Origin of the sequence: Lysinibacillus irui, assembly GCF_028877475.1 — a bacterium.
GTDB lineage: Bacteria > Bacillota > Bacilli > Bacillales_A > Planococcaceae > Lysinibacillus > Lysinibacillus irui.
Map to the genome: position 1 here is coordinate 2,365,690 of NZ_CP113527.1, position 55,537 is coordinate 2,421,226.

At 34.3% G+C, this 55,537-nt stretch carries 77 protein-coding genes and 2 pseudogenes (2 of these 79 running past the window's edge); 21 read left to right on the plus strand and 58 right to left on the minus strand.

The genetic code is table 11. The features are described 5' to 3' along the window. Together OU989_RS11880 and OU989_RS11885 are read left to right on the plus strand one after the other, a co-directional pair. Positions 1-924 carry the 3' portion of a DUF418 domain-containing protein gene (locus OU989_RS11880; protein WP_274793256.1) on the plus strand. The gene continues 117 nt to the left of window position 1, outside the view, so 924 of the gene's 1,041 nt are visible here — the last part of the coding sequence; its start codon lies off the left edge, out of view; it ends in the stop codon at positions 922-924. Between the two features lie 239 nt (positions 925-1,163). Further along, entirely contained in the window at positions 1,164-1,409 is a 246-nt protein-coding gene (locus tag OU989_RS11885) for a hypothetical protein (protein WP_274793257.1), read from the plus strand. 58 nt (positions 1,410-1,467) lie between these two features. Here the strand turns inward: OU989_RS11885 and OU989_RS11890 are convergent, their stop codons facing one another. The 3 genes from OU989_RS11890 to OU989_RS11900 form a co-directional block, all read right to left on the minus strand. Further along, the gene (locus OU989_RS11890; protein ID WP_274793258.1) at positions 1,468-1,860 is read right to left on the minus strand and encodes a RidA family protein; all 393 of its coding nucleotides are present in this window, start codon (positions 1,858-1,860) and stop codon (positions 1,468-1,470) included. Positions 1,861-2,371: 511 nt separating this feature from the next. Beyond that, a complete protein-coding gene (locus OU989_RS11895) occupies positions 2,372-3,370 on the minus strand; it encodes a hypothetical protein (RefSeq protein WP_274793259.1) in 999 nt (332 codons plus the stop codon). Beyond that, on the minus strand, positions 3,357-3,707 hold the full coding sequence (locus OU989_RS11900; RefSeq protein WP_274793260.1) for a PadR family transcriptional regulator: 351 nt from the start codon (positions 3,705-3,707) through the stop codon (positions 3,357-3,359). Before OU989_RS11900 ends, OU989_RS11895 begins: the two co-directional genes overlap by 14 nt. A 417-nt stretch (positions 3,708-4,124) precedes the next feature. Between OU989_RS11900 and OU989_RS11905 the strand changes: the two genes are divergently transcribed. Beyond that, positions 4,125-4,283, plus strand: a complete 159-nt coding sequence (locus OU989_RS11905; protein ID WP_274793261.1) for a hypothetical protein — start codon at positions 4,125-4,127, stop codon at positions 4,281-4,283. A gap of 257 nt (positions 4,284-4,540) precedes the next feature. Here the strand turns inward: OU989_RS11905 and OU989_RS11910 are convergent, their stop codons facing one another. The 3 genes from OU989_RS11910 to OU989_RS11920 form a co-directional block, all read right to left on the minus strand. Beyond that, complete coding sequence (locus OU989_RS11910) at positions 4,541-5,476, minus strand: EamA family transporter (RefSeq protein WP_274797333.1); 936 nt, start codon at positions 5,474-5,476, stop codon at positions 4,541-4,543. 373 nt (positions 5,477-5,849) lie between these two features. Next, complete coding sequence (locus OU989_RS11915; RefSeq protein WP_274793262.1) at positions 5,850-6,026, minus strand: hypothetical protein; 177 nt, start codon at positions 6,024-6,026, stop codon at positions 5,850-5,852. A 36-nt stretch (positions 6,027-6,062) separates the two neighbouring features. Beyond that, on the minus strand, positions 6,063-6,428 hold the full coding sequence (locus tag OU989_RS11920) for a hypothetical protein (RefSeq protein WP_274793263.1): 366 nt from the start codon (positions 6,426-6,428) through the stop codon (positions 6,063-6,065). Between the two features lie 521 nt (positions 6,429-6,949). Between OU989_RS11920 and OU989_RS11925 the strand changes: the two genes are divergently transcribed. The 6 genes and pseudogenes from OU989_RS11925 (at position 6,950) to OU989_RS11950 (ending at position 10,936) form a co-directional block, all read left to right on the plus strand. Further along, positions 6,950-7,540, plus strand: coding sequence for a hypothetical protein (locus OU989_RS11925; protein WP_274793264.1), 591 nt, complete (start codon positions 6,950-6,952; stop codon positions 7,538-7,540). A gap of 250 nt (positions 7,541-7,790) precedes the next feature. Continuing rightward, positions 7,791-8,333: a ribonuclease FAU-1 family protein gene (locus OU989_RS11930; RefSeq protein ID WP_274793265.1), complete on the plus strand. Its 543-nt coding sequence runs from the start codon at positions 7,791-7,793 to the stop codon at positions 8,331-8,333. A gap of 271 nt (positions 8,334-8,604) precedes the next feature. Then, entirely contained in the window at positions 8,605-9,171 is a 567-nt protein-coding gene (locus tag OU989_RS11935) for a hypothetical protein (protein WP_274793266.1), read from the plus strand. Between the two features lie 455 nt (positions 9,172-9,626). Next, complete coding sequence (locus OU989_RS11940; RefSeq protein ID WP_274793268.1) at positions 9,627-9,827, plus strand: hypothetical protein; 201 nt, start codon at positions 9,627-9,629, stop codon at positions 9,825-9,827. Between the two features lie 181 nt (positions 9,828-10,008). Then, positions 10,009-10,426: pseudogene (locus tag OU989_RS23720) on the plus strand (DUF3888 domain-containing protein). A 75-nt stretch (positions 10,427-10,501) separates the two neighbouring features. Continuing rightward, positions 10,502-10,936 carry a hypothetical protein gene (locus tag OU989_RS11950; RefSeq protein WP_274793269.1) on the plus strand — a complete coding sequence of 145 codons (435 nt, stop codon included), beginning with the start codon at positions 10,502-10,504 and terminating at the stop codon, positions 10,934-10,936. Positions 10,937-11,338: 402 nt separating this feature from the next. On the opposite strand, the gene OU989_RS23725 is transcribed toward OU989_RS11950, so the two are convergent. Together OU989_RS23725 and OU989_RS23645 are read right to left on the minus strand one after the other, a co-directional pair. Further along, complete coding sequence (locus OU989_RS23725; RefSeq protein WP_396631756.1) at positions 11,339-11,416, minus strand: DUF1064 domain-containing protein; 78 nt, start codon at positions 11,414-11,416, stop codon at positions 11,339-11,341. A 40-nt stretch (positions 11,417-11,456) separates the two neighbouring features. Further along, the gene (locus OU989_RS23645) at positions 11,457-11,657 is read right to left on the minus strand and encodes a DUF1064 domain-containing protein (protein WP_312506715.1); all 201 of its coding nucleotides are present in this window, start codon (positions 11,655-11,657) and stop codon (positions 11,457-11,459) included. On the opposite strand from OU989_RS23645, the gene OU989_RS23730 reads away from it, so the two are divergent. Together OU989_RS23730 and OU989_RS23735 are read left to right on the plus strand one after the other, a co-directional pair. Then, positions 11,619-11,801: a tyrosine-type recombinase/integrase gene (locus OU989_RS23730; RefSeq protein ID WP_396631755.1), complete on the plus strand. Its 183-nt coding sequence runs from the start codon at positions 11,619-11,621 to the stop codon at positions 11,799-11,801. The genes OU989_RS23645 and OU989_RS23730 overlap by 39 nt on opposite strands. Then, positions 11,801-12,073, plus strand: coding sequence for a tyrosine-type recombinase/integrase (locus OU989_RS23735; protein WP_396631757.1), 273 nt, complete (start codon positions 11,801-11,803; stop codon positions 12,071-12,073). Before OU989_RS23730 ends, OU989_RS23735 begins: the two co-directional genes overlap by 1 nt. A gap of 87 nt (positions 12,074-12,160) precedes the next feature. Here OU989_RS23735 and OU989_RS11960 read toward each other — a convergent pair whose 3' ends face one another. The 7 genes from OU989_RS11960 to OU989_RS11990 form a co-directional block, all read right to left on the minus strand. Further along, positions 12,161-13,366, minus strand: coding sequence for an EAL domain-containing protein (locus OU989_RS11960; RefSeq protein WP_312506716.1), 1,206 nt, complete (start codon positions 13,364-13,366; stop codon positions 12,161-12,163). A 523-nt stretch (positions 13,367-13,889) separates the two neighbouring features. Beyond that, the gene (locus tag OU989_RS11965; protein ID WP_274793271.1) at positions 13,890-14,993 is read right to left on the minus strand and encodes a TFIIB-type zinc ribbon-containing protein; all 1,104 of its coding nucleotides are present in this window, start codon (positions 14,991-14,993) and stop codon (positions 13,890-13,892) included. A 14-nt stretch (positions 14,994-15,007) separates the two neighbouring features. Beyond that, complete coding sequence (locus OU989_RS11970) at positions 15,008-16,339, minus strand: SPFH domain-containing protein (protein ID WP_274793272.1); 1,332 nt, start codon at positions 16,337-16,339, stop codon at positions 15,008-15,010. A gap of 164 nt (positions 16,340-16,503) precedes the next feature. Further along, positions 16,504-16,878, minus strand: coding sequence for a DUF423 domain-containing protein (locus tag OU989_RS11975; protein ID WP_274793273.1), 375 nt, complete (start codon positions 16,876-16,878; stop codon positions 16,504-16,506). Between the two features lie 11 nt (positions 16,879-16,889). After that, entirely contained in the window at positions 16,890-17,315 is a 426-nt protein-coding gene (locus OU989_RS11980) for an acyl-CoA thioesterase (RefSeq protein ID WP_004225136.1), read from the minus strand. Positions 17,316-17,659: 344 nt separating this feature from the next. Beyond that, entirely contained in the window at positions 17,660-18,193 is a 534-nt protein-coding gene (locus tag OU989_RS11985; protein ID WP_312506722.1) for an ATP-dependent DNA ligase, read from the minus strand. 14 nt (positions 18,194-18,207) lie between these two features. After that, positions 18,208-18,489 carry an ATP-dependent DNA ligase gene (locus OU989_RS11990; protein ID WP_274793274.1) on the minus strand — a complete coding sequence of 94 codons (282 nt, stop codon included), beginning with the start codon at positions 18,487-18,489 and terminating at the stop codon, positions 18,208-18,210. Positions 18,490-18,838: 349 nt separating this feature from the next. On the opposite strand from OU989_RS11990, the gene OU989_RS11995 reads away from it, so the two are divergent. The 3 genes from OU989_RS11995 to OU989_RS12005 all read left to right on the plus strand — a co-directional run bounded on the left by OU989_RS11995 (position 18,839) and on the right by OU989_RS12005 (position 20,662). Continuing rightward, positions 18,839-19,231, plus strand: coding sequence for a hypothetical protein (locus tag OU989_RS11995; protein WP_274793275.1), 393 nt, complete (start codon positions 18,839-18,841; stop codon positions 19,229-19,231). Positions 19,232-19,718: 487 nt separating this feature from the next. After that, positions 19,719-20,210: an HIT family protein gene (locus OU989_RS12000; RefSeq protein WP_274793276.1), complete on the plus strand. Its 492-nt coding sequence runs from the start codon at positions 19,719-19,721 to the stop codon at positions 20,208-20,210. 137 nt (positions 20,211-20,347) lie between these two features. After that, on the plus strand, positions 20,348-20,662 hold the full coding sequence (locus OU989_RS12005; RefSeq protein ID WP_274793277.1) for a hypothetical protein: 315 nt from the start codon (positions 20,348-20,350) through the stop codon (positions 20,660-20,662). Positions 20,663-21,069: 407 nt separating this feature from the next. Here the strand turns inward: OU989_RS12005 and OU989_RS12010 are convergent, their stop codons facing one another. Genes OU989_RS12010 through OU989_RS12020 form a run of 3 tightly spaced genes read right to left on the minus strand, consistent with a single transcriptional unit; the run spans position 21,070 to position 22,040 of the window. Further along, a complete protein-coding gene (locus OU989_RS12010; RefSeq protein ID WP_274793278.1) occupies positions 21,070-21,420 on the minus strand; it encodes a YhjD family protein in 351 nt (116 codons plus the stop codon). Then, positions 21,413-21,751, minus strand: a complete 339-nt coding sequence (locus tag OU989_RS12015) for a YolD-like family protein (protein WP_274797336.1) — start codon at positions 21,749-21,751, stop codon at positions 21,413-21,415. The genes OU989_RS12010 and OU989_RS12015 overlap by 8 nt, the downstream gene beginning before the upstream one ends. 16 nt (positions 21,752-21,767) lie before the next feature. After that, positions 21,768-22,040 (minus strand): YolD-like family protein, encoded by a 273-nt coding sequence (locus OU989_RS12020; RefSeq protein ID WP_274793279.1) that lies wholly within the window; start codon positions 22,038-22,040, stop codon positions 21,768-21,770. 244 nt (positions 22,041-22,284) lie between these two features. Between OU989_RS12020 and OU989_RS12025 the strand changes: the two genes are divergently transcribed. From OU989_RS12025 to OU989_RS12035, 3 genes are all read left to right on the plus strand, one after another. Then, entirely contained in the window at positions 22,285-22,755 is a 471-nt protein-coding gene (locus tag OU989_RS12025; RefSeq protein WP_274793280.1) for a hypothetical protein, read from the plus strand. A gap of 133 nt (positions 22,756-22,888) precedes the next feature. Further along, positions 22,889-23,278, plus strand: coding sequence for a hypothetical protein (locus OU989_RS12030; RefSeq protein WP_274793281.1), 390 nt, complete (start codon positions 22,889-22,891; stop codon positions 23,276-23,278). A gap of 114 nt (positions 23,279-23,392) precedes the next feature. Next, a protein-coding gene (locus tag OU989_RS12035; RefSeq protein WP_274793282.1) for an IS3 family transposase occupies positions 23,393-24,966 on the plus strand; the annotation gives its coding sequence in 2 pieces (ribosomal slippage) (positions 23,393-24,035 and positions 24,035-24,966; 1,575 coding nt in all). 71 nt (positions 24,967-25,037) lie between these two features. On the opposite strand, the gene OU989_RS12040 is transcribed toward OU989_RS12035, so the two are convergent. The 29 genes from OU989_RS12040 to OU989_RS12180 form a co-directional block, all read right to left on the minus strand. Beyond that, positions 25,038-25,754: a peptidoglycan recognition protein family protein gene (locus OU989_RS12040; RefSeq protein WP_396631748.1), complete on the minus strand. Its 717-nt coding sequence runs from the start codon at positions 25,752-25,754 to the stop codon at positions 25,038-25,040. Then, positions 25,754-26,020 (minus strand): holin, encoded by a 267-nt coding sequence (locus OU989_RS12045; RefSeq protein ID WP_274793283.1) that lies wholly within the window; start codon positions 26,018-26,020, stop codon positions 25,754-25,756. Before OU989_RS12045 ends, OU989_RS12040 begins: the two co-directional genes overlap by 1 nt. Then, positions 26,020-26,292 (minus strand): BhlA/UviB family holin-like peptide, encoded by a 273-nt coding sequence (locus OU989_RS12050; protein WP_274793284.1) that lies wholly within the window; start codon positions 26,290-26,292, stop codon positions 26,020-26,022. Before OU989_RS12050 ends, OU989_RS12045 begins: the two co-directional genes overlap by 1 nt. 120 nt (positions 26,293-26,412) lie before the next feature. Then, positions 26,413-27,045: a hypothetical protein gene (locus OU989_RS12055; RefSeq protein WP_274793285.1), complete on the minus strand. Its 633-nt coding sequence runs from the start codon at positions 27,043-27,045 to the stop codon at positions 26,413-26,415. Between the two features lie 75 nt (positions 27,046-27,120). Continuing rightward, positions 27,121-27,321: a hypothetical protein gene (locus tag OU989_RS12060; RefSeq protein ID WP_274793286.1), complete on the minus strand. Its 201-nt coding sequence runs from the start codon at positions 27,319-27,321 to the stop codon at positions 27,121-27,123. A gap of 15 nt (positions 27,322-27,336) precedes the next feature. Beyond that, complete coding sequence (locus OU989_RS12065) at positions 27,337-28,386, minus strand: hypothetical protein (RefSeq protein ID WP_274793287.1); 1,050 nt, start codon at positions 28,384-28,386, stop codon at positions 27,337-27,339. A 15-nt stretch (positions 28,387-28,401) separates the two neighbouring features. Next, on the minus strand, positions 28,402-29,169 hold the full coding sequence (locus OU989_RS12070; protein ID WP_274793289.1) for a phage tail protein: 768 nt from the start codon (positions 29,167-29,169) through the stop codon (positions 28,402-28,404). A 40-nt stretch (positions 29,170-29,209) separates the two neighbouring features. Next, positions 29,210-29,815, minus strand: a complete 606-nt coding sequence (locus tag OU989_RS12075; protein WP_274793290.1) for a hypothetical protein — start codon at positions 29,813-29,815, stop codon at positions 29,210-29,212. Positions 29,816-29,946: 131 nt separating this feature from the next. Continuing rightward, positions 29,947-30,801, minus strand: a complete 855-nt coding sequence (locus tag OU989_RS12080) for a S1 family peptidase (RefSeq protein WP_274793291.1) — start codon at positions 30,799-30,801, stop codon at positions 29,947-29,949. An 87-nt stretch (positions 30,802-30,888) separates the two neighbouring features. Continuing rightward, the gene (locus tag OU989_RS12085) at positions 30,889-31,068 is read right to left on the minus strand and encodes a hypothetical protein (RefSeq protein WP_274793292.1); all 180 of its coding nucleotides are present in this window, start codon (positions 31,066-31,068) and stop codon (positions 30,889-30,891) included. Next, entirely contained in the window at positions 31,065-31,379 is a 315-nt protein-coding gene (locus OU989_RS12090; RefSeq protein ID WP_274793293.1) for a hypothetical protein, read from the minus strand. Before OU989_RS12090 ends, OU989_RS12085 begins: the two co-directional genes overlap by 4 nt. A gap of 18 nt (positions 31,380-31,397) precedes the next feature. Further along, positions 31,398-32,423 carry a collagen-like triple helix repeat-containing protein gene (locus tag OU989_RS12095; protein WP_274793294.1) on the minus strand — a complete coding sequence of 342 codons (1,026 nt, stop codon included), beginning with the start codon at positions 32,421-32,423 and terminating at the stop codon, positions 31,398-31,400. Continuing rightward, a complete protein-coding gene (gene terS / locus OU989_RS12100) occupies positions 32,413-32,790 on the minus strand; it encodes a phage terminase small subunit (RefSeq protein ID WP_274793295.1) in 378 nt (125 codons plus the stop codon). The genes OU989_RS12095 and terS overlap by 11 nt, the downstream gene beginning before the upstream one ends. 89 nt (positions 32,791-32,879) lie before the next feature. Further along, positions 32,880-33,551: a Cthe_2314 family HEPN domain-containing protein gene (locus tag OU989_RS12105; RefSeq protein WP_274793296.1), complete on the minus strand. Its 672-nt coding sequence runs from the start codon at positions 33,549-33,551 to the stop codon at positions 32,880-32,882. Between the two features lie 175 nt (positions 33,552-33,726). Next, the gene (locus tag OU989_RS12110; RefSeq protein ID WP_274793297.1) at positions 33,727-34,431 is read right to left on the minus strand and encodes a hypothetical protein; all 705 of its coding nucleotides are present in this window, start codon (positions 34,429-34,431) and stop codon (positions 33,727-33,729) included. Between the two features lie 169 nt (positions 34,432-34,600). Continuing rightward, a complete protein-coding gene (locus tag OU989_RS12115; RefSeq protein ID WP_274793298.1) occupies positions 34,601-35,470 on the minus strand; it encodes a toxin-antitoxin system HicB family antitoxin in 870 nt (289 codons plus the stop codon). 351 nt (positions 35,471-35,821) lie between these two features. Next, positions 35,822-36,382 carry a hypothetical protein gene (locus OU989_RS12120; protein ID WP_274793299.1) on the minus strand — a complete coding sequence of 187 codons (561 nt, stop codon included), beginning with the start codon at positions 36,380-36,382 and terminating at the stop codon, positions 35,822-35,824. 864 nt (positions 36,383-37,246) lie between these two features. Beyond that, positions 37,247-37,471, minus strand: a complete 225-nt coding sequence (locus OU989_RS12125; RefSeq protein ID WP_274793300.1) for a phage terminase small subunit-related protein — start codon at positions 37,469-37,471, stop codon at positions 37,247-37,249. Positions 37,472-37,588: 117 nt separating this feature from the next. Then, positions 37,589-37,978 (minus strand): helix-turn-helix domain-containing protein, encoded by a 390-nt coding sequence (locus tag OU989_RS12130; protein ID WP_274793301.1) that lies wholly within the window; start codon positions 37,976-37,978, stop codon positions 37,589-37,591. A gap of 12 nt (positions 37,979-37,990) precedes the next feature. Beyond that, complete coding sequence (locus OU989_RS12135; RefSeq protein WP_274793302.1) at positions 37,991-38,308, minus strand: hypothetical protein; 318 nt, start codon at positions 38,306-38,308, stop codon at positions 37,991-37,993. 323 nt (positions 38,309-38,631) lie between these two features. Further along, the gene (locus tag OU989_RS12140) at positions 38,632-38,871 is read right to left on the minus strand and encodes a DUF3953 domain-containing protein (RefSeq protein WP_274793303.1); all 240 of its coding nucleotides are present in this window, start codon (positions 38,869-38,871) and stop codon (positions 38,632-38,634) included. A 285-nt stretch (positions 38,872-39,156) separates the two neighbouring features. Further along, complete coding sequence (locus OU989_RS12145) at positions 39,157-39,960, minus strand: nucleotidyltransferase (RefSeq protein ID WP_274793304.1); 804 nt, start codon at positions 39,958-39,960, stop codon at positions 39,157-39,159. Positions 39,961-40,219: 259 nt separating this feature from the next. Continuing rightward, complete coding sequence (locus OU989_RS12150) at positions 40,220-40,714, minus strand: hypothetical protein (protein WP_274793305.1); 495 nt, start codon at positions 40,712-40,714, stop codon at positions 40,220-40,222. 339 nt (positions 40,715-41,053) lie between these two features. After that, positions 41,054-41,461, minus strand: coding sequence for a YvaD family protein (locus tag OU989_RS12155; RefSeq protein WP_274793306.1), 408 nt, complete (start codon positions 41,459-41,461; stop codon positions 41,054-41,056). After that, a complete protein-coding gene (locus tag OU989_RS12160) occupies positions 41,458-41,820 on the minus strand; it encodes a DMT family transporter (protein ID WP_274793307.1) in 363 nt (120 codons plus the stop codon). The genes OU989_RS12155 and OU989_RS12160 overlap by 4 nt, the downstream gene beginning before the upstream one ends. Before the next feature lie 14 nt (positions 41,821-41,834). Continuing rightward, entirely contained in the window at positions 41,835-42,392 is a 558-nt protein-coding gene (locus OU989_RS12165; RefSeq protein ID WP_274793308.1) for a TetR/AcrR family transcriptional regulator, read from the minus strand. Between the two features lie 252 nt (positions 42,393-42,644). Next, positions 42,645-43,151, minus strand: coding sequence for a GNAT family N-acetyltransferase (locus OU989_RS12170; RefSeq protein WP_274793309.1), 507 nt, complete (start codon positions 43,149-43,151; stop codon positions 42,645-42,647). Positions 43,152-43,304: 153 nt separating this feature from the next. After that, a complete protein-coding gene (locus OU989_RS12175) occupies positions 43,305-43,571 on the minus strand; it encodes a hypothetical protein (RefSeq protein WP_274793310.1) in 267 nt (88 codons plus the stop codon). 202 nt (positions 43,572-43,773) lie between these two features. Further along, on the minus strand, positions 43,774-44,247 hold the full coding sequence (locus tag OU989_RS12180) for a MarR family winged helix-turn-helix transcriptional regulator (protein WP_274793311.1): 474 nt from the start codon (positions 44,245-44,247) through the stop codon (positions 43,774-43,776). A 150-nt stretch (positions 44,248-44,397) separates the two neighbouring features. Here OU989_RS12180 and OU989_RS12185 point away from each other — a divergent pair, with 150 nt between their 5' ends. Together OU989_RS12185 and OU989_RS12190 are read left to right on the plus strand one after the other, a co-directional pair. Then, on the plus strand, positions 44,398-44,766 hold the full coding sequence (locus OU989_RS12185) for a DoxX family protein (protein WP_274793312.1): 369 nt from the start codon (positions 44,398-44,400) through the stop codon (positions 44,764-44,766). A gap of 80 nt (positions 44,767-44,846) precedes the next feature. Continuing rightward, positions 44,847-46,322, plus strand: a complete 1,476-nt coding sequence (locus tag OU989_RS12190; RefSeq protein ID WP_274793313.1) for an MDR family MFS transporter — start codon at positions 44,847-44,849, stop codon at positions 46,320-46,322. A gap of 468 nt (positions 46,323-46,790) precedes the next feature. Here OU989_RS12190 and ycaC read toward each other — a convergent pair whose 3' ends face one another. From ycaC to OU989_RS12210, 4 genes are all read right to left on the minus strand, one after another. Next, positions 46,791-47,435 carry an isochorismate family cysteine hydrolase YcaC gene (gene ycaC, locus OU989_RS12195; RefSeq protein WP_274793314.1) on the minus strand — a complete coding sequence of 215 codons (645 nt, stop codon included), beginning with the start codon at positions 47,433-47,435 and terminating at the stop codon, positions 46,791-46,793. Positions 47,436-47,653: 218 nt separating this feature from the next. Continuing rightward, positions 47,654-48,208: an NADPH-dependent FMN reductase gene (locus OU989_RS12200; protein WP_274793316.1), complete on the minus strand. Its 555-nt coding sequence runs from the start codon at positions 48,206-48,208 to the stop codon at positions 47,654-47,656. A gap of 580 nt (positions 48,209-48,788) precedes the next feature. Beyond that, positions 48,789-49,241, minus strand: a complete 453-nt coding sequence (locus OU989_RS12205; protein WP_274793317.1) for a GNAT family N-acetyltransferase — start codon at positions 49,239-49,241, stop codon at positions 48,789-48,791. A gap of 145 nt (positions 49,242-49,386) precedes the next feature. Further along, complete coding sequence (locus OU989_RS12210; protein ID WP_274793318.1) at positions 49,387-49,833, minus strand: NUDIX hydrolase; 447 nt, start codon at positions 49,831-49,833, stop codon at positions 49,387-49,389. 690 nt (positions 49,834-50,523) lie between these two features. On the opposite strand from OU989_RS12210, the pseudogene OU989_RS12215 reads away from it, so the two are divergent. Beyond that, positions 50,524-50,604: pseudogene (locus OU989_RS12215) on the plus strand (ATPase); the annotation flags it as partial. A gap of 814 nt (positions 50,605-51,418) precedes the next feature. Here the strand turns inward: OU989_RS12215 and OU989_RS23650 are convergent. Beyond that, positions 51,419-51,655, minus strand: coding sequence for a DUF3953 domain-containing protein (locus OU989_RS23650; protein ID WP_313470720.1), 237 nt, complete (start codon positions 51,653-51,655; stop codon positions 51,419-51,421). Between the two features lie 204 nt (positions 51,656-51,859). Here OU989_RS23650 and OU989_RS12225 point away from each other — a divergent pair, with 204 nt between their 5' ends. After that, positions 51,860-52,195, plus strand: coding sequence for a hypothetical protein (locus tag OU989_RS12225; RefSeq protein ID WP_274793319.1), 336 nt, complete (start codon positions 51,860-51,862; stop codon positions 52,193-52,195). An 82-nt stretch (positions 52,196-52,277) separates the two neighbouring features. On the opposite strand, the gene OU989_RS12230 is transcribed toward OU989_RS12225, so the two are convergent. The 6 genes from OU989_RS12230 to OU989_RS12255 form a co-directional block, all read right to left on the minus strand. Beyond that, entirely contained in the window at positions 52,278-52,655 is a 378-nt protein-coding gene (locus tag OU989_RS12230) for a hypothetical protein (RefSeq protein WP_274793320.1), read from the minus strand. Positions 52,656-52,772: 117 nt separating this feature from the next. Then, positions 52,773-53,132: a YhjD family protein gene (locus OU989_RS12235; RefSeq protein WP_274793321.1), complete on the minus strand. Its 360-nt coding sequence runs from the start codon at positions 53,130-53,132 to the stop codon at positions 52,773-52,775. Next, positions 53,125-53,457, minus strand: coding sequence for a YolD-like family protein (locus OU989_RS12240; protein ID WP_274793322.1), 333 nt, complete (start codon positions 53,455-53,457; stop codon positions 53,125-53,127). The genes OU989_RS12235 and OU989_RS12240 overlap by 8 nt, the downstream gene beginning before the upstream one ends. 10 nt (positions 53,458-53,467) lie before the next feature. Then, complete coding sequence (locus OU989_RS12245) at positions 53,468-54,727, minus strand: Y-family DNA polymerase (RefSeq protein WP_274793323.1); 1,260 nt, start codon at positions 54,725-54,727, stop codon at positions 53,468-53,470. Next, positions 54,724-54,945 carry a transcriptional regulator gene (locus tag OU989_RS12250; RefSeq protein WP_274793325.1) on the minus strand — a complete coding sequence of 74 codons (222 nt, stop codon included), beginning with the start codon at positions 54,943-54,945 and terminating at the stop codon, positions 54,724-54,726. Before OU989_RS12250 ends, OU989_RS12245 begins: the two co-directional genes overlap by 4 nt. A 491-nt stretch (positions 54,946-55,436) precedes the next feature. Next, a protein-coding gene (locus OU989_RS12255) for a hypothetical protein (RefSeq protein ID WP_274793326.1) crosses the window boundary here: on the minus strand, positions 55,437-55,537 show its 3' portion. It continues 100 nt past the right edge of the window; the window shows 101 of its 201 coding nt (coding positions 101-201); its start codon lies off the right edge, out of view — the gene reads right to left on this strand; the stop codon is at positions 55,437-55,439.

A 55,537-nucleotide genomic window follows, 5' to 3' on the forward strand; every position in this document is an offset into this window, starting at 1 on the left:
CTAGCAAGCGATATTGCCTATAATCGCTTTTTAACACTTTTTATAGAAGGTAAATTTTTCATTATTTTTTCCTTTTTATTTGGAGTAGGATTCTACCTTTTTATTTCACGTGCTATGGCTAGAAACGAGAAAGCTTATGCCTTATTTAGCCGCAGACTTTTCATTTTATTACTTATGGGGCTTGTCCATTTCTATTTTCAACCTGGTGAAGCACTAACCATTTATGCCATTTTTGGTTTTATAGCCCTACCTTTTTATAAAATGCGTAAAGAAATCAATGTAATTATCGGTTTATTGCTATTGGCCCTTACAGCTTATTTTGGCATAAAAATTGCGATGCCATTTCCACTTATTCTACTAGGTCTAGCAGCTGGTCAATATCGTTTATTTGAAAATATTTCGATTCATCGTAATAAATTGATGCTTGCAACTATTGTAATGTTCTGTATCAGTATTGCTAGTTGGTTTTATCAATGGCAGTATGTGCCTGAAGCCAACGTCAACTTCGACCAATTGTCCAAGGATCAATTAGAAGAACATATCATAAATGTAGAGCAATTTACATTAATAGGTCTACAGATTAGTCCAATAGTGTCAGCATTTTATATGGGAGCAATCATCCTATTACTACAGAGCCCTCTATTCCAGCGCCTATTATCACCGTTAAAAGCCTATGGTCGGATGGCTTTAACTAATTATTTAGGGCAAACAGCACTTATTCTGGTCATTGGGCATGCATTCGATCTAATTGGTCAGCTTCGTTTCATCGAATCATTATGGATTTGTCTAGGGATTTATGTTTTCCAATTGCTCTTTAGTAAAGGATGGTTACACTTTTTCCGCTTCGGGCCAATGGAATGGCTCTGGCGAATGGGTACCTATTGGACAGTCCCTCCTCTACGACAAAGAAAAAACATCGATTAATTTTTTAGTCAATGATAAATACCTATCAGCATGGCGTTAAACGTCATATATTGGTAATGTACCCTACTCGCTTTCCATCTTTGCTCATATCTTCAGCAAGAAACACATCCCCATATTATTTGGTCACTTATCGCAACATAAGTGACCTTTTTTATTATATGCAGCAAGCATTATGCTTCACCTGCCACATACCCATTGCATACTATGCAAATAAAACCCTTTTTTGTAGGGAGGATTGTATGAAAAATAACAAGGGCTATCGAAATAGTGAGGCAAGTGATTCTGTGAGTCAGGCAGCTAAGCTGGCCGTGATTGCAGGAGCTATTACAACACTTGGTGATGCACTAGCAACCATTGCAGCTGGCCTTGCTTTAGAGGATGAATTGAAAGAAAATGAGAGTAATCGTGATGACATTGACAAACTACAAAAGCAAATTGACGAATTAAATTATGAAATGAAGCAATTAAAAAGAATGTTGCGTTAATATTAAAACTCATACCAAAAATCGACAATACCCAATTGGATATTGTCGATTTTTCATGTTATTTAGCTGCCCAAATTTCAATTTCTATTTTAATGGCCGGTAATCCTAGTGCCGATACGTAGGCTATAGTCATAGAGGGATAGGAATCATTAAACATCGCTTCCCATTGTTGATAGAAATAATCCCAATCTATCTCCTCTGTCGCCCAAATATTTACTTTCACTACATGCGTGGCATCCATTCCCTCCGCTGTTAAAATCATTTCAATATTTTTTAGCGTATTGGCAATTTGCTCATGCAATGTCTGTGGCAATTGATCGTCTTGTCCAACCCCTATCTGACCAGAAAATGCATACATCGTTGCATCTTTAGGAATAATGGTTACATGACTATACTTTCCAACAGGACTTGGCACTTGCATAGGATTTTTACGAGTTAGTTTTGATTTCATAGTTAGATCTCCTTTAGGTTATTATTTTTCTAAAAAAGGGCAGACTTCACCCTTGTTGATCAATTTTAGAAAAAAACAGCAGTAGAGAATCCAATACCCATGCGTAAAAAACGAATTGATCTTTTTTTCATGTGAATTCTCCTCCTTTTACCTAAAGTTATTTTCAACTTACCATTTCTATCCTTAATATTCAATAAAATTGCGCAAATATTTATAAGATATTTTTCATTATTTCTCAGGCAATTAACTATTTAACCATAACGAATACATCATATATATAATAGTGTAAAGCTAAATTAGCCTTACACCTCCGAAATTGTTACTAGGGTTACTCCATCCCAAGTGACCCTGTAAGCTAAAAAAACTAGGTACCTCTTATAGGAGGTACCTAGTTTTTTGTTAATATGCGTGTTCATTTATAGAATAACATAGTATTCTGAACATTTTCTGAACAATCTAACGTTTATAGAAAAAGATCAACTATACTTCAATCTTTCAAAATAAAATTGAATTAACGGATTCTAGCCTTACGGAAGCCATCGAATATACTGATTGCCGCATATACAACAAATATAATGATTACCCCGCCAACTATCCATATTTCAAATTGCTTCGTTGATGTGGTAAATAAATGACTCATGTACGAGATAAATTCTTCGTTCATTAAATTCGGATTGCTTAATAAAACAATGAAAACAACGGTTGCGAAAAGCTCAACAATAGTATTAAAGATGGCCATTTTTTTCGTCCATTGTCCTTTTAGCAATTTGTAGAGAGCTAACCCAATTTCAAGAGCAATGACAACGATAACAATTGGCCAATAATGAAGTAAAATATCCTGATTAAAAGCTGGAATTACGAATTTAAGTCCATTTCCCCCACCTTCATATACACCTAGAAGATGGTTTGCATAAAAATAAAGGGTTGCCCAAAACGCTGTCCACATTAAATAACCAAACACTTCAAGCTTTGTAATGGCTTTTTTCTTAGGAATATACGTGATGTTATTCAAATCATCAGGGGTCCATTTTTTTAAACTCGCTGACAATGGTTGCGGATCTTTTCCTTTATCTGTTCGTTCGATAATGGCAAAAACGACTGTTAGCCAAAAAAAGACGTGGATTCCTACTTCGATGATACTCCAAATTCCTTCACCAATACTAGTGAGGACAACATTAATGATCGCTTCTCCTTCATCAAAACCAATAAAGTATTCAGCAAACATCGAAATAACCGCAATCACAGCAGCAATTGGTAAAATCATTTTTAATAATGATAGATATACATCAAAATAGCGTGGGCCAATTAAATGCATTGGCTGATCTCGATAACCACTTGCTAATGCTGCTGGATTTCCTAACTTTTCAAGAACCCCCTTTACATCATCCTTGCTGTAATCATCAGGCAACATATCCCCAATAGTTGACCGTAACTCTAGTGCGATGTCCTCCCGATTTTTTTCGGGCAACCTCCGAGTGACCTCTTGAATATAAATATCAATCAGATTCATCGTTATCATCATCCCCTTTTAATAACTCATATAGTTCTTTTGAATTGTTAATCCATTCTCGTTTTAATTGCAAAAAAATGTCTAAACCATATTCACTTAATACATAGTACTTACGCGGTCTACTTTCAGATGTATCCCAATTACTCGTTACTAACTCCTGTTTTTCTAAACGGCGAAGCAATGGATATAAGGTGCTTTGATCGATGGTAATGCCCGAATTCTCCAATAATTGAACAAGTGAATATCCATATTGTGGTGTTCGTAATTGACTTAATACCGCTAATGTCAGCGTCCCCCTCCTAAGTTCTGTCGTTAATGAATTCAATAAAGTGCTCATTCACCCACCTCAATTTTATATACTGTACGACATACACTGTATGACTTATAGTATGCATCTTACACTATTATGGTTACAATAACAATCGAAATTAGATACTATTAAAAAAATAATTTAAAAATTAAAAAACCAGGCTCCAAATTTAATTGAGTACCTGGACTGCTAAATAAATATTGCTTGTCATTAATCACACTACGGTCAAGTGCTAATCCATAATTTAAGTACCTTGGTCTTTTCACAGGGGATATTGAGCGTTCCCGAAAATTTAAACTACTTATATGGATACACACTTTCATACTTCATTAAGTATCATTAATACTGCAAGAGACATTGCTTTCCAAACGCCTAGCTTATGAAAAATTGAATCTAGTTAATTTCGCTTTTTTCAGAGACTAAAGAAAAAAGGGGTTTTATAAATTGCGAATTTACTTACCTTACTTCATATTACTAGTGCTAATTCTTACAACAATGGTAGTTACTTGGGGAAAAGCCAATAAGACGATTATGTATAGCATTACGCTTATAAGTGTTGCTGGTTTAACATTATTAAAATCAATTGAAAAAAGAGAAAAGTAGACATTTAATTTGATATTTAGGGGATCATTTTCACATTGATGAATGTATGCTAGGTAAGGTAAATTGCGATAGATCCTTTACTTCCCTCATAGCTATTTGTTATTAATAAAATAAGAAAACTCGTATTTTGATCAATCTTTCATCAAAATACGAGTTTTTTATTATCTTTGTTATCTAAACCTTGTCTTGTCCGATTCAATGTACATTTAATGTGACAACTGTACTTGTATAACGGGGTTGCCAACACGTGTAAATCTTTAAATAGAAGATTCTTTTGCTACTTCTTTGCTTGATTTTCTGTATTTTGCTTTACCGATTCTTAACAATCTATCTTTATCTAGAATTGTTGGTAAACTTATACCGATAACAATAGTGATGATACCTACTATTTGCAAAGTTGTAACCGTTTCGCTTAATAAGATAACGGATACCATGACCGCGATTGGCAATTCAACAGCACTCAATATTGATGACATACCTAATCCTACTTTAGGCACTGCAATTGTGAACAGGAAAACCGGTATAATCATGCCGAATAACCCTAATGCCAATCCATAAATCCACAGTCCCTCGTTAAACAAAGTACCATTCCAAATAATTTCTGGAGACTGGAAAACGGCAGTAATCATGAATGCAAAGAATGAAACAAATACTAAGCGGTTAGAGGTTGTCATACTTTCAGTTGCTTTCCCGTTAACATACAAAAATAAGGAATAACAAAGTGCTGCTGCTAACCCCCATAACCACCCCTGGAAAGGTATTTGGGATAAATCAACATCAATTATACCAGCAGCTGGTATTGTTCCTACTACCAATATGATTAAAGATACGAATTCAATTCTACTTGGAAGTTGTCGTTTTGTTATACTAGAAATCAACATACCAATCCATGTAAATTGAAATAGTAAAACTACTGCCAATGATGCTGGCAAAAAGTTCAAAGAATGACCATATAAAATATTCGTTAGCCCTGTTAAAATCCCTGCATATATAAGGGTTTTAACACCTTTAAAGCTCAATTTTGATCTGTTTGTAACTAAGAAGATACATACTGCTATACAAAAGCCAATAAAAAACTGACTTGTTACTGCCTCAGAGACAGTAAAACCACTACGCATTGCCAGCTTTATAATCGTTGAAACGATACCAAAACTGCTTGCTGCAATCACTACTAATAGGGGATAAATATACATCTTCATCACTCACTTCCCTCCTATAATTTTTATATAAAATGAATTTTGTTTATGATTTTGAGATTTAGAAAAAAAATCATAATCTCCAATATAAATCACGAATTGTTATTTTACAATCTTTTTTTTCATTTAAATTGTCACAAAAATACTAATCCTTCTCATTTATCGTGGAGTATGCAGAGCCTAGCTAAAAAATTTCGTTGAACTAAAAAATTAGTCTTTTTTACCATAGATAAGAATTCAGCAGTTTAGTTCCCTGCACTCTTCTTAGCGCTTGGAAAATAAAGACAAAAATAAAAAGCCACTCAAAATGAATGACTTGTATACATTATATAAAGTTGGCTTTAACGATAAGTTGGAGCATATAAATAGGTTAGGAGAAACTTGTTATCCAGTAGGAAGTGGTGCTGTAAACTTGCATTAAAATCAACATAATAAGTCCATCGATTTCTGCTTTCGTGTTTGAAATAACCCTGTTTTCATCCCAATAATCAGAACTATTTGGATATTCATGGCTAAGACTATCCTCTTCTAACAAATGGAACTTCATTTTACCACCTCTTACCTTCAACCTTTCCATGCCCTCTTAATTTTCTAAATATGAAATAGGATAAGGAGAGTAAACTGCTGTATCTCCATCTTCATCACGTTTTAAAATTATGATAAAATCTGCACCATTACTATTATCCCCTCTAGGAATTGGTGTAATCATGGCAGGACATCTTAACTCATCACTATATCCTTTCAATTCCTCCCTAAAGTTATTTAAAGCAAACGTCACACGTTGATCTATAAGGGCAAACAATTTGTCCACTCCACCTGTTTTCATATCAAAATATTCAGGGTTGCTCTCTCTTTTCTCAATTATTTTCTCCTTGTATTCTGAAACTGTAAAAAAACAAAATTCCCAGTCAAGAGGAAAAAGCCCTGCACCTAACCAATAAATATTCATTTTTATCCCCCCTCATCAATAGTTTAAGTACCTTCAAAATCTTCAAAATTAATTTTAACATAAATATCCAACAATAAATTCACCTGTAACAACTATTGATTCCACTTATATCTCGTTAACTTAACTTCTTCCAAAGGTACACCACTTACTTTTTAGATTATTATTGTGGAATCTGAAACAAAATGTAGCGACCCTACTTGCAAATATTGCTATATTTGACCAGAAACACCTTAAACTCGCAAATAACGAAATTAAGTTCCCATGAAAGAACTTATCCATCTTTCATTTTCTGTGGTGACGTGCTAATTTTGCCCTTCGTGAATGGTTAACGGGTGCTTTAATAAAACAAGGAATTATAAAGTATACATAAATAAGCTTAATAACGTTTCCAAATGCAAGTTTGTAAACACACTTAAAAGCCACAAAATAAAGTTTATATTCCATTAAAGGGCGTATTTCAGAGTATGAAATGTGCCCTTTCGTTGTAAATCGGGCATAATCAAATGAGAGGTGTTTTATGCATGTTTTCTAACGAACAATTACAAGGCTTAATTGTAGGAAAGATCGTCGGGAACAAGTTCCCCTATAATACAAATAATGAACTAGAAATTGAAGCCCATATCCGACGGTTATTTCATCGAATAAACCGTATTCCTAATTTAGTATGTGAAGCAGAGTGGAGTCATTTTGGCAGTGGATACGCCTCCTTTGTTGAATTTTTTTGTTATCGAAAAGAGGATTTTATAGTCGTTGAAGAGAAGTACGGTCATCGAGAGATAAAGAAAGATGGGATTATTATTGATATTTGTCGTTTAGCACCTGTAGCAATCATGGGCGAAGATTACAGATATAAAACAATTCGTATCGAAACGAATGAAGTAGTTGGTGGGGCATATGGTTCTTTGCTTGCTAGTCCAAATTTATTAGATTTGAGCGAGAAATTCCAAACAATTGCAGAAAAATTGAAACAAGCCTTAAAAGAGTTTGATTATGAACTATTAGAAGCTGAAAAAATGAATCAACCTTTGTCTTTTCAAACAAAAATACCGACAATTTATCGTGAACCTAGAGAGTATTTAGTCATGGATGCTATTTTTTATTGGGAGGATTAGTTTAATGTATCATTAAGTCCAAAACGAGTAAGTCGGATGTATAAAAGTTGAGTAATAGGCTTTATTGAACTATTATGCGTTTAAAAAGTAAACAACTTGATTATCTTTACACTTATTCAACAATCGGGCCAGATTGTTGAATAATATTATTCTATGCAATGGTACAAAACTCTACGGATATGTTATATATATTTTAAACTCAATTAATGTTATAATTTACCAATAATATTAATTGAGGAGCGATTACCTTTTGAAAAAGCGTTTTTTACATAGAAATGATTGGACTAGAATTATACAACGCGACTATTCTATAGAGCAGAGAAATGACAAAGATTTTAATGGATTTATTGCTCTTATAAAAATGAATGAAGTAAAAGAGCCGTTAATAACTGAATATTTAATTAAAAAGGTTTGTATTGTTGATAACAATTACTTATGGTTACAACAACTACCACTCAATGAAAATTTCGCTATTACATCAATGTTTAATGAAAATAGAGAAATTATTCAGTGGTACATAGATATCACATATGGAAATGGCGTTGAGAATGGAGAACCCTATATGATGGACTTATTTTTAGATATTGTTGTATTACCAACTGGAGAAATCATTGAAAAAGATAAAGATGAATTAGAAGAGGCTCTACACAATAATTGGATTACAAAATCACAATACGATTTTGCCTATCGAGTTTTTAATCAAGTGTTGAAACAAATACACGAAGATACTTTTAAATACTATGATTTAAGTTTTAAGCATCGAGACTATTTACTAGGTAAGATTCGTGAATAAATCATGCTTTAATATGTCATTACCAAATGAAAGTTTGAGTTTTACTTTAGGGGTAGTTAAAAAAGGATGTTCAACAATCGGGTTTGCATTTCTTTATTAAGGAATGCGTCTTTCTTCATCAAAAGGCCAGATTGTGGAAGAACATTTTCAATAAAATTCGATATTACTGTTGAAATATAGAGTAAGATGGGGAAGTTTCTCACTTAAACTAACGGAGCAGGATAGTTAAAGAACATTTAGGGTACGTTACTTCTAAAAAGGAGTAATTTAAATGAAAAATCCATTCTTAATTAGTTCGTTTGTGATTATATTTTTGTTCAGTTTTTCTATATTATTAGGAAGTCCTGTTCATTCTCAAACTAATCCTTCAGATAATAATGAATATTTATATCCTGCAAATAAGGAAAAAGTTGTTAATGAAACTGTAGATGAATTTTACCAGGCATTAAGGAACCTAAAGTATCCTATACATCAGGAGGTTTATCAAAGATATAAGCAGAAGCCAAAGCAACAACAATGGCATTTGGATACTGTTCTTTTTAAAGAAATGCCTGATGCATCTGTAAATGTTAGAAAAAAATTATTGTTCAATGAGGTAGAAAGATTAAATTATATAACTTTTGATGGAAATATTCTTAGTACCTACCCTTATATAGATATTAACTATCATCAGACCGTTAGTCCTGATAGACAAGTTTATTTTTTTTATTCCTTTAAAGACACAGAAAAAGAATTTAGAGGTAATTATGCAATTTATGATGTTGAAACAAAAGAAATGGTAGCAGGCGGAAGTACTTATATGCCAAAGCTCAATCTTACAAGGAACACTTATGATTAAGAAAGATAAATTTAGGTAAAATAGCAACATGATTGTGTTCGTTGTTGAACTAGCTTAATATTGAAATTTATTCCTATGATAGTGTATACACTGGATCTGATAGTGTATACACTGGATCGCTTGTCCCACCACTTGCCTTTTGTAGAGTTGCCTCAATCCCATACATAGCGGTTTTCGCCCCAATGTAACTATTGTTATTTTCCTTCACTACTTGTTACCTTGCTTCCTCGATTGTTTTTTACCATCCACCGATAATTCTCAATCCACTGTAACAAATTCTCTTACGTAACTGTTATTTGCCCTTTTAACATAGGATTGCCCTCCTAAGTTATGTTATAATGCTAATGACTAAGCCATTATTCAAAGGGCATAAACCAATTCGAGCTGTAGCGTGTGCAAACGCTGCAGCTTTTTCTATGTTATAATTTACACAAATTACATATTGAGGTGATATTATGGAAAGTGATAAATTGGTTTGTAAGGCTTGTGGTAGTGATTCCTTTACAACCGGTCAAGTTGGTGGTAGTAGTAGCCAGGGTAATATAAGACCAATCGGATCAGTAATGACTTTTGGTTCATCACTTCTTATGACTTTTTGTAAAAACTGTGGAGAGGTTGCTTCAATCAAAGTTGATAACCCAAAAAAATTTAAATAAAATATCTGTTTAGGGTCACTCCAAACTAGTGACCCTTTATAATTTCTTTACTCATATTGTGCAGTAAACTACTGTTGAATTATCTCAAGTATTTTTTACCTTCTCTTTTAACTACATACTTTTAAATGGATGGTTAATAATAAATTTATACAATATTTAAAAGAGGTGTATTATTTTATAAATGAAAAAGGCTTATCTGCTTTTATAATATTAATTACTCTTGCTTTATTTTTCCTACCAAGTACAGGATTAGGGTTTTATGGACCTACTCATGATTCTAACGACCTTAGATTACAGGATATGCTCATGCTCATTCTTACTCCTTATATTGAAAAGGATTTGAGAAGCTATTATTATCCGAAGATTTTAAAGGATTTGTTTCACCCTTTGTTACTCCTTGGAAAATTGAATTAATTGAAACAAAAAGAAATCATTTCCGAGGCTTTGATCTGCAAATTACATTTGAAATTGAGCCTACAGATGGCGGACATAATATTTCATTAGGAAAAGATAGAATGACCTATGAAATAACTGTTGGTCCTGAGGTTAAATTGATAAATCACACTCACCTTAAGACTTATAAATATCCACCAGAATAATTCATTAAAATTTTTAACCTTTTATAGAATTTTGTATTTTTCATTGTTGAACAAATACTGAAAGGAATTTTTTCTATGAGAAAAATAATAATCATTTCGTTATTTTTAATAAGTTCCCTAGGGATAAATTCTACTTTTGCTAGATCAGATATACAGTATTTCCCTAAAAACCAACCCCCAAGTGTGATTGAGTTAGCCTTTCTACGTGAATTAGGTTTACCAATTCTTGAAACAATGTCTTCATATGGTGATAATCAATTATTCGATTATGCAAGAATTGAAAAAATTGAACAAAATAGACAAAACGACTACTATGATGTTAGTTTAAGGGTTATTTCCTTTGAAGGTGCCCACGATCAACCATTTAAACTAATTAACATCACTTTTCGTATACCGCCTGGTGAATCTGCAGAAAAATATAAAGTGTTTTCAAATAAGGCAGTCATTTCATATAAAGTTAAAAATATTTCTCCTGAAGAAGTTGAGAAGTTATCTAAATTCACTAAGTAGCTCAAAATTTTTTTTGCACATTTTCTTTCAACTAACCACTTTCCTCTTCCCTAACAACCCACCAGCCCTTGGCCCAATCCTTCCAGCCCATTTCAAGGTCCATAGCAATCAAAGCCACACTCACTTTACTTGCGTTAAGTTTCTGAGCAATCTCGTTAATTGGATATCCTTGATTCCACATAGCTATGAAGGTTCCAATCTGATTTATTGTGAAATCAACTTTAACTGATTCATGAACCTCGACAGTGAATAAGATGTATCAACTCTACTTCTTTCCTTGCCATTCAATATCACCTACCCATTAATTGCTTCTCTTTCAGGTCCTGCTTTCCTAGCCTTTTTAAGTTCATCATGTGTTATCCCCCAACCACCATCAATCATTGAATACGTCAGAAGCTTTAATTAGTGAGGAAAACGGTATTCGAACAACTTCTTCCTCAATTCGAATTGCTGTGTAACCATTCCCTTTATGTCACCCACTTCTGTATGACCATCAACATAATGAACTGTGAAATCAGCGTTATAACCAAATATCGCGATATTTCTTTCCGTTCTTTTCGAACTTCGGCAGTAACACAAACCTTGGCTGTAATTCAAAGGATGTCACAATACCTTGTGCTTGTAAGTGCTTCAAGTGAACATAATATTTTGCTTCTATCGCTGAATCGAATATAACTCCGTCGTGTATAACTTTCTTGTTCCCGTATTTTGCTTTACTCATGTTATTTTGCTTACACTAGCAACTACAGGGATGCGTAAAGGTGAATTGGCTGGCCTTACGTGGAAAGATATAGATTTTATGCAAAACATCATATCTATAACAAAAACACGTGATGAATATGGGGTCAGATCAATGATTATGTAATTATTACTGCCAATTTAGAACCAATTAGCAGTAATTATATATCTAAAATGTTTAACGCTTTAAAAAAGAAGCATAATTTTGAGCGTTTCTCGTCCCATATACTTCGCCATACATTTGTAAGTATTATTATTGCAGAGGGAACCGCTGTAACTACAGTTGCAAAAATCATTGGGGATACTCCTGAAATGGTGATGAGGGTATATGCTCATTCCCTCGCTGATGAGGAATTAAAGGCAACTCAAGTACTTTCATCTTTGATTAAAATCAAATAAATCATTTAAACATCAAATTTGGTGTACAAAGTGGGGTACAATCATAAGTTATACCCCACAACCATTGATATATTAGGATTTGTAAGCTTATCTGAAAATACTGTGCTCATAAAGATAATCATAAGAAAGGTCAACAAACAAATATTCATGTTCGTTGATGGCGATTGAAAATGTTCTCGTAATTTCTCCTGTTTCAATATCACGATATAATTCTGAGATCTCTCCACTTTGATCATTGCGCATTTTAATGATCGTTTGTAGGAAGTACGGTCGCCAACTCCAATTTTTATTAATTGCTCGTGGCTGCAATTCCCAATTGCCGTCAATTCTCATAACGTTAGGCGTTAACTGGAATCCATCTTCATTACAAATATATAGCCTAAAGGAGTAGTTATCCAGGAGTTCAGCTAAATACTCTAAATGCGAGACATTGTCACTCGTTGGTTTGACACGGTGAACAATCGCCTCTAGTTCATCCCTTAATTTTTTTAGCTGCAAAAATTGCGCCTCTAGCATTTTCTTTTCGGACGTAATAAATTGCTGGCATTCTTTTTTAAAGCGTTCCTTTAACATGTCTTTATCGACAAAGGTCATTGAAGGATTTGCTAAATATGGCCCTTGATAGTAGCGACCTCCATTTTTCCAAGCAAATTGTAGCTGATACACTGTTTCAATATCTTCAAATAAAAGATTGGCCCCTATTTTATAAGCAAGGCTGCCAATGGCAGAAATCATGTCCGATTGTGCTGACCAGGAATCATAATTTAAATCACGTGTATTGACCTTTAAAATATGTGGCGCCAATAACGCAATGTGCTCTAAATGACTTTCCGCTCCTACTTCTTGCACAGCAATTTTCACGCCGAACGTCGTAAAATAACGAAGGGCATGGTGTAATTTGTTTATATCCCCCATAAAACGATGCTCTGATACAACAATAACGATTCGATGTAAATCTTCTTCTCCTATATATTGCTGGATTATATTAAAATGACTTTCACCAAAATCTTGCATCAATAAATTAGGATTACTTGGAATGTAAATATCAATATCTGATGCAATTTCATCAATTTTGGCTAAGGCTGCATGTAAAATTTTATGCTCCATATCAATTCGATATTCTTCTGGAATATCTTCATTATTAACGAAGTCCATTAAATTAATTTGTTGCCCTTCAATTTGTAGATGTCCGGAAATTTCGTAGGCAATCACCGTATGCGCATCTGCGCTAAATATCGGCTGATAATACCCATGTATTTGATCTAAATTTGTTAACACTTCAATTGCGTCCATCATCGAAACCTCCATTATGAATAACTTTTTATAGTTATTCAAAAATAACATTACACATACCATTAATATCTAAAAAAATGCTCTCTGTCTGTATAATAAGTGGTTTAAAGTAAATTCGCAACTTCACCTATCATAATTTTTGGCCAATCTAACCTAAATTTTTTAGATTGGCTTAGTTGTAGCCATTGTTCGATTTTCACCATTTCTTATGACTTTTAGACATAGGAGGCTGTATTTTTACTCTATCATTTCTATGCTCTCACACAAACCTACATGTCATTGTTTCAAGGCTGCTCTCTCACTATAATTTATGCGACATACTAATAAAACGGCCATGACAATGCAGGGGAATAGCCCGTTCATTCCACATAATTCAGTCATACACCTAGTATTTTAAGTCAATTTTATGTTGATTTTGCGGCTGAGTCCCTATCGTATTTAATGGTTTTTGGCAAATGTCATCAATTTTGCAAAGATGGATCGATGAAAAAAGCAGCATTCCAAAAAGGAGTGCTGCTAGTCATTATTCCGACATAAAGAAATACCAAATCATTGCTATCACCATTAATGATATGATAACAGCTATCGTTACACGAAGTGGTGAAATAGGGGCATCTCCACCTACTCGCCCAGTTTGTCCATTGACCATAAAACGATAAACCTTTTCCTTATAACGAAAAGAAGACAGCCAAATCGGTAACATTAGATATTTGTATGTAATATCATCATGGTTGGTGGAAAAACGCAGATTTGATACAACATCCGCATTATTTTCCCAACGAATTTTGGAGGAAATTTGCGCGTGAAGATGATCATGAATTTCACTTTTAGCTTGATTCCACCCATCCTGCAAGCCAACACTATAACGCTCTGACAAAAATCCAGCTACATATTCTGGTTTATAAGCCTTATTATTTAAAAGATTAAATGGTTCAATTTTTCGCATCATATCACGATCGTAACGTGTTGTTGCACTTACTAAGTGGTCGTCGATAAATTCCTGATAAAAGCCACTAGTCGAATACCAATCTGTTTCAGTATGAGTTTTCCCATCTTTATCAGTAACTGTTCGATGTCGTCCATATCTTGCAGAATATCTAGAGCTTGTTTTGGAGTCGAATGTCCAATAAGGAAGATAAACCCCTTTAAAGGCATCAGGCTTTGCGCTAATTTTAGCAGCTTTCGGTGTAAACCATCTGCCTTTGATCCATTTTTGAAAATGTTCCCCTGCTTGCTTATCCGTTACTTCAAAAGCACATACACCATTTGGTGCTAACGTATTATCAGCAGTAGCCTCCATAACCTGATTGGAACCACAGTAAGGGCAACTGTCAGCTACCTGCAAGGCATCGTAAATCGTTTCGGCTGCACACGCTTTACAAATGACTGTTTTTTTCTCCACGCCCCAATTAAAATTCCCACGTTCCTCTGCTTTTAAGAAGTCCATTTCCTGGGCAACTTTTTCCTCTTCTTGCTCCGGCGTAGCAATTTCCGTTTCAAAGCCACAATAAGGACAAGTTAGCTTTCCTGTTGCAGGATTAAACTCGATCGATGCACTACAGGACGGACATTCAGCATCAAAGTCAAGCTTCACTTGTTTGGCATTTTCAACCTCTTGCATTGACATAGGCCATCATCTCCTTACTTGACATCATTCTCATCAAAAACATCTCCACATTCCGGACAGAACTTCGGTGGATTTGAAGGATCTTCTGGTGTCCAACCACATTTATCACAAGCATAAAGTAAAGCACCTGCTGGTTTTTTCATCCCACATTCACTACAGAATTTCCCTTTATTGACCGCTCCACACGTACATGTCCAACCCTCATCAGCTGGTTTTGCTGCACCACATTCTGAACAGAACTTCCCTGTATTTTCATGACCGCATGCACATGTCCATGCACTAGGTGCTTTCGCTGTCTGTTCTTGCATAGCAGCTTGAGCCATTTGGGCTTGCTTATTTTGTTCATTCATTTGATAGAGTTGACTAGCATTAACGCCACCAGCCTGTGTAGCCATGTTCATGCCCATAAATCCTGCCATAGCTCCCCCATCATTGTTAGCAGCCGCAATCATCGCATCTGCCTGTGCCCCTGTTAAATGAGCAGCCGTCATTCCTGGATCTCGCATTACAGCATTACGCTGAAGTTGTTTAATCATAGCTTCATCTTCTTCAGAAGCTTTCAGTGTACTAATCCCAAATGACACAACAGCTAAGCCACGTGTGGCAAGCCATTTTTCAGATAACACTTTATTGAGTGCCTCTGCTAACGCAACAGTATGAGCCGGTATTTCACTATAACGAACACCACTTGCAGAGATTTGCGCAAAGGCTGGCTGTAATGCCGTCATTAATTCTGATTTTAACTGGCTATCAATCGTATCTCGTGTAAATTCACGTTCCACATTACCACAAACATTTGTATAGAATAATAATGGATCAATAATTTTATACGAATATTCCCCATGACAGCGAATTGCGATGTCAATATCTAAGCCAATATTGCGATCAATCACACGGAAGGGAATCGGTGCAGGGGTTCCATATTTATTTCCAACAATTTCTTTCTTATTAAAATAATAAACTCGCTGATCTTTCGCAGGCTCTCCTCCAAATGTGAAACGCTTACCTATCTGCTTGAACGTTTCCATTATTCCCTGTGATAAGTCTGTGCCATACATAATCGAAGGTTCTGTTGATGTGTCATAGACATATTCCCCTGCTTCTGAAGAAAATTCTACAACTTTCCCCTGCTCTACAATCATCATACACTGCCCTTCATTGATAGCAATAATCGAACCATTGCTTATAATATTGTCATTCCCTTTATTTGATCCACGTTTCGAATTACGCTTCATTCCTTTTGTTACAAGGATATCTGCGGATAATGCCTCACAATAAAAATATTCACGCCATTGATCCTCTAAAACACCTGTTAATGCGCCAACCCCAGCTTTTAATAAACCCATATAATTCCCACCTTCAACTTGATATTTAACTTATTTTATCATCTACAAACACTATGTAATACGCATTATCGGACAAATTGTTTCATTTATCGTATGAAAGAGTAAAAAAACGAGAAGCTCCTATGATATGAATCATAAAGAACTATCCCGTTTCATTACGTCTTTTAAGCCAATGCTGCTACCGCAACAAGCACCCAAGCTACGATAAATAACATCCCACCAATAGGTGTAATCGCACCAAGTTTTTTCACACCTGTCACTGCTAGCACATATAAGCTACCAGAGAAGAAAATAATCCCTGTAAACATAAGATATCCAGCCCAAGAAAGCAGGCTAGTACTTCCTAAAAGAGACTCATTAGATAGAATCCCTAGCCCAATAATCCCTAAAGCATGGTACATATGATATTGCACAGCCGTTTCCCAAATGGCAGCATAATGAGGTGATGCAAATTTATCCTTCAGTGCATGTGCACCAAAAGCACCTAAAACAACACCTAGACACGCTAAAATCGCGCCTAACGCTAAAAACATTTCCATTCGTTGCTCTCCTATTTTGCCTCAACAGCAATTTCTTTATATTTGGCATCCCAAGCAGGATCAATTTTACTTAATGATACCGGACGCAATGTATCCTTATGCGCTAGAATATGTACGGATTGAGCAGTGGCTGCTACCGTGCCATCCTCATGTAAAATTTCATAGCCATAGGTTGTACGTAAACGGTCATGCTTTTCCACCCAAGTGCGCACAGTTGCCACCTGTCCATAATGCATCGCTGCCTTATACGAAATAGATAAATCCATTACTGGTGATACATAGCCATCTTTTTCTAAAGCGGCATACTCAAAGCCCGCATCACTTACAAGCTGTGTGCGTCCAATCTCCATCCAAATGATGTAGTTTGCATGGTACACCACACCCATTTGGTCGGTCTCTGCATACCGTATTTCAATCTGTTTCTCACTCACAAACATTTTCTTCACCTCGTCCTACATTATAGCGTAAAAGTGTTGATTTGGTGGGGTTTTTGCTCTAAGGAAATTGGAACGTAGAAAAATAGAGGGATGCTATTCTTGATATTTAAAATAAATATTAATTTTTCTAATATGAATTTTAAATCCATATAAACTCATATAAACACTTTTAAGTGGGGTACTATCTGGGGTACCGTGGGGTACCACTTTATGAATAATTAAATAAACGTGCACGAGCAGTTACAAAACAACCCTAAAAAACACCAGGTACTCATTCGAGCACCTGGTTTTAGTTTATAGCTTCTGGAACTTTATCGAAATCGAAACCTTTAAACGATACAATCTTAAAGAACCTGATGTATTTTCTCTAAATACTGTACTTTGCAGCACAGTCTAGGTTCCAACCACATCATATCTTGTTCTACTTTGGTAACGATTTGTTTAGCTATTTCTCTGAATGCAGTTTTTTCCTCTGGCTTGAATCCAAATTCTACATTTGCGAGTGGCTTATACTTACCGTTATTTAATCGTTTGCCCACCAACATCGTAAAAGGATTCTCTTTGTACCCAAAAATCACAACATCCGCAATTTTGAAATGTTTATATTTTAACCATTCATGTGAACGGTGATTTGTTTTGTATGTGGAATTACTTCGCTTTCCAACGATACCTTCCATACCTCTATCCTTTGTTAATTGAAAGATACTGCTACCGTTGCCCACAATTGATGGTGTGACAAGTAAACTATTTGATGGTTCAATCATTGATGAAAGGATTTCTTTGCGTTCCACTAACAGTTTATTTGTAAGAGTCTTATCAGTTGCCAGTACATCAAAAGTAATGAAAGTTCCCGAATGCGATAAAGTAGCCTGTTCGATCTTGTTTGTGTTTGTTAGTCGACCCCGAAAGCGAAGTCATCAAACACAGATACACCATTTCTTAACACTACTCCCTCACAATCAATGATTGCTTTATGTGACTGAATTTGAAGTTCAGGAAACTTAGCTGTCACATTGTTACCATGTCGAGTAAAAGCTTCAAGCCTATCTCCTTCTTTATGCAAAAGGATGCGCCAACCATCCCATTTTATATCGTAAATCCATTCCGGATTGTCATTAATTTCATCATTATTACCCATATGAAGTAACATTGGTTTAATTGGAGTAAATAACATTACCTATTCCCTCTCATATACCATTATCTCACGGTAAACAAGACAAAAATACATGTAAATCAAGGTACTGGTGGTAATCATTTAGATTGGTTCACTGGGAGATAATTATCTTTATCTAAAATTTTCACGATGGCCTCTATATTACTACTCTTCCTTGACTTTTTAATTTAAATGGTGTTTATTCAACAAACGGGCCATATTATTGAATAACATTCTTTTATGAAAGATTACCAAACACGCTTTGGGGCCTTTTTTATTCAACTAACGTCGCAGAATAGTTGTAGAAGGATTTATTTATTATTGGTAGAACTTATATATATTGGGTAAATTAGTAAAGGTGGTTTTTGATTTGAAAAAGATATTAATTGGGACTTTATTTATGAGTTTCTCGTTATTGTTAGCATCTTGTAATAATGATAAAAGTGGTACCGTCTTTAAAGGAGAGGGAGATAAATGGAGTGGAGAATTAATTACTTCATATGATTTTTGGGGAAATGAGAGGCAAAGTATAAGGGTTCAGTATAAGGGAGAAAAACTAGATGAACTCCAAGAAAATAATTTCTTTGTAGAAAGTCCCGATTTTTTAGGTTGGGGCATAGGTAACATAAGGTTAGATGATAAGGGGAATTATTTTAGTGGAGATGCCGTTGAACAAGAAACTAAAACACCTTCTTCTTCTAAAATAAACCTTATAATTGAAGGTGCTGAGTCTGAAATTATTACATTAAGTTCAAACTCTTAATAATAATGCAGCAGCTATCATAATCAATAGTAAAACAAGGATTTATTATGCATACAAAATAAATTTAATAAACGTTCCCAAACGTAAGATTTGGAAACACATTAAAAGGCCGCGAATGTTGTGAAATTAACGTTTCTTGGCTTTTTCTATAAGCATTTATATAGCTTTTTATGCAAAGGTTTATAAAGATAGCCCCAGTAAAACTTTTTGTAGAAAACGTTGTGTGTTCTGAATAAAAACCTGTATATAGAGACGTTGTAAAATTGTTCTCAATCCTCAACTTCAATTACTGGGATTTTAGATGAAATGATCTTCCACAATCGGGTGCAGTACCTTCTTTTATAAGAAATGTGTCTTATTCAGTTTAAGAGCTATATTGCTGAATAACTAATTGTAGAAATAATGGATATTTGAGATGATTATTATAAGTTTTAAAGGATAGTAAAAGGAACAGAGTTTTCAAAACTAAGGAGAGTGCTAACGAGATATGGAATTATATTCACATAAACCAGAAGCGTACGAATGCCCATTTTGTCGGGTAGTATCAGGTAAAGAAAAACCAAATAAGGGAACTAAACAAAGAGACATTATTTATCAGAATAAATATGTAACAGCGTTTATCGCAAGCAAGTGGTGGCCTAATAACATGGGGCATGTTATCGTTGTTCCTAACGAACACTTCGAGAATATATATGAGCTTCCAGCAGAAGTAGCTGCTGAAATTCATCGTGCTGCTCAATTGACAGCGTTTGCCATGAAAAATACATATGGTTGTGATGGAGTTTCTACTCGACAACATAATGAACCTGCTGGAAATCAAGATGTGTGGCATTATCATCTCCATGTCTATCCAAGGTATGAAAACGATAACCTATACCTAACCAAAGGTTATTACACTGAACCAGATGAACGCCCTTTCTATGCAGATAAGTTGCGTTCATGGATAAGTGAAAACTATTGCAATATCAACAATAGGTGAAATTTTTTTATACCGAAATCGGGCGCAATTCTGCAGCAAGAATTGTGCTTTTCCATGAAAAGGGCCATTTACTTGAATGGGTAATGTTGTAATTGAACTGGATATACTAAACCTAAATATAATTTAAGGTGATGGAAGTGAATAAAAGTAAACCTTTTCATTTGGTTCTATTTAGTATATTAATTTATGGTTTGTATTATGGAACAGTAAATGCAAAATCGAACAATACTCCTCCTTCCTTTGAGGAAAAGAATACTGAAGGCAAACAACTCACTCCTTTAGAAAGCCAGTTAATGTCTTTTATGACTGGTTTGATGGTAACCGAACCAAAAGAAGCTGTTGAATTGTGGATATCAGGTGTAAATAATCGAAGTGGTGCTGTTCAATATGCGATGTTGTCCCCTGCGCTTCGAAAGCAATCAAGAGTAAATTCGAGCAAACTCACTGGATAACAGGTCAGTCAAACCCTTCGGTTAGTAACTTTCGTTTTACTAAAGTAGAAAAGCTCAGCGAATCAAAAATACAGTACATCGTTAAATACGATTTATGGGCATCATATGGAGACTTTGGTGGTGGGGAGAAGATTATACTCGTGGAGAAGAATTTAGAACCATTTAAAGAGTATTGGTTTATTTCATCAATAACAACGAAATATAATCAATGGGAAGCATTTACCCCAGCCGAGACAGTTTTAAAATAGGACAATGAGGATAAAAAAACTATTTTGTAGAGTATTTCTTCCACAATCGGGCGCGATTGTTGAATATAACTTAAATGTTAAAAGAATTTGTTGTTATTTTTGTGTAAACCCCGTCCTCACTTAGACGGGGTTAAGCTTTATTGAAAGTTTTGTTTTGTATTATGACTTATCTCCTTTAAAATAGTTAAAAATTAGATTTTCAACTTGGGTTTTTAGAGCTTGTTTTGCGTATCGAAGTACTACATCTTCTCCAGGATTTTTCACCACAACATCGCTAAAATATTGGTCAATGTGAATCCACTTGACTACCTCTATTTTTTGTTTCGCTAACATGCGCTTTTTGTTGTAATAATCAGGCCTTATAACTTTTAATAGGTCATCAACTATTTGAATATAGACCTTAGCCATTTTCAGATTCCCTAGTGTATCGTAGTCATTCTGTAAAGACTTTACTGCCATATCCAATAGGATAAATTCATGTACATTTCTACGTTCATCAGGCTTAATCATCTGTATCTACCAATGATGCTTTTTGTATCTGATCAAAATTAATACGCTTTATTGATAAATCAGCATCTAAAAGTAGTTCTTTCCTACACAAATCTGTTCCTGTTATTTTTCCTATTTCATCATGTAGCTTGTTATGGTCCCACAGTGTTAATTTGATTAGTTTTCGCATCTTAAAAGCACGCTGGATAGTTTGCTCAATCTCTTCAAGCTCCCATTCAGTCAACTCACGCTTTTTATCAAAATACTGTTCCTTTTTCCACTTCTTAATCTCCACCAAATGCTCTGGTAGCATCATTGATGTCCATTTCATATTCCCACGATCATGTAGCATCACAAATCACTCTCCACTAATATTCAGTATCAAAAATACTTAAAATATCTAAGAAATGTACTTTATGAATGTTGTAGTACTTATCTTTAATATGGATTAGTTTTGTGTTTACATCCATTTTTGTGACTGTACCTTCTAGAGTTTCATCATGTTTATAGATACTAAAGACTTTGGTTTGTTTTTCTTCCATAGCTTCAGTTAACGCATTTGCGATTTCCTCTAAGTCGAATTCATCACGATCTGGGTGCTTAGGTTCCTTTTTCTTTGTAGGTGTTTTTGTTTTTGCCATTTTAACCTCTCCTTACAGAACATTCGTTTGTATACACCATAGAACATATGTTTGTATTTTGACAAGTATCAATTTGTGGAATGAATATTAAACCAAAATAAAATGAGTCCTGGGTTTACTTAGTTAATAAAATAACTAATCACATTGGTCTATTTTTCATAAAAATTTTTACTGACATGTTTTGGGTAATTTGGTATAGTCATATTTAGCCACACAAATAATATATAAAAGGGGAAATTATCACATGAAGAAAATAAGTTTTTCAACCAGTCTATTATTTTTTTGGGTGAAAGGAGCCGTAGAAGTTGATAACAGATTTGTAAAAACCAATTTATCAAACACAATTCTAGGATTTATTCCAGCAGGTAAAGATGAACAAAGTATACCTCTGAAGAATATTTCTGGATCAATGTTATCTTCAAAATATAATCTTAAAGCAATAATTATTGGATTATTTCTAGCTTTACTTGGACTTTCATCTATAGGCGAAAGTTTTTTCGGTGGTTTAATTTGGCTAATTATTGGTGTCGGAATTGCTGGTAGTGGCATTCAAACGATATTAAACATAGAGAAATCAGGAACACCATATTACATAAGTGTGCCATTTTTTGAAAAAGCAAAAATAAAGGAATTAAACCAATATATACACGCAGCTTTAGCTGAAGATACTGACAAAACAGATTTAAATTTATTCTTTGATAAAAAAGCTCAATAAGTAAAACAAAAAAAGCCCAGGCTCAAAATTAATTGAGCACCTGGGCCTTATTGTAATTTATGTATACATACATTTAATAAGACTCTTAAAAAAGGAAAATAGTTGTAATAATAAAATTTGAGGAGGGATTTAAGTGAAAAAAATAGCAATAGTCATTGCACTTGCTTTAGTAGTAGCTGTAGGAACATTTTATATATATACCAATATTATAGACTCAAGATATGAAAAAGAAGAATTCTTATATGGTTTTCCAGTACCAAAAGATGTGGAGATAATATCTAAAAGCAAAGTCGGTACATTAAGTTCATATATAATAACATGGGATAGTGTTTCTGGTAGAAAAATACCAATCGATTATAAACTTATTATAAGGAAGAATGGGTGGAAAATTGAAAAGGAAGGAGATGGAGAAATAGATGGAATTGCATACCATGCAGTTAAATATAAAAAAGATGGTGTTTTTATTGCAATGTATATCAGGGATCCAGATTCCTTATCTTTTACAGGCGGATCAGATAATTGAAAATAATGAAGAAGAATAAAAATAAATATAGACCAAGACGGCATTTATGATATGCTCCCTATTAGGTAGACAGATGAAAAAATAAAATCTGTTTATCTAAGGGGAGTATTTTTTATGGGGCGAAGCAAACATTCACTCGAGTTGAAACTATATATCCTTCAATTGTTCGAAGAAGGTCACTATTCTATCAATGAATTGTGTGAAAGGTTTTCAATAGATCATCAAACTTTTCATAGATGGAAAATGAAATTTGAGGCAGGTGGACGTGAAGGATTACAAGAAGCTACTTCATGTAAGTTCTATTCAAAAGAGTTAAAATTAGCGGCTGTGGAGGACTACATTCAACGAAATTATTCACAGATGGAGGTGTTGGCGAAATACGAGATTAGCAGTACCTCCGTTTTAAAAAGCTGGGTAAAAAAGTATACTAGTCATAGTGAAATAAAAGATTCAGGTAAAGGAATGAGTCAAGCTATGACCGAAGGAAGAAAGACAACTTTTGAAGAACGTATTGAGATTGTCGAGTACTGTTTGAAGCACCAGAAAAATTATCAGTTGGCAGCGCATACCTATGGTGTTTCGTATCAACAGGTATATCAATGGACGAAGAAATTTGAAACGAATGGTGAAGAGGGATTACGTGATCGTCGTGGTCGCACAAAAGATGAAGTCGAATTAACCGTTGAGGAGAAATTGAAATTAGAGATTCAACGTATTGAACGTGAAAATGAACGTTTACGTGCAGAAAATTTATTTTTAAAAAAGTTAGAGGAAATCGAAAGGAGGCATCGTTAAGCCAAATACGTCTACAGCAACGCTATTTAGCGATTCAAGATTTACATCGAGAGGAAGAACTTTCGATTCTTTTACTATGTGAAATAGCTGATGTTTCGCGTGCAGCTTACTATAAGTGGTTAAGTCGCAAGCCTTCTAACAGAGAAGTTGAAAATGAAGCCATTTTAAAGGACATTCATCTCCTTTACCAACAAGTAGATGGTATTTACGGCTATCGTCGTACAACGTTGACAATCAATCGTCAGCGAAAAGAAAATAATCAAACGATGGTTAACGAAAAGCGTATTTATCGTTTAATGCAGATTAGTGGATTGAAGTCTGTTATTCGTAGAAAGCGCAAGCCTTATCGTAAATCCCCAGCACATCATGTGGCGGAGAACGTATTAAATAGAGCATTTACATCGAAAAAGCCCAATGAAAAATGGTGTACAGATGTCACAGAGTTTAAGTATGGAAACGGGAAAAAAGCTTATTTAAGTGCAATTATCGATTTATATGATGGTTCAATTGTGAGTTATGTGTTAGGTCATTCGAATAATAATTCCCTTGTTTTCAAAACAATCAAATCAGCTATTCAATCATTACAATCAGGCGAACAGCCATTAATACATAGTGATCGAGGTTTTCAATATACATCGAAGGAATTTAAGCGAATTGTGGATACAGCCAATATGACACAGAGTATGTCCCGTGTTGGTCGATGTATTGATAACGGACCAATTGAATCATTTTGGGGCACATTGAAGTGTGAGAAGTATTATTTACATAAGTACGATTCATATGAAGAGTTAAAACTAGCGATTGATGAGTATATTCATTTTTATAATTACTATCGTTATCAGAAACGATTAAACGGCTTGAGTCCGTTAGAATTCAGGACTCAAGCCGCTTAATACATTTTTTATTATTTCCACTGTCTACTTGACGGGGTGCAGTTCATTTAAGCTATCTTGGTCATTACATTTTAATTACTACGCTGTGCAATGATGATTTTTAGTCCTTCAAAATCGCCATTTGTCATTGTGCCATTTTCGAATTTCTCAAGCCATGATTTATCAATCACCTTTTTATCGACTGTTTGTTGAATGTAATCCCGTACTGCAGCTTTTGCGGTTGTACTAGTGAATTTCATTGTGTCATCATCCTTTTCTGTTGGTTTTCCTATTTCCATCGGCTTCATTGCTTCTTCAATTCGTTTCAAGAAACTATCCCATCGATTTTCTGCTAAAATACGATGTGGACAATATTTACCGTTCCAATCCTGATGCTTCTTAACTCGCTCAATGCCCCAACCAAATTGCTTTAATAGCTTAGAAATGTATTGAACTGCGTTTTCCTCTGCCACTCCATAGCGAACACCACCACTTTTGCTGTAGCAAATCTCTACTCCAATAGAAATACGATTGCCCTTTTTTTGTGCATTAGGGTCGGTGCTACCTCCACCATCACCACAATGCCAAGCATTACGGTTAAAAGGAATTGCTTGAATAACCTCTTTATCATCCACAGCAACATGGTAAGACACCTGATTATTGTTATTAATCATGTATTCAATTTCCTTTGCTGCAGTAGCATCATTGGCTGTGTTGTGCACTGTAATAAATTGAGGCACCATGGTGTATGGCGCCTTGATTGAATATTTGCTTGCTAGTAAGAAGGTTTGTTTAAAAGTGTAAGCCATTACTGCTCACCTTCTTTTTTTGCTGCCTTTAACAAATCAAATGTACCTGACGCAGTTAATCCTGCAATAAACCCAGCCATTAACATGACATACATTGGATATTCAGCTAACGGCCATAAAACCAAACCAATAAAAATACCAATCACTACCGATGTGATTGGCATGTATTGTGTATTAAGATTAAATGTCTTTTTTAGTATTTCTGAAACTGCTAAGACAATTGCTACCATCATCATCGCAATCATAAAAATGTTTGTTAAATCCATTATTCATCATCCTTCTCTTTGTTTTTATAAGTATGTTTTTCCATGCGGTCCATACTGCCTTCTAAAGATGTTAAACTACGACTAATTCCCTGCATTGCAGTTGCTTGCTTACCTTGTGCTGCTGTTAAAGCTTCTAAATTTTCCGTTAGTTTTTGTTCTCGTTTTGCTGAATTCCAAAAAACATACACTACTAAGCAAATACACAAAATCGACCACACAACCTGCGAGTTTGCTATATGACTTGCTGTTGTTACTGCGGATACTATATCCATTCAATCACCAATCCTTTGCCCTATTTAAAATAAAAAGCCATGAGAAGCATCGAGAATCAGTACAGTGTACCTTTGCCCATCTCGATTAGTCTCATAGCCTAATAAAAGTCTCAAATATTTTTAGTTATCCTTTTTTAAATTAATAAATACAAAAAGGCTACTTTTTCCTTTGAAACTGTATACCTTTTTCTTGAACCATTTATATTTAATAATTTGTAAAGTATCTTTGATTATGGTTTTGTCTTTCTCAATATTATTTACCCAATATGTGTATTTCATTTTCTCACCAAATGCAGTTAAATACTCAATCACAATACTTTTTAAAATAATTTCTTTATCCAGCATGCTTTCTTTTACAGTAGGTATTAATATCAATTCATCTTTTCGTATAAGATTAACACATAAATTCATGTCCCATTCTTCACTAAAGTCTGTTGTCGATATTTTTACATCGATATTACAATTTAACATATGACCTGGCCCCAAATTTGCTAATTTCACATATATAATTTTTGATGTTTTATCTACATCATCAGAATTAAATAAATCAGCATAGTCTCCACAGTAATACATTTTAGTTCCTGAATCTATATTTATTTTACTTAAATCAAAAGGGAAATAAGCTTCAGTGATGCTTGGGTAACATCTATTTGATAACTTTCTTTGATTTCTAGTATTTAATAAAGTAAATATTATACCTCCTATAAAAGTAATAATAGGAATCAATATTCTAAGAGTTTCATCACTTATCATTAAACATCACCTTTCATCTACATTAGATTTCGACAAAAGGAAAGGATTCCCTCTTAATTTAGACAAAAAATAACGCTAAGCCTTCGCTTGCGTTTCTGTTTGTGTAGCTGCTACTGGCAGCACACTATTTATAGTGTGTTTGTTAATGATTGCTCCACCGATATTCACGAAGTTAATCTTCTGATCATTTAATGTGGCTGTAAAAGCAGTTGCATCAAACTCCGCATTTGTTAAATTAATAGCTTGTCCATTGTTTAGTTGTACTTGATAATCCATAATATCATTCTCCTTTTATGTTAGTGCTACAGAATCTTTTGTTGAACCGTCAACTTGCACATATAATCTTCCGTTTGAATAAGAGATTCCTATACCCGACGAATTAGCTCTTGCTACTCCTCGAACAGTTGCATATGAAAAATCTACAGTCCCATTAAAATCTGTTATCCCACCACCTGTTCCGATTGTTATATCTGCAGAACTCAAATTAATTTCTTGAGCATTTAATTCTAAGCCATAACCAGAACTGTTGATACGGTTTGAGTTATTAAATACTAGTGACTTAAAACCACCACTTTTACCTAAATACAAATTGTTCCCTACTGTAGCATCAGTACTAATATCAATTGTTGCACCTTCTATCCTTCCAGCATAGATCGTCCCTAAGTTACCACTAATATCGGAAAGAACCCTTACAGCACCAACCAAATTAATTTTAGAAGCCTGAATCGTAATCGTTGTTGACGTTTGATTTATCAATGAGGCTATTGTATTACCGTTGTAATCAGTATTACTTACCTTTTGAGTAATCTGGTATGCCTGTTGCGTAATGCTACTTTCAGCTGTTCCAAGTCTGGAATCGACATTTGATACTCGAGTTGTTATTTGTCCAACCTCAATAGATAAAGATGATACCTGCGTTTGAGTACTGTCAGCTTTACGTTCTACCCTGGAAACCTCTGCCGTTATACTGTCAGCTCTGATATTGAGTTTGGCCACCTCACTAGTAATACGATTGTTCACACTCAAATTAATGTTGTCAGCTTTAATATCAATTGCTGCAATGCTTTTATCGATACGTTCCACTTCTAATCGAATGTTCGAGTCAGTTTGAGTTATGGCCGAACGGTACTCTTTAATTGATTCGTTTAAGATTTCCTGTGTTTCGGTCAATTCGTCAGATAAAGTTTGAGGTAGGGCATTACCTATCACAACAGCTACTGTTTTAAATTCATCTGTTTCTTCATCGATAACTTGAGTGACCTCTAAAATACGAGTCTGCATTTCATAATCCCATGGCTCGTAAATTAGCCAGATACGCTCCCCAAGCTGTTTATCTAACAACTCGATTGAATCCAATTAAATTGATATTTCTGGCTGATCTTTTAGCGACTTTCGGGCTTTGTCCATTAAATTATCTGAATCAGAAAACCGTTCATCGCTCATATCATCAGCATCACGAATACCCCACTTAGCAGCCTGTGGTGATGTGTATCGGACAACTAAATTATCTTTACCCTTGGCACTGATACGTGTCCTTAAATTGTCTGTATTAACCGATTTAGATAATTCAATAATGTTGTCGCCATATTGGTAGACGAAGTCGTTATCTGGGCCAAGCATTTTGCTGAAATGGATGTTGCTGTTTGAAGTGATCTCATATTCACATTCAAATGCTTCACAGATTTGATTCACTAATTTAACGATATTGTCATTCCCGAAAGCCTCGATATAGCCATCTTCGTCAAAATCACTTGTGAAGGTCCAGTTTGTATTCCGCAATGCAAAAGTAGCGAATTCATTTAAGGTTTTATGTCCTCCGTTGGTGCCCTCTTGTCTGCGCCAGATATTATCGAAGAAGATATGCTGTGCAAGGATTGACTTTACATTCCCTCTCGATTTTCGGTGTAGTTGCTTTATCCGAAACTGGAAACCGCCAGCCTCGATAATACTTTCCTCTGCAAGCAAATGAAATGAATGTGGGTTATCACGTTCACTTGCATCCAATGTCAGTTCAAATACTCCATCGATGTTTTTCCTTACAACCGGCTTTCCTCTGCATACCAAAGCCTCTGTTAAAGTACCTTCATAGTTAGTGATTGATAGCATCGCTTCACCTTCTTTCACAATAAAAATACGCTACTCGGTGTGAGTAGCGCTGGTTAATCTAAGGTATATACTTTCCTGTTGAAGCATCAAAGGGAGCTGATTTCATTTCTGTTTGATCTCTATTCCAACCTATCACTTGTAACAAGTTAATATTTCTCTCAGTGTCTTTTCTAAGAATAAAGTTATAACCTTTCGCCCATTCTTTACCAGGGTAGATGCCACCTATTTTTAATGCTCTTTTTAGCAACTCCGGTGAATCATATTTGACATCCTTCATTAGTACAAACTCCTTTTTAGGGAAGGGAGATGTACCTTCTCCTGTTAAATCATTGACCATATCAATTTTTCCATCGTGAATGGTAACTAAGAAATACTTATTCGTATCTGGTACTCCAAATGAAATATTCCAATGTTTTCTTTTACCATCACTTCCGATTGCCTTCCCTGGTTTATCCAAATCTATATTTATTGCTTGTAATAATTGAGCATCTTTATTCCATTTCAATGCTGAAGGAAAGGCTAATTCAATTGCTTGTATAATCGATAACTCTTGGTGGTCATCAACTTTTAGTATATGAATTGATGGCGAAGAAAGAGCAGAAACTTTTACAAAAGCACCTACTGTAAATAATAAAAGTACGCCAATAAAAACAATTCGCTTCATTTTCTCATCCTTTTTTAGCGATATTGTTTCCGAACTGGATTTAAATATTCTATGGTTAGCTATAGTAAAATTTTCAATAAAAATACGCCACTCAATTGAGTAGCGCTTACTGAACAATATGGAACGATTATTTAATTTTCATTACTAAATTTAGCTTCTATTAAATCATTAAAGATGTCCAATTTACTGGCTTTTATTACTAATCCTAAATTTAACATTCCCTTTGTTTTAGTATAGACTTTGTTTAGACTTGTAGGAATAATAACTTCCCCTAAACTATCATATATAGGACCAGCATATAAAACTCCAATAAATATTAATCTCGAGCCGAATTGTACCTTACCATTCTCGGTATAGCTATTTAAATCATGAATAAAAATTGGCGATCCACTGGAACCACTAAAACAAGCTATATCAATTAAAAATTCTGGTTTTCCATTGTAATTTTTATATATAGGAGTTGCATTAATTCCTCTTCGTGATAATGGTAAATTATTGTGTGAATCCCATAATCCATTAGGATAGCCTATCATTGTTACTTCTTGTATAGTGTTAAGTTGTTTTAATTCACGCTCAGTTTTTATTATTCTTTTATTCACTGGATAAAAGTGAACTTTTTTATTAATTTCAGCAAGTTGAAGAAAAATCTGTGTAACAGGAATCACACATAAATCTATATCTTCTTCTGGATGTAATATAATCGTATCATCATTAATTGGTAGTCTTACTGGATGTATTGATAATATACGATCGCCATTTTCATCCCGCTCTTCCGAGTCAGTAGTGTTAAACAAAAATCTTAGCTCTTCACCACCCTCTATCACATGTTTATTTGTCACTATCGCAGCGTGAGTCCCTCCGCCCTCTACATCAAGATTGTCACAGAAAAAATAAAAGAAACCAGTTCCTGTTGAAATTGGTTTATTGTTGATAATAGTCTCAATTCGAACTGTCACGTACGGTAATAATTCATCAAATGTACTCATATTAGATTCTCCCCCTATAAGAGGATATCTTATTTTAAAAAATTTAACAAATTCCCCTTTCTTTAATTACTATTACAAGGAATTCCATTATGAATTTGCTAACACTGCAATTTCACGCTCTGCAATTTCTAGTTCAACGTAATGTTGCAGCTCTGTTGGCTTAACATCTTCTACTGTACGTACTTCGCCCATGACGCTTGTAGCATAAGCTTTGACCAAACGTTTTTTCAATTCTGTTAATCCTTCAAGATGTTTTTCTTCCGTCATTGTACAACCCCCAAGTCTGTAAGTATTGTTAACATTTTAATTTCAAGTTCTGCATCCGCTAGTTCTACTGGAGATGGTTTTAATGATTCAAGTAATTGCTGCGATTCACGTTCTACTTTTTCTTCTTCCGATTCGCCTTCCACCCATTCACTACCGTTCCATTTATGTTTGTGAACAGGAGGTAACATTGTATGAGGAATCTCATTATTTTCAAAGTCTCTTACAGTTGTATCGACAACTCTAGAGGTGATGATAAACCCATGAGCATCAATAACATATACGAATTTCAAAGTGTTTTCTGTATCTTGCAAGGTAACCACCCTCCTTTATCAGTTTCCATGAATAAATGAAAAGTTAAAATAAATATACGAATTGTTTGTAATACTAGTTATTTCCGAAAGAACATATGCCATTAACATACCTTGGTCTTCAAGGAATCCACTAATATTTTTATAAGTACCCGACACAGGTGCTACAATTGAAACCGCAACCCTTTCACCAAGTTCTGGTCTATAGCCCTCTGGTAACTGAGCCAATATCTGTGTAGATTGAGATGTTTTTTGTAACGCTCCTCTAACGTATACTAGTTGATCTCTTTCATTTTTCGCTACATATAATCCGTAAGTGCTAAAATTATTCCAACCCGACCATGGTGTTATAGGTACTTTCTTTAGAGGTTTAATTTCATTGCCTTGAACAATAAAGTACGAACCGTTATATCTAAGCGTATATACCATATCTTTCTTCAAAGAGTCTTTCGGTGCAAGACCTCCACTATTCAGTATTATATATTTTTCGTCTAGCCCATTAACTTTAAGCTTTGAAAATCCAGCATTCGATTCATGCATCTTGATAGCTAAAGACATCCCTTCAACAAGCGCTGTAACTGAAGGGTCTAAACTCACTTCATAAAGTGATGGTGTGCCTGTAGTGACTACATATGGCGTGTGTATCTTTAAATCCTTAGTGTGTTCATCTCCTGCTCCTGTTTCAACGATTGTCCATTGATCTTGAACGTCTTTAACAGCTAGTTCACCATTAAAATAACGGATGCCATGACTACCTTCTTCAGATAGTACATTTTGTCCCAAATGTTCAGTAACTTCCGTTTTATTATCAGTGACCGTTTGCTTGATATTTGCTATTTCTTGATTAACTTCTGTGAGATCGGCATCCTGTCCAGGAGGGCCTTGTTCACCTTGTGGTCCTTGAGGACCTGTATCTCCTTTTGGACCTTTAATGGTACCAACGTTCGTCCAGTCATTCGTGGTATCTGACCACACGTATAAGTCACCATTAATTAAGTATGCATCCCCTGGTTCTCCAATTGGAGGTAATGAGTTTTCATCTGGCAATTTGATCCCATATTAAATCTGCTGGAGAACGTTCATTCATTGCCTCCATGATTTCAAGTGTTTCTTCGGGTAGAAACTTTGCAAAGAAACCATGCGTTGTTGCATTCTGATTTTGCTTTGGTGCACCATGCCCCTTAGCATTTGAATTACCAGCAGGAGCCCCTCGACTTCGTTTAGTAACGTTACCATTGGATTTAGTAACGTTACCTTTCAAATGGTCATCCCATTTATCTTGGTTCTTCCACTTTCGGATTTGTGAATCGGATAATTTTAATTGCTCGGCAATATCCTTCAATAACATTTGCCCTTTGCTATCGAGCCATATTTGAAACGCTTCATCACGTTTCGGGTTTCTCGGTCTAGCCATATCTCATACACCACCACCTCCATGTCATTTGTTTGTTTTGTAAATCACTCCATTATGCTAGTTGCCTTGTAAAATAAAAAACGCAACTATTAATTAGTTGCGAAAAGTGCTTTCTCAATAGCTAATTTTGTTCTTTCTAAATGACTTAAACCCTCTTTTATGCTTTTCAAAATATCATCATTACTTGTTCTCACACCTTGAGAAACTGTGATTATTCCATCTTTCCTTTCAACACCCGACGTTAGGTTAGTTGGGCTATTATTATGAGTAAAGTTGTTTCTTAACTCTCCGAGTTGGAAGTATTCCTCATCACGCATTATTTTCTTAAGTTCAGCGTAAAGCTCTGGATTCTTGCTCTTTAGTTTCTTCCTTACCTTGCTATTAAATCCAGGACCCGGTGTTATATTAAACAGATATTTAACATTAATTACATGCATTAGTAAATCATATGCTCCAAATATTCTTTGTGTAAGTGACTCAGCATAATAAGAATACCAATATTGATTTCCTAAATTACCTTTGGCATCTTTCGAAAAATAAAGCATAGTTTGTACATAATTAACTGATATGTCGAAAATTTTATTATTAAACTGAGTCATCCAATGATGAACCTCTGATTCACCATTAAATAGCTCCATACCTGTAAATCTGTTTCTCAAGTTTTGAAATACAATTTGCGGATATAATTTATCAAATTCCACACTATATATTTCATAGTTATCTCCAGACATATCTTTAATGTAATCTAAAATATTTACCATTCCTTCACCCCTACCAAATCATAATCGAGAAGATGAAATATATGTAACAAGTTTTTGCTCTTAAAAGTCAGCAAAAGCCTTCACTGTTAACTTTGGTTCAATCAATGGCATCACCCCATTATGCTAGTTGCTTTGTAAAATAAAGAAGTCGCCAAATTTGGCGACTTTCAGATACCTATTTAATTTGAATAAAAGCTTCATCTTTTGATTTATTAGATATAGTTATCTTATTTTCGTTTTGTAAAGTTTCCAAATCCTCTAGTAGTTCATCAGAATTATTATTTAGGTTATAGGTTTCTTTTAACATAGTTCTTAATGTTTTTAGCGGGACGTATTCATCTTTTTGAAAATGTTTTAACAAAAAGTTATATAACGCTCGTGGACCAGAAACCGTGATTTGAACACCTAAGTTACTACTTGATACATTCTTTTGCGTCTCCTCGATTTTCCTAACAAGCATAGCCCACTTATTATTATCTAGTTGATCATTTTGTGCTTGTTGACCACCTTTTTTAACTTCATCAGCAATTTCTGTAATCATAGATTTAAGTTCATTCAAATCAGAATTTTTTTGTTCTATTTCCTGGTTTTTTTCATTATTTAAATCATTAAGATACTTTAAGCTATTTGTTAAAGAATCCATTTTTCCAATCATTTCTTTATTATGGCTATTGGCATCTGAAGATTGTATAAATGAAAAAATGATAGCAATAATTGCTAAGAAGATAGATAACAAAGTTCCTCCTAAGGATAAATCGCCAGCTAAACTCGCCGAATCTTCAGTTTTCCACACACTTACACAAACCAATAAGACAACTATAATAAGAATCCAATAGGTCATATCCTTTTTTGTTGGAAATTCAAATTTACTTGACTTCAAATTAATCACCTCCTACACAATCATAAGCCAGAAGATGAAATATATGTAATAACTTTTTGCTCTCAAAACCACACCAAACTCTGCCCTCTAATCACAAAGTGTTTTGGCTGTTTGATGCAGTTTTCAAAGCAAAAGAAAAAGCCACGCTCATACTCGTGACTCATATTTCCTATTTCGATAACTTATAAATAATATATTGATTAAATGATACGCCCTCCTTATTTGCTTCTTGAATTAGTTGTTTACGCAATGAATCAGGAATAGACATGTTAAATATTCCAACGTTTCTCTTTTTTCCAGGCAGTATCCAACTTGTCTCTAAAAATTCTCTTTGTTTAACTAAATATTCTTTTCCTTTTGCGACTTGGTATAATTGCTCATAGTTTTCTTTAAAATTATATATGTATAAAAATTTTTCATACTCTGTAGTTGTATAGTACATTTTTAATTTTTCTGGTTTTCCCTGAAGTCCATTTACATTCTCTGCAAAAGGAATGGGGATATAAATTTCTACATCATTTTTCATATGATCTAAATACGCTTCGTAGAAATGTGGTTTGTAATGTTTTTTATCTAAATACAGTTTTATCTCACATTCTAAAATGACTTCAGGTGTCCCAATGAATTTAAGTTGAAAGAAACCTATTCTCCCTCCACTTAGTGTATTAGCCATTAATTTTAACTTCTCATAGTAATCAAATTCTATTATTTTTGAATCTTGATGAACATTTACCCCTTGTAACTTAACATTTGCTTGAAAATCATTGCACACAATATAAGGTCTAGCTTTCTTTTTATTTTCTAGTAGAACTTGTTTGGCCTGATAATCAATTTGTGTTTTTGCAACAATATAAGCTCCTATTACCCCTACAATTCCACCAAGCATCCCTAATGAACCACCTATTATGGTAGCTAAATTTTGACTATCACCTAGTATTGATTGGAATAATATAGCTAATATCGAAATAATAAAAGCTACAATAGAAATAGGTACTAGTATTGAAATTTTACCACTATCAATTTCATTTTCTCTTTCCATCTCCTCACCTCTTAATAAATATTAAGTTAAATTAAAGAAGTTATGTAATATAAATCTGATACAAAAAGCCTTACCGTGCTAGGATAAGGCTTGTCTACTGGGATAAAGTATTTAATGGTCACTCAATTTTGACATCGTGGCAGAGCGTACCCCGTTATTTCGTAATTGTGTTCTAGTTTTATAGTGCATTTCCGTGCACTTTGTTGATGTAGTAAGTTTGACTGAATTAAATGGAAAGTGGACGAAGTTCACATATAAACCACTCCTTTCAAAATTCGAAACTGTAAAAACAAAATTAATCTATAAATACAAAAAGCCACACCTTATTAGATGTGACTCGCAATAAAACCATTATGCTAATCTTAAAATGACAATAGATGCACTGATAACTTGTGTGCCCAAAGTAATGCTATTTAATAAAGTAACTGGGTTGACATTAATATTTCTTAATGTAAGAACATCTGATGCATTTAAAGTTGTTATTACTTGACCATTTTTCGTTGAGTTACCAGTAGAGTCTCCATAATTGGAACCAGCTATTTGGTTGTCGCCATTGAAAAGAGCAAATGCATTAGGGCCACCTCCAACATTCAACTCATAGGTAATAAGGTAAGTACCCGTTTGATTTATTATGATAGGTGCTGTTCCTGGTACATGTGTTACAAACCCTGCAGGTGTAATATTGCCATTTGTATTAAAAGTAACTTGGCCATTACTCGGGATAGTTAGTTGTAAAGTTGTATCATAAATATAAGCAGACCCTGGAAGCCCCATACCTACAGGTTGTTGTGGTACCTGTACTCCTTGATGGATATTTTTGTCATTACACCTTTCTTCGCAATCATCATGAATTCTGCTAATTCTTTTATTAGTTGGTTCCTTTTCACTTCTATTGAAACTGTCGAAACCCATTTTATCATCCTCCTTGTTTTATTACATTATTCAATGAAGGGACAAATGAAATAGACAATTTTACTAAACTTATATGTATTAATTAGCTTTTATTAACTAAATAAAAGACCACTATATTAAGTGATCTTTTTAACAAGGGAATGATTTATTTTTATACATATTATTCTTAACAAAACACGTAAGTTGGGGCATTGCCTTATCTCTTTAAAAATATGTGCCGGCCACGTATGTCTCGCTCCGAACAAGTTTATTCAGCGCAGGTCAGTCGTCGGTCTGTCTTTCCCTAATATTTAGGTTTTGGTAAATACCAGGGGAGGAAACCTTTACCGCGCCGTCCTCCCTCACAGTATACAATTAAATTGGTAAATCTATGAAACAACAGACATTTCGGACATTCTTTTGGCATTTCGCTGATAATCCTACGTACATGTCGTTCCGTAATCCCCTCTAGTTCAGCAATATGTTTCGTTTTCATACCTGATAACTTCCAGTGTAAAATAGTAATTTCTCGCTCTCTCTTAAGATGGCTAGAACTTTTATCAATGAATGCTATCTTATTTTGGTACTCTCTCACTAGTCGTTCTGGTAATATGCTTTTGTTTCTGAATGCCTGTTTAGGTGTTGGATCACTAATACCTCCACCTCTTGGCATGCCGATATTATCATAATCGGTAACCATAATATCGTTTGCATACGGATTCTCTGCCTCATATCCTAATGCTCTTTTTTGGTAACGGGCCTTTGTTGTTTAATGCTACTCACCGTTAAAATGAGATTTATCAATAAGCTTTTTGTCTACTGCTTGTTTGAGGCAATCCTCGAACTGCAGCTTTAAATGTTTCATTAGTAAATCGCATTATATCATCATCCTTTTCTGATTTTGCTTGGTGTGCCATGGCTCTTTGCGTTATTTCGTTTAGTAACGTTACCTTTCATATGGACATCCCATTTATCTTGGTTCTTCCACTTACGTATTTGCGAATCGAGTAATTCTAGTTGTTCTGCAATATCCTTTAGGAGCATTTGCCCTTTGCTTTCAAGCCACATTTGAAACGCTTTATAACATTTCGGATTTCTTGGTCTAGCCATATCTCATACACTCACTACCACCTCCATCATTTGTTTGTTATGTAATCACCCCATTATGCTAGTTGCTTAGAAATTAAAACAAATTTCTATACGACACATCGTTATGTCTAAAAAAATTTATCTTTTATTTTTCTCTAATAGCTGATTTATTTTGTTATCAGTATTTAGTAATACTTGTTTTATTTGTTTAATCTGATGTTCTTTTTGTAACATCTGCTCATACTTTTCCTGGAATAAAACTTTTATCTCAAGAAGATTTTGTATTTCTTTTTTTGTGAGTTTTTTATTTATATCAGTATTTCCCGACCATTCAAAAAGGATTTTGATTTCTTGGAGTGAAAATCCAGTTTGTTTAAGTTTAAGGATTGTTTCAACTATATCAATGTCTTTCTTATTATATTCACGCTGCTTATTTTTAATTTCTGGATGCAATAAATCCATTTTTTCGTAATACCGGATAGTATCTTTACTAAGGCCTGTACATACTGCAAATTCGGAAATTTTCATTATTATCACCTTCTAGATTATATATTTATAAACCATTAGGGCCATTATACAATGGAATATAAAACGAACGATATGATGGCTATACTTAATCCGTCCATTTGTTAATAGCCCTTCAGTAACTGCTAATATATGTAACAGAATAAATGCAAGTATCAACAGCATAAACATCCAGTTTTTGTTTGGTATAAATAATATTAAAAGAATACTAATTGATACGGTAATAAACAAAAACGTTTGTACTTGGAATCCGATTTCTTTCCATTTTTTTAGCCCTGCTATTCCTATTAAAACTGCGTATAAACCAATTAATATATTTGTGACAATTACCATTCCATCACTCCATTCTTTTTATTTCATTCATCTTAAAAGATGGAGTTGACTCCATGTCAATAGATAATAAACAATTTATTTTCACTCTCAAAAGTAAGTACCGTTTGCCCTAGCAGTCAAAGGGGGAGGAAACTGCTTGATACTCACTTTTCAGGGCAAAATAAAAACACCCAATTAGGGTGCGTTAATTTGACTTTCTTAAATTTTTCGATTAACCTTTTTTCGTGATTCTGTTCAATTGTTAGAGTAAGAGTATCTGCTAAATCAGCAAAGTTTGACTGAAATTATGGAAAGTGGGTGAAGTTCACAGGATAACCACTCCTTTATTTAAAGAAGATTTCAATTGAAACGAATACTGAAAATAAAAATACCCCAATATGGAACCAACCAGAAACTTTTCTCTCTCTTTGAAATTCTTTTATTCCAAGAACTAAAATCAATAATCCTAAGAAGAATAACACTAGGAAACTCAACTGATAATCACTTGTGATAATTGAGTAAGTTGAGAGTGATACTACTATGATTGAAAAAAGAATTTGTAATATTGTTAGCAAATTTATCATCACCTTTTAAATATTGTAGTTTGATTATACAATACAAAAGATAACATGGATATAATTACCATATATTTATAACCATCCATATTTGGTAAAAAAATGTGATTTTAAATTCAATTAGTTAGTGCTCGGAATTGTTCTTGAGTGGCCGAACTAATAGTTTAATCCCTTTTTACGCGTTCATCCACAAATTTGGTCCAAACCATGAATAAAGACGCTTTCCGTATTATTGAAAAGCGTCTGTTAGCCGAAAAATTATCTGCTTATAAACAGTGAATTTTCATACTTCATTTATTCATTGAGATAGCTGTATAGCTTACTAATTAGATCTTTGTCTACATCAACCTTATAGAGAGAACCTAGCATTTCATTCAAAGCTTCAACTATATTCAACGCGTTCTTATAAGCCAATTCTATCTCATTTTCTTTTAATTTTGAGGTTATAGATACATAATCTTTATACGACTCTGTACTTATATCTTCTTCTAAATTTTTTGTACTATTTAACCATCGTTCAACCGTATTTTCCTTTACCCTTATTAATTGTAGTATATACCTTTGCACAAGGGTTAAAGCCTCCAGAGAACGTGCTAACTCTCCTCTTCTCATAACATTTACACCCATCAACCAAGCATTCACGAAGTTATTAAAAGCGAAGTTAACATTCTCATCAGTCATTCGGTCTGGTCCAGCTCCACCTAAATCATCTAGTAAAGGCTTTAATTGCTCTGTAGAATCATAAATATACATAGACTCAGGATCGGGAAAAAGTCCTGTAGGCTTAAAACTTTTTATGATTTCTATTTTTGAGACAGGAAGAAAATGAAATTCTCCACGAATCATATTCGAAAAAATCACTACCTCTGTTCCAAACTCATTGTAAAAGATCAAGTGAATTGGATAAACTTCAGAAACCCAATGTCTAGAGCTAAATTTCTCCATCTTATCATCTTCAATGAATATATAAAACTCAACATCAGAATACTGATCTCCTTCACCTTTTGTAAAAGACCCATACATCATACATGCTGAAACAAACTCATCTGCAATACATTTATCTCTAACACTTTGAATAATTTTATTTTGAATTAACATATCTCCATCTCCTTATCTAATCATTTCTTTTTCAGATAAGGGATTTGTCTACTACTGGACAGCATGAGCAACACATGTATAATGCTCCTTCCATTTCTTAATCAGTATGAGTATAACATTATATATTATTAAGTTGTGAGTTCCAATTCAACCAGTTTTTCCGTACAATGAAATAGGAAACCGGATTTTTATTCAATAAAACTATTGATTATCTATTGCATTTGAAAGAAAGAAAAACGCCCGATTGTTGAAGATCTAATTAGTTCAAGAAGGACTGTTCTTTTGTAGATTTGTTAAATAAATCTATTCTTTCTTTCATACTTTCGTTCTTACTAATATCCCACCATTCAACGACCACATAAATCTCATCTATATCCTTAAGTGCAACAGATTCACCGTTTTTATTTAGGTATGGCCCTTTAATAGCACCAGTTGTATATTCTGCTATGTTCATCTCACCAGTAGCTGAATCAGAATGAACCACTGAATCATCACTATCTATAACCACATGCGTTTCAAAGTGGAAGGAATCTGTAATATACTCATTGACGTTTTTCATATTTAAAATCCCATGTCCTGCTTTAAAGTCTTCTGGTGTAATAACAATTTCATAACATAGATTCCAGCTTTCGCTTTCACCCATCAATAATAAATAATAATTATTACCACCTTTTTGAGCATTGCAGCCAGATAGTACAAAGAAAGGCAACATCAAATAAATCCAAGGTACTAAACCTTTTATATACTTCTTCATTAAATCCCCCTTTGAAACATTACTTTTATAAAATTTTAACATAAATATCCAATTCTCTGAAATTGAATGTAATTCAACAGGGTTCTTTAAATGAAGATAGACACATTCCTTACAAAAGAACTGTGCCCGATTGTTGAATATAGAAATGGTGAACAAGCTATAAAAATGGATATCTGTTATTTTACTAAAACCCACGTTAATTGAATAAGTTCTAACTTCCTTAACGTTCAAATTGAACTCTGGTCGTTGTTAGATAAAATATTTTAATTATATTGGTTATCCAATTAAAAGTTAAATTAATATATAACAAATTACGATTATACCTATTGAATTACCCAATTATCTCGTGTTAGTCTCATACGATCTACACTCTCTCCAAATACCTTTAAAGAAAAAGCATGGATAAACTAATAAATATAAATTAGGAATCCACCAAGAAATATCGAAATCTAAACGGATTGTCCAAAATGCTAAAGCTTGTAACCCTGAACAAAAAGTTAAAATTAATGATAAAAAAGCAAATTGTTTCCAAATATGTTTTTGTTTCGAGTACAAGTACAAGCTTAAAAATCCAGTCAACGAGATTAACAAATCTAAAGGTAGAAAAGACCAGTTCCATGCAACCAAAATAGGATTTTGATAATCTTTAAACAAATATTCTTGTGGAATCATATGAAAAATTGTTATGAACCAATATATAATAAACCCAATATCAGTAATAAGGAAAAAATATTTTAAACGTTTCAATTTACACGTTCCTCCACCATCTCTTTGTTTTTCTCTTCATGTGCCGAACTATTAAAATTTAAGATAACGACTCCAATTAAAATAAAAAGAATCGCTAGTATCTTAATTACATTGATACTTTCTCCAAAATAAAAGAAACCAATTATTGTAATCGTAACAATTCCCATACCTGACCAAACCGCATAGGCAACGGACATCTCCATCCCCTTTAATGCAAATGACAAAAATGAAAAACATACGATATAAAACACAAAAATAAGAATACTTGGGACGAATTTCGTCAGTCCATCAGATAGCTTCATCGCAGTTGTACCGGCTACTTCAAATAAAATCGCTAAGCCTAAATAAATCCACTGCATTATTCTCCCTCCTTCTATTTGGAAATAGCAATTCCATACAGCAACATGTCCATAATAGATTCGAGCATACTCTTCAATGTATAATTACTCTTTTCAATAAACAAAGGATCATATATGCGATTGAGTGAACCTAAATATACTTCAATAAAAAACGGAATATTAATTTGTCTAATATTCCCTTCTCTCATTCCCTCTTCTATTAATCGGATTACAGTAGACCAACCTTCACGTAAAAACTGATCTAATTTCAACCATTGATTATAATGGTGTTTTTTTAGTTCTACTAATAAATGTGCATCTATGAATATAAATTGTTGTGGAATACAAATTAAGATGCGTCTTATTTTTTCAACTGTTTGTAACGTATCATCTTCAGCAATATGTTTTTCCTTTTCTTGAATACTTTCTATTACATTACGAATAACTTCATCTACTATCTCATCCTTTGAAGAGAAGTACTCATAGATTGTCCTCTTACTCACAGCTAATTGTTTTGCTAAGTCACTAATTGTAAATGTAAACCCCTTCGTTTGAATTTGGTGAATTGTTTCTGTTAAGATTCTCTGTTTCATAATCCGCCCCCTAAACTTTTGGTACTGATTCGGTTTTTATAGTACCATCATCATTTTACAATTTTAATATCATCTATACAACTAGCATTTTACTAAACCTTTTATCTAACGAATAAAATACTAAAAAAAGACACCCAATTTCTACATGAGTATCTTAATCAAATTTTAAGTTTAACTCCAAAGACTCCAAAATGAACTTCTCATTCAGGAATCGCCCTATTCTGGCATAATAGCTAATGGGATACTAACTATTCATAAGCTTTTGTATGCAACTTGAGCGATTTGTTGTTCACCATTCTTCTCAAAAAATTTATAAGTTTCCATCCCGATTTTTTCCGCAACTTTTTGTGATGGAATATTTTTTAAGGTCGTATATGAAAATATTTCAGAATAGCCAAGAACATTAAATGCATATTCCTTACAAGCAGACGCTGCTTCTGTGGCATATCCCTTATTCCAATACTCTTTAATAATGTGAAACCCAATTTCAGGTAACCTTACACCATCGATGTTCTGCATTGTTATTCCACAATCACCGATAAATGTATCCCCTTCTTTTAAAACAATTGCCCATAGACCGTGCTTATATTGCTTATAATTTTTCTCATTCCATTTGATCCAATTTTTAACCTCTTCTTGGGTAAATGGATGAGGGTAATATTGCATAGACTCTGGGTCAGAAAGCACTTTTGATAATTCGTTACAATCGTCCATTTTTAACTCTCTAAGGTATAATCGTTCCGTCTCGATTATCTTCATAATATCCATCCTTTGCAGTTAATTTTTTTGCCACAAAATGGCCCTTTGCATGAAGAAAGATGCTTTCTTATTTCAGAAAAGCGCCCGATTGTGAAAGATCATTAGCATATTTTCTTCTTAACCTAAATCATCCGTTAGTTCAATAGTAATACATTATTTAAGCAACGGGTGAAGACCTATTAGCAAGGGTGCATACACGATTAATGGAATAAGCAAAATCACTGCACCAATTTTTTTAATTCCCTTTTGTAATAGTAAAAGAGAAGTAATGAAAAATAATGGGTAAATAATAAAAGCTATTATTAATATACCATCAACTAATCGATATAGTTTTCCTGAAAATGCTCCTATGAATGGGATTGAGATCCATTCTAGTACGCTAAACGCAATAACCAATATCCATAACCATTTAAGTGTCATCACTAATCACCTCTAAATCCCTATTGTTCAAATAAAAACCCTTATTCCATTTTACTCGTTCAGAGAATTTTTTTAACTCCAATATCATGTCCCATTGAAGCATTAACATTAAACATGACTATAGGATTCATATGGTCCTTTGTATTTATTAATATATAAAAAACCGATTTTCCTTGTCTCAAGGGGAATCGGTTCTTTTAAGTCAGTCATCTAATGAACATTGAACTTCATTATAATTTGTAAGTTTGGATAGTAGTTCAATAAGTTGTTGTCGCTGCTCTTGAGTCAGATTCTTTAATAAAATATCTGCTGCCTCTTCTTCAAGCAATCGTACTTTTTTAATTTGCATTTGTGCATTGTCAGTTAATTGTATCAAAGTAGCTCGTCGGTCTATTGGATCAGGCATCCGAACAAGAAGTCCATCCTGTTCCAATGCATCTACAAAGTCAGTAACCGTTCGGGCCTTTACCCCTAATTTGGCTGCTAACTCGCTCATTCGTATTTTCTCTACTTCAGAAACAGCAAGTAAAACACGAAGTCTGGGTCCTGAAATTTGAAACGGCATGTCAAGATTTGATAGATGTGCTTCAAATTCTCTCTGGATATAATGAGAAGTCTTAATTAACGCATGAATACCCTCTACTGCAGATGTTTTTGAAGAATGTTGATTTGTCATAAAAATTCCTCCTTGACAGTTTTAAATTAATCGCATAAACTCATTTTGAGTAAACTTATATTGAGTAAGCTCACTAAATCAATACCCTATAATATCATTGTACCATAGAAGGGTATTGTGAAAAAAAAACAATATATTGGAGGGATTATCTTGTTAATTATATCTATTATTCTTCAAAGCCTGCTAGCCTTAGTGTTCTTGTTGACTGGGTTTATGAAGGTATCTGGTAATAAACAGCAAGTAGAAACATTCGAGCACCTTAACCTACCTCAATGGTTCCGAGTGATTACTGGATTGGTACAACTAATTGGGGCCGCTGGTTTAATTATCGGTTTTTGGAATCCTGGAGTAACAGCATTAACTGGCTTATGGCTTGCGATTACGATGCTTGGTGGAGTGATGACGCATATTAGGGCAAAGGATTCTATCACTCAGGCAATTCCAGCATTCATACTGGCGATACTGGCAACTATCATTACTATTTTTAACTTATCTGACATGCTGAACCTGTTTTCTTAAATTGTTCGATACTTAATAATACACCTATGATATCAAGATATTAACAGTATATCTACACTCTAAAAGGAGATTTATATCGTATGACAGTAAAAACAGAAAATAACAATGAAGTATTCTCTATTAGAACCATCATAGGCCCCTTATTAGCTGTCATTGTTGGTATGATGATGGTAATTCTTGATAGTACGGCGATGAATGTTGCCTTGCCTGGCATAGTGACAGATTTTAAATCTGATGTTTCGACCATGCAATGGTCCTTAACAGGTTATACGCTCGCTTTATCAGCTGTCATTCCTTTAGCTGGTTGGATGACGGACCGATTTGGAGCAAAAAAGATATTTTTAATTACAATTACCTTTTTTACAATTGGATCCGTTCTCTGCTCTGTTGCACAAACTCCTGAACAGCTTATCCTCTATCGAGTTATTCAAGGACTTGGGGGAGGAATGGTAGCACCAATAGGAATGACCATTATTTTCCAACTCGCTCCTTCGGATAAAATTGGGTCTGTAATGGGGGCACTTGGGGTTCCGATGCTTTTAGCACCTGCTTTAGGACCTGTTCTAGCAGGATATCTAGTTGAATACGTTACTTGGCATTGGATTTTCCTTATTAATTTACCAATCGGGATTATTGCAATTTTGGTTGGATTGAAATTTTTACCGAATGTTGAACGAAAGACCGCTGCATCCCTTGATTATTTAGGGATTCTATTAGCGCCTATCGCATTCGCAATGCTAGCCTATGGAGTGAGTGAAGGTGGCAAAAGCTGGACTTCAATAGAAACTCTTACTGGATTAATTGTAGGTGGAGTTGCTCTCATTCTATTCATAATTGTTGAACTTCGTCAAAAGCAGCCTTTACTAGAGCTGAGAGTTTTTGGATCATCTGACTTTAGAAAAGGAATTGTGATTTCATGGATTTCTCAAATCGCATTATTTGGGGTTATGGTTATTGTCCCGTTATTTTTACAAACAGTAAGAGGTTACGGTGCATTAGCTACTGGTTTAATTCTTCTCCCACAAGCTCTTTCATCGGGTGTTATGATGCCAATTGGAGGGCGTTTATATGATAAAATAGGTGCTCGTCCTTTAGCTATAACTGGCTTGTCTATTATTACCGCAGCGCTAGTTATGCTTTCCCGAATTTCTATGGACACAACTACAGGATTTATCATTACATGTTTAGTGATGATTGGAGCAGGTATGGGACTATCCATGATGGCAATTAATACCCATGTTCTTCAATCTGCTCCCAAACATCTTGTAAGTCGCGTCACACCATTAACAACAGCGGCCCAACAAGTAATGGTTTCATTTGCAGTAGCAGGTATGACTGGGTTTCTAACGTCAAAAATTACTACTCATATGAAAACAATAGCTGACCCAATGGAAGCTACCTTTTCTGCCTATGGTGACACATTCCTTCTAGCTGCTGGGATTGCATTAGCAGGTGTGCTTTTAGGAACAATCCTTGGTAGACCAAAACAACAGTCGGAACATGCTGAAGATGATGAAACAAAAGAAGCTAATGCAAAAATGAGAGTAGGACATTAGATAAGACAATAAACTATATTTTACCCCCATCCAAAACAGGATGTGGGGTATGCGCTTTGGAAATATTTACGTTTTATCAACGTCATCAACTGCTCTAACAGATGAATTGATCTTCTGCTCCGTTAGTCATCCCTGTAAAATTTGACCACTATCTGTATTTAGTAATCATGCCAATCCATTTTATAAAATCTTGTGTGTCCCCCTTGAAATTGATGCTCATTTTACCAAACAGTTAGAGAAACATCATTGATACATTGTTTAAATTTTTTGTTTGGTTATCCACCATTCGGTCTCCGAACAGATTCTCTAAAATTTTGAAGTATGTAATCAATAATTTTTTTCATGATAAAAGCAGGATCTATACAAACTTGATATTAACACTTACATCGATATCCAATAATTAGGTAAATCATGTAGGGAGTAGAAACGCGGAGTTGTAGTGAATTCGCGTTTCTTTGTAGTTCCCTTTTATCTTTTCTGGTTAATGTAATCTTTTTGAGCTCCTTCATAGCTTCCGATAACATTTTGATAGCCAGGTAATTGGCTTGCAAGTAAAGCACCAAAACCTTCGATGTCGTTTCGCCAATCTCTTTGCAATTCACTGGCAATACTAAACCAGTTCATCAGTTGTACGCCACTATGGGCCATACGCATTAATGCCGCATCTGCAACTTGTTTACTGAAAGTTCCTGACGCATCCGTTACGACAAATACTTCATAGCCTGCGTTAAGCGCTGATAATGCAGGAAAAGCAACACAAACATCTGTTACAACACCCGCAATAATCAATTGCTTTTTCCCAGTCATTTTAACTGCATTGACAAAATCCTCATTATCCCAGGCGTTGATCTGTCCAGGGCGTGGAATCTTAGGCACATCTGGAAACAACTCAACAAGCCCTTGCATCAGTGGTCCATTTGGTCCGTTTTCAAAACTTGTGGTCAAGATGACAGGTAAATTAAAAAACTTCGCGGTATGTGCAAGTGCGAGGACGTTGTTTTTAAATTCATCTACCCCATAGTCACGTACTAAACCAGAAATTAATCCTGTCTGATGATCGACTAAAAGTAAGGCTGCATTATCTTTTGATAAACGTGTATACAAGTCAGCCATTCTGTTGCTTTCCTCCTTTATTTTAACTTGCAAAAGGCTAGTAGAACCCTGATTTGCAGACTTAATATGGTCAATTGTATAGACACGTATTCATATATTTCTCAACTATTAGTATGTATATTTTATTGGAGACGTAAGCAATTTACTTTAGAAATGATGTTGCTTTCTTCTGAAAACAATAAAATAAGGCATAGGAAAGGATTCCGTTGCCTTATTTTTTATTTGCTATGTTTTTTAATTAAATCTACGAATGCATCAATGAAGGTTTGTAAAAATTTAACCGTTCTTTCATCTTTCACATTACCGTTTTCATCTAGTAAATCAGCCACATTTCCAATATAAGCTTCAGGTTGTTGTAGTATTGGCATATTTAAGAATACTAAAGGTTGACGTAAATGATGATTAGCACCAAATCCACTCAATCTACCAGGTGATTGGCTGATAATTGCTGCTGGTTTGCCATCCCATACATTTGCTCCATAAGGACGAGAACCCACATCCAATGCATTCTTTATTACTGCAGGTATAGAACGGTTATATTCAGGAGTTACGAATAAAACAGCCCCAATTTCCTTCATCTTGTTACGGAAAGCCGTATATTCTGAAGGTGCATTGTCTTCATCATCAAAATCCTGATTATAAAAAGGTAAATTTCCTATTTCGACAAATTCTGTTTTATATCCTTCAGGGAATAAAGATGCAACATGTATTGCAAGTTTTTTTGAAAAAGATTCTTTCCGAAGACTACCAACCAAAATACCAACTTTTATCATTAAAGTTCTACCTCCCTATTTATGTTTTTTGCGGGCCATGGACATAGATATTTTCTTTGTCTCTCCAAGTTAGTTTTCCAGAAAACTAAAATCAAAAGTAATAGTGATTCCTCTCCGTTCTTTCATTTCTAAAAACATTGTATCTACTTGTCGCCATGCGGTTTATGCAATGGTCATTACACTTCCGTATTTTTATTATGGAACGGAACAAAATTATTTAAACCACTTATATAAATACCATAAAAAAAGAAGTACATGTTGTCTCCTCTACCCTTTCCCTCTAAAATAAAACAAAAACCGTCATATTAAACTTTGCGAATCCAATTCAAGCCTTTAAGGAATATCTACAGCTCACTAACATCGCCTAGAACCTTCTATTAATCAATAATTTCTTTTGTTTACTTCAGTAGGTATGATTGATTGTTAGTATTCATGGTCGTGACATCTAAATAACTAATTTTATTCAAAAATATGCCCTTTCCATGAGTAAAGACGCTTTCCTTAATTTCAGAAAAGCGCCTGATTGTTGAATAAAATGATATTGTTCCTTAACCATTTTAATACCTATAATCTCCATACATTATTTATTAGATATCCATTCATATAGAATATCTGGTAAATTTTCTTCATTTTCGTGCCCTCTAGAAATGATTTTAAATCCGTTCTTTTCATAAAATCGTCGAGCGTTTTCATTTACTTCAAATGTATATAATGATAATCTCCCACTTGATTGTTCTTTTGCTTTATCTAGTAATGTTTGACCTATACCGAATCCTTGATAATCAATATGAATATAAAGTTGGCTTATTTCCCTTTCATTATAGGCAATCATACCAACTACATTGTCATCAATTAACGCTACATCTATTTGATACTGCTCAGGTAATATATGATTTAAAAAGTATATATGATTTTCAAAGCTATGGGCTTCTTTCTGACCAATAGCCCTTTCCTTACTTTCTCGCCACATTCTCACTGTCTGTTCAGCATATTTTGGATTATACTGAGTTATTAATAATTTGTGCGGGTTCACCACATTACCTCCTTAAGGGTTTTCACTATTGCGCCCGTTTCTGGAATAAGTATATATGATCACGGACATCACAATAGGTTTTTCTAAATTTGCTTTAGGCCAAGCTAAATATGAACCTCCGAAAAGAAGCCCTTTTGTTTATCAACTATAATTGATTTTTTATTGCTTCATTAACTGCCCAGCTTTGATGTTCATGGAATAATTTTCCCATTGCATCGATGGGTTCTATCCATTTAAGGAAATGTTCTTCTTCCGTTGCTTTATTTATTTGCATCCCTATATCGCATAAATAAAAATAACCTTCGCTAAGATAATACCTATTTTCATTTGTGGAATAAAAATATCTTCTGGCACACCCTACATAATTACCCATTTCAATAGCCATCCCCATTTCTTCAAGGGCTTCTCTTTTTAAACATTCTTCATGAGTCTCATTATTTTCAATTCCGCCGCCTGGAAGAAAATACTTTCCATCAATTGTTTGAATAATCGCTAAATTTTCTTTATGACTATCGAACATTAAACAATAAACAGCTGGTCTCCTTATGTATGCTATATCTTCTTTCTTTTCACCGAATGTGATAATATCCATAATTTAATCTCCCCCTGCCATTATTCAATTTTAACATAAATACCCAATAGGCATGTATTAGTTATCTAATCATTAATGGCCCGATTGCGGTACAGCAACTCCCTACAGCCACTAAATAATTTCCCTATACTATAAATGAGAAAAGACCAGGTACTCACTTTTAGATGAGCGCCTGGTTATTTATCCCTTCTGGAACTTTTTCAAAATCAAAACATTTACACAATATGATCTTTAAAGAAACTATTTGGATCCAGTCTTACTTTTTCCTGATTATAGTATCCCCAAGTGCAATTCCAACAAAAACAACCAAAACTGTTAGAATTAATAGGGCTCTAAAAATAATATATGCAATTTGATCGAACATCGTCTCACCTTCTTTTCTTCATTTTTCCTACAATTATATTTTGAAATTATCCAACTTCTAATGAAGATTTAATCAATAAATGCCCAAAATCATTTGTGCTTTTTAGAACATAGTTTACGTCTTTAAAAAGGATATATGCAACCTCACTTTTAATATTTATGGACCTTCAAAATATGATACGAATAAGGAGTAAAGACTTTAATTGTAGGATTGGTATTTAATAAAAAAATTAGGCTTCCTTGATATATCTATGATTGTTATGTACCCACTTTGTTTGATCTTAATCATATTAAATGTCGTAGTGTAGGTTGTGCGGCTCAATTTGAATTGAAATTGTGCCTAATCAAACAGGAGGGTTATATAGCGTTTACGGGCGAACAGCTTCAGGTGTAATCATTGATGCCTAACAATTTGTAAACTCAGAGTTAACACCGATTCTTTAATTATCTAAACAGATTTTAACTGTTAAAATCAATGAAGGCTTATATTCAGTTTTAAGGCTATGAGATAATGACATAACTAGCTTCAAACAATAGGAAAGTGAAAATGAGAGTACTCCATTCAGCATTTAAAAATAATAGACAAAGTCGAAAAAATCGACTTTGTCTATAGTCTGAAGAATCCCCACAATGAATATACATTTTTAATTTAATTCTAAATCTTTGTTAACTGAACGTTCTTGTTATTAAACTTAGGCCTCTTCCATTAGTGAAAAAGCATTCCTTCACCAACAAAAAATGAACCTTATTTTAATAATTATTTTTCTTTTACATAAAAGAAACCGGTTCAATTCTCTTGGATGTTCGACTTCCATAATAAGTCGGTTGGTTAGGGGTTAGGACAATCTCCAATAACAATCATACCTTTACATTTACTTATTGAAATCCACCGGCTTCAAATGCCTATCATTTATATGTTGATTTACCAGTGTTTCAAAACGTGGACATCTTTTCTAATTGCCGCAATCGTAAATGCATTTGTATTCTCATTTATTTTGGAACCATTATTTTTGTGGTTACATATATATGAACCCTATCATTGGAAATACACTTATTCTTTCATTGCCCCCTTCCTAACGTTTCAAAAAGCACAGTATAGAGCGGTTTCAGGAATGTTGACTAAGAAAAATCACCCCTAATATGAAAGCAGTGCATTTCCGACATTTTTAAATTAAATGGAAAGTCGACTAAATTAGAAATATTAACCACCAACTTATGTAGATCATTGCGAAGCTGTGAATTGATACATTGATATATATACCGCAAATAAAAATAGCCAGATTAGTAACCAACCGTAAACTTTTCTCTCGCTATGAAATGCTTCAATTCCTTTAGTTAACATGAATAAACCTGAAAAGAATACCATTAAAAAAATTAGATTATAATTATGTGTTATAAGTAGGTAAGACGAAAGTAAGACTGTTATGATGGCACAAACAATTTGTAAAACTTTCAGCATACTATTCACCCTTCTTCAAATATCATACAACAAAAAAGACAACTAGGAAATAATTGTAAATACTTAATTCTATGTTTCGGCGGTGTATGTCCTGCCACGAACACGGTTATGCAAAATGTGGTATATTTTAACATGCAAGAAATTCTAGGAATCTAGGTTAGATTCACTCTTTGCTTTAAATAATTTAATCATGAGGTATAAAAAATGGAAATAAATACGTTAGAAAAACTAAATGGAAGGCGTGATGTTTTTGAATTTATGCGAGGTGATTTTAAAAACGAACATTGGCATAAATCTTCTATCTTTTTAACAACAGAAGCCTTTGATGTTTTGCATTTATACATAGAAGAAGTTTTACCGGATTTTAATTACTTTGGTCCAAACAAAGTTAATCGAGAACAATGGAATCAAATCGCTTTCAATGCAATTTCATTAAATAATTCAGTGGATATCGCTTTTCTCCGTTTTTTTAATAGCCTAGATTATTGGGTAAAAGAAAATTTCGAGGAACACATTTGTTTCTCAATTTGTGGTCCATAACAATTTCCTTCTACTTTTGAATATTATCACAAAATATTCCAGCGCCTTATCATTTGTCGTAGATACTTCTTAATTATCTTGTCTAATCACTTAGACTTGTCGATAAACGCTTTTCTAATGATTCAATTGCAAGTTTAAGTGCAGTTAAACGTCGGTCATTTAATGTTTTTTGAGAACTACCTTCTTTTGCTTTTGCGATCTGCTTTTCGATAGATGGCATGATATCTTCTAGAATTTTCTTAGAAATCAATATGGCTTCTTCATCATAAGAAAAGTTTTCCCCATTCCAAATATTTTTGAGGCTTTCTAAACCCATTTTCACAGCGTTTAGCCTCTTTTTAACAAGAGTGGTGTTAACCCCTTTTTCTGTCATACGTTGATAAGCAGTTGCAAGTTTATTACACGTCGACTCCAGAGATTTAATAGATTGATTTTGGATTTCTTGGCTGATAGCCTTCATATTGGAACCTCGCTTTCCTTTGACAAATTTACTGTATAATGCGTTATTACAAACGAATAGTTGATTATATCAAGAATGAAGACAGGCTTCAAATGTCCCTTATTCAAAAAACAGGCCTCATTCGAGAACCTGTTGGTTGTTCCTTATATAATTAATCAATAATTTTTCCACCTGTGTTTTCAACGCCTGATTTGCATAACGGAGGACGACATCATTACCCGTAGTTGCAACTTGCACATCACTAAAATATTCATCCACACGATGCCAGCCAACCACTCGTATACGCTGCTGTGCAAGCTGTCTTTTGAGGTCAAAATACTCTTGGCGTAAATCCTTTAATAACGCATCCATCAATGGAAGAAAGACAACTTTCATTTTAAACTGTTCTGCTTTTTGATAATCAATCTGCAATGATTTTACCGCTAGTTCTATTAATAAGTACTTGTGTAACAGCTGGCGTTGTTCAGGTTTAATCATAATAATCAGCTTCTAGTTGAGCTGACTTTATACTTTGAATGGGGATTGTTTTCGTTTTAAGTAATGTTTCGAGTATGAGTTCTGTAGTAGTAATCGCTTTAATAATTCCTGTCCATTGTGTTGTTTTACCTGCCGTCCACACGTCTAGCTTGACATCTAGCTGCTGACGATAAGCGTGATCCATTGTTTGTTGTAATTCTTCTAGTTCCCATTCAGCTAATTCTCTCGGCTTATCAGTAACATCTTGTTTGTATTCTTTGAGAAAATCTAAATGCTCTGGCATCATCATGGCTGCCCATTTTATCGTTCCTCTGTCCTTTATCATTCAATCACTCCTATGCTAAATGTCCACCAACTAAGCGATCACGGCTGATAGCAGTACCAGCGCTTGTAAATGATACCGCTCGTAATAATGCTGTCGCCCCAAATTTATTACGTATTGCATCCATTGTTGGTCCAATCAATTGCCGCTGTGGTTTTCGCTCGTCAAATAAATCTAATTGGATACTATGCTCTCGCTCTAAGTTGGATATCCGGACAGAAAGCTGTCGAGCTGGCTCCCCTGCAAAATGCTCATCGAGTAATTCAATACAGACTTTATACATTTCAAGTGTTTCATTTGTTGGAACAGCAATCGTTCTTGAACGGTGGAATCCCTTCGTCATCGCATTACGACTGTACGATAAACCTAAGCTGATGGTGCGGCCAACAAAACCGGCATCTCTTGCACGTTTCATAACATCCTCGCACATTTCTAAGAGAACGACTGATATTTCTTTTCGTGTGTGATAATCTCTCATCAACATTTGTCCCGTACCGAAGCTTAAAGCTCCGTTTGTAATTAATGGCTCACCCAGTTTAGATAAATCAATTCCCCAGGCGTGATGATATAATTGGTTGCCCATAATGCCAAAGCGTTTTTCTAATTCATCTAAATCAGCATTAGCTAATCCACCTACTGTTTGAATGCCCATCTTATTTAGGTTGGCTTCCATTTGCTTACCTATGCCCCACATTTCTGATAAAGGTCGTACAGGCCATAATTTTGTTGGCACATCATCATAAGTCCACTTAGCAAAGCCTGTTTTCTTTGCCTCGATGTCCAAAGCCAATTTAGCCATCAGCATATTGGGCCCCATCCCTATAGCGCTTGGCACATTAAATTGATCAAGAATTGCTCTTTGAATTTCTTTCGCTGTTTCTTCAGGAGATCCCCATAATTTTTCTGTGCCAGTTAAGTCCACAAAGCTTTCGTCCACACTATAAACATGTATGGCGTCCACTGGTACATAGTTAGCGATTAGCTTTGTAATAGTCATCGACATCTGGATGAAAAAACTCATTTTTGGTTCAAACAATTTTATATCTGGATGTTGAGGGATTTCATAACGTCTATTACCTGTCTTAATTTTAAATCGCTCTTTCATTGCTGGGGATGCTGCTAACACAACACTGCCTGGTTGATTAAAATTACCCACGACTGCAATTGGGTCATTTAAAATATCTAACCCTTCTAACATGGCAATACAGCTTGCATAAAAACTCTTCATATCGATGCATATAATAGGTCGATTCGGCATACCCTCATAGTTCATACAACCTCACGCCCCTTACTTACTATAGGAATAACTGCTAGAACATTGCTGATTAAAAAAGTACGCTTTGCCTGCCTTGTAAAACAAAATGCTTGGAATGAATCGCCAACGATTTTAATAACCTTTACTCGCCTTTTTGTTACAGACCCATTTTTAGATACATACATCATGTTTACCAATTGATTACGTTGCATAGCCTTAATCAGTTGTTCCCTCATCAAAGTTTCCTCCTAATACGCGAAATGTTCCTATTTGTTATTTTATACAGGAACACTTGTTTGTATACATAATAGAACAAATGTTTGTATTTTGACAAGATAAAAATTATGGAAATAAAAAAGGCTACCTTAATTTGATAGCCATTCACATTCTTCATTGAAATTAATACATGTATTCTTTTCATCCTGTGGGTAATCAATCATTTGATGACATTGTCTGATTACGTTTGATTAAAAAACATAATGGCGCTACTATTTCCATACTCTAGCACCTTTAACAACATTTCTACATACAATTTGAAATAACTTAAATGAAAAAAGTCTAGGCTCAAATTGAATACCTAGACTTTTTTGGAAACAAGATGGAATCTTTTACGAATAGATGATCATATAAATTCTAAACAAAACTTTATTAAATAATAATATGAATAAACTAGGGGTAAAGAAACCCTTCATCCGTTTAAACTGCGCAGAGCGATTTTTTATTTATATTAGTAGCCGTATGGACGGTAGTATGGTTGGCGATAGTATGGTGGATAGAACGGAAAGAATGGATAGAATGGGTAGAATGGATAATATGGGTATTGATAAC

What these genes read in the sequence shown, in the direction of transcription:
- OU989_RS12010 (WP_274793278.1), bottom strand. Translation starts at nt 21,420, where the DNA reads ATGATTAAGCCTGATGAACGTAGAAATGTACATGAATTTATCCTATTG.
- OU989_RS11935 (WP_274793266.1), top strand. Translation starts at nt 8,605, where the DNA reads ATGAAAAATCCATTCTTAATTAGTTCGTTTGTGATTATATTTTTGTTC.
- OU989_RS12235 (WP_274793321.1), bottom strand. Translation starts at nt 53,132, where the DNA reads ATGATTAAACCTGAACAACGCCAGCTGTTACACAAGTACTTATTAATA.
- OU989_RS11895 (WP_274793259.1), bottom strand. Translation starts at nt 3,370, where the DNA reads ATGAATCTGATTGATATTTATATTCAAGAGGTCACTCGGAGGTTGCCC.
- OU989_RS11980 (WP_004225136.1), bottom strand. Translation starts at nt 17,315, where the DNA reads ATGTTTGTGAGTGAGAAACAGATTGAAATACGGTATGCAGAGACCGAC.
- OU989_RS12115 (WP_274793298.1), bottom strand. Translation starts at nt 35,470, where the DNA reads ATGGAAAGAGAAAATGAAATTGATAGTGGTAAAATTTCAATACTAGTA.
- OU989_RS11940 (WP_274793268.1), top strand. Translation starts at nt 9,627, where the DNA reads ATGGAAAGTGATAAATTGGTTTGTAAGGCTTGTGGTAGTGATTCCTTT.
- OU989_RS12200 (WP_274793316.1), bottom strand. Translation starts at nt 48,208, where the DNA reads ATGATAAAAGTTGGTATTTTGGTTGGTAGTCTTCGGAAAGAATCTTTT.
- OU989_RS11920 (WP_274793263.1), bottom strand. Translation starts at nt 6,428, where the DNA reads ATGAATATTTATTGGTTAGGTGCAGGGCTTTTTCCTCTTGACTGGGAA.
- OU989_RS11900 (WP_274793260.1), bottom strand. Translation starts at nt 3,707, where the DNA reads ATGAGCACTTTATTGAATTCATTAACGACAGAACTTAGGAGGGGGACG.
- OU989_RS12050 (WP_274793284.1), bottom strand. Translation starts at nt 26,292, where the DNA reads ATGGATATAGTATCCGCAGTAACAACAGCAAGTCATATAGCAAACTCG.
- OU989_RS12170 (WP_274793309.1), bottom strand. Translation starts at nt 43,151, where the DNA reads ATGAAGATAATCGAGACGGAACGATTATACCTTAGAGAGTTAAAAATG.
- OU989_RS12040 (WP_396631748.1), bottom strand. Translation starts at nt 25,754, where the DNA reads ATGGCTTACACTTTTAAACAAACCTTCTTACTAGCAAGCAAATATTCA.
- OU989_RS12240 (WP_274793322.1), bottom strand. Translation starts at nt 53,457, where the DNA reads ATGATAAAGGACAGAGGAACGATAAAATGGGCAGCCATGATGATGCCA.
- OU989_RS12130 (WP_274793301.1), bottom strand. Translation starts at nt 37,978, where the DNA reads ATGAAAATTTCCGAATTTGCAGTATGTACAGGCCTTAGTAAAGATACT.
- OU989_RS12190 (WP_274793313.1), top strand. Translation starts at nt 44,847, where the DNA reads ATGACAGTAAAAACAGAAAATAACAATGAAGTATTCTCTATTAGAACC.
- OU989_RS23645 (WP_312506715.1), bottom strand. Translation starts at nt 11,657, where the DNA reads ATGAGTAAAGCAAAATACGGGAACAAGAAAGTTATACACGACGGAGTT.
- OU989_RS11965 (WP_274793271.1), bottom strand. Translation starts at nt 14,993, where the DNA reads ATGTCAATGCAAGAGGTTGAAAATGCCAAACAAGTGAAGCTTGACTTT.
- OU989_RS11910 (WP_274797333.1), bottom strand. Translation starts at nt 5,476, where the DNA reads ATGTATATTTATCCCCTATTAGTAGTGATTGCAGCAAGCAGTTTTGGT.
- OU989_RS12080 (WP_274793291.1), bottom strand. Translation starts at nt 30,801, where the DNA reads ATGAGTACATTTGATGAATTATTACCGTACGTGACAGTTCGAATTGAG.
- OU989_RS12105 (WP_274793296.1), bottom strand. Translation starts at nt 33,551, where the DNA reads ATGGTAAATATTTTAGATTACATTAAAGATATGTCTGGAGATAACTAT.
- OU989_RS12060 (WP_274793286.1), bottom strand. Translation starts at nt 27,321, where the DNA reads ATGGATTATCAAGTACAACTAAACAATGGACAAGCTATTAATTTAACA.
- OU989_RS11890 (WP_274793258.1), bottom strand. Translation starts at nt 1,860, where the DNA reads ATGAAATCAAAACTAACTCGTAAAAATCCTATGCAAGTGCCAAGTCCT.
- OU989_RS12145 (WP_274793304.1), bottom strand. Translation starts at nt 39,960, where the DNA reads ATGTTAATTCAAAATAAAATTATTCAAAGTGTTAGAGATAAATGTATT.
- OU989_RS11975 (WP_274793273.1), bottom strand. Translation starts at nt 16,878, where the DNA reads ATGGAAATGTTTTTAGCGTTAGGCGCGATTTTAGCGTGTCTAGGTGTT.
- OU989_RS12160 (WP_274793307.1), bottom strand. Translation starts at nt 41,820, where the DNA reads ATGCAGTGGATTTATTTAGGCTTAGCGATTTTATTTGAAGTAGCCGGT.
- OU989_RS11915 (WP_274793262.1), bottom strand. Translation starts at nt 6,026, where the DNA reads ATGAAGTTCCATTTGTTAGAAGAGGATAGTCTTAGCCATGAATATCCA.
- OU989_RS11950 (WP_274793269.1), top strand. Translation starts at nt 10,502, where the DNA reads ATGAGAAAAATAATAATCATTTCGTTATTTTTAATAAGTTCCCTAGGG.
- OU989_RS12025 (WP_274793280.1), top strand. Translation starts at nt 22,285, where the DNA reads ATGAAGAAAATAAGTTTTTCAACCAGTCTATTATTTTTTTGGGTGAAA.
- OU989_RS12045 (WP_274793283.1), bottom strand. Translation starts at nt 26,020, where the DNA reads ATGGATTTAACAAACATTTTTATGATTGCGATGATGATGGTAGCAATT.
- OU989_RS12015 (WP_274797336.1), bottom strand. Translation starts at nt 21,751, where the DNA reads ATGCTACATGATCGTGGGAATATGAAATGGACATCAATGATGCTACCA.
- OU989_RS12210 (WP_274793318.1), bottom strand. Translation starts at nt 49,833, where the DNA reads ATGGATATTATCACATTCGGTGAAAAGAAAGAAGATATAGCATACATA.
- OU989_RS11885 (WP_274793257.1), top strand. Translation starts at nt 1,164, where the DNA reads ATGAAAAATAACAAGGGCTATCGAAATAGTGAGGCAAGTGATTCTGTG.
- OU989_RS23650 (WP_313470720.1), bottom strand. Translation starts at nt 51,655, where the DNA reads ATGCTGAAAGTTTTACAAATTGTTTGTGCCATCATAACAGTCTTACTT.
- OU989_RS11925 (WP_274793264.1), top strand. Translation starts at nt 6,950, where the DNA reads ATGTTTTCTAACGAACAATTACAAGGCTTAATTGTAGGAAAGATCGTC.
- OU989_RS12225 (WP_274793319.1), top strand. Translation starts at nt 51,860, where the DNA reads ATGGAAATAAATACGTTAGAAAAACTAAATGGAAGGCGTGATGTTTTT.
- OU989_RS12135 (WP_274793302.1), bottom strand. Translation starts at nt 38,308, where the DNA reads ATGGTAATTGTCACAAATATATTAATTGGTTTATACGCAGTTTTAATA.
- OU989_RS12125 (WP_274793300.1), bottom strand. Translation starts at nt 37,471, where the DNA reads ATGGCTAGACCAAGAAATCCGAAATGTTATAAAGCGTTTCAAATGTGG.
- OU989_RS12180 (WP_274793311.1), bottom strand. Translation starts at nt 44,247, where the DNA reads ATGACAAATCAACATTCTTCAAAAACATCTGCAGTAGAGGGTATTCAT.
- OU989_RS12075 (WP_274793290.1), bottom strand. Translation starts at nt 29,815, where the DNA reads ATGAAGCGAATTGTTTTTATTGGCGTACTTTTATTATTTACAGTAGGT.
- OU989_RS12250 (WP_274793325.1), bottom strand. Translation starts at nt 54,945, where the DNA reads ATGAGGGAACAACTGATTAAGGCTATGCAACGTAATCAATTGGTAAAC.
- OU989_RS12245 (WP_274793323.1), bottom strand. Translation starts at nt 54,727, where the DNA reads ATGAACTATGAGGGTATGCCGAATCGACCTATTATATGCATCGATATG.
- OU989_RS11990 (WP_274793274.1), bottom strand. Translation starts at nt 18,489, where the DNA reads ATGTTATTTACTCCAATTAAACCAATGTTACTTCATATGGGTAATAAT.
- OU989_RS12150 (WP_274793305.1), bottom strand. Translation starts at nt 40,714, where the DNA reads ATGAAGAAGTATATAAAAGGTTTAGTACCTTGGATTTATTTGATGTTG.
- OU989_RS12055 (WP_274793285.1), bottom strand. Translation starts at nt 27,045, where the DNA reads ATGATAAGTGATGAAACTCTTAGAATATTGATTCCTATTATTACTTTT.
- OU989_RS11960 (WP_312506716.1), bottom strand. Translation starts at nt 13,366, where the DNA reads ATGGACGCAATTGAAGTGTTAACAAATTTAGATCAAATACATGGGTAT.
- OU989_RS12120 (WP_274793299.1), bottom strand. Translation starts at nt 36,382, where the DNA reads ATGGGTTTCGACAGTTTCAATAGAAGTGAAAAGGAACCAACTAATAAA.
- ycaC (WP_274793314.1), bottom strand. Translation starts at nt 47,435, where the DNA reads ATGGCTGACTTGTATACACGTTTATCAAAAGATAATGCAGCCTTACTT.
- OU989_RS12140 (WP_274793303.1), bottom strand. Translation starts at nt 38,871, where the DNA reads ATGATAAATTTGCTAACAATATTACAAATTCTTTTTTCAATCATAGTA.
- OU989_RS12085 (WP_274793292.1), bottom strand. Translation starts at nt 31,068, where the DNA reads ATGACGGAAGAAAAACATCTTGAAGGATTAACAGAATTGAAAAAACGT.
- OU989_RS12230 (WP_274793320.1), bottom strand. Translation starts at nt 52,655, where the DNA reads ATGAAGGCTATCAGCCAAGAAATCCAAAATCAATCTATTAAATCTCTG.
- OU989_RS11970 (WP_274793272.1), bottom strand. Translation starts at nt 16,339, where the DNA reads ATGGGTTTATTAAAAGCTGGGGTTGGCGCATTAACAGGTGTTTTAGAG.
- terS (WP_274793295.1), bottom strand. Translation starts at nt 32,790, where the DNA reads ATGGCTAGACCGAGAAACCCGAAACGTGATGAAGCGTTTCAAATATGG.
- OU989_RS12000 (WP_274793276.1), top strand. Translation starts at nt 19,719, where the DNA reads ATGGAATTATATTCACATAAACCAGAAGCGTACGAATGCCCATTTTGT.
- OU989_RS12020 (WP_274793279.1), bottom strand. Translation starts at nt 22,040, where the DNA reads ATGGCAAAAACAAAAACACCTACAAAGAAAAAGGAACCTAAGCACCCA.
- OU989_RS12165 (WP_274793308.1), bottom strand. Translation starts at nt 42,392, where the DNA reads ATGAAACAGAGAATCTTAACAGAAACAATTCACCAAATTCAAACGAAG.
- OU989_RS12175 (WP_274793310.1), bottom strand. Translation starts at nt 43,571, where the DNA reads ATGACACTTAAATGGTTATGGATATTGGTTATTGCGTTTAGCGTACTA.